The organism is Streptomyces sp. NPDC058534 (assembly GCF_042717365.1).
Taxonomy (GTDB): Bacteria; Actinomycetota; Actinomycetes; order Streptomycetales; family Streptomycetaceae; genus Streptomyces.
This window is the reverse complement of record NZ_JBHXNW010000075.1, coordinates 1-45,148: the sequence shown is the minus strand read 5'-3', so window position 1 is coordinate 45,148 and position 45,148 is coordinate 1. Positions and strand designations below refer to the sequence as shown.

The 45,148-nt window shown below is 72.9% G+C and carries 44 protein-coding genes and 2 pseudogenes; 20 read left to right on the top strand and 26 right to left on the bottom strand.

The window, feature by feature from the left end:
- Positions 1–117 precede the first annotated feature (117 nt).
- Both ACFWR9_RS33900 and ACFWR9_RS33895 read left to right on the top strand, forming a co-directional pair.
- The gene (locus ACFWR9_RS33900) at positions 118–879 is read left to right on the top strand and encodes an SDR family oxidoreductase (RefSeq protein ID WP_383848988.1); all 762 of its coding nucleotides are present in this window, start codon (positions 118–120) and stop codon (positions 877–879) included.
- 17 nt (positions 880–896) lie between these two features.
- Positions 897–1,937, top strand: a complete 1,041-nt coding sequence (locus ACFWR9_RS33895; protein ID WP_383848986.1) for an L-idonate 5-dehydrogenase — start codon at positions 897–899, stop codon at positions 1,935–1,937.
- 76 nt (positions 1,938–2,013) lie between these two features.
- Here ACFWR9_RS33895 and ACFWR9_RS33890 read toward each other — a convergent pair whose 3' ends face one another.
- Complete coding sequence (locus ACFWR9_RS33890) at positions 2,014–3,552, bottom strand: APC family permease (protein ID WP_383848983.1); 1,539 nt, start codon at positions 3,550–3,552, stop codon at positions 2,014–2,016.
- Positions 3,553–3,588: 36 nt separating this feature from the next.
- On the bottom strand, positions 3,589–4,545 hold the full coding sequence (locus ACFWR9_RS33885; RefSeq protein WP_383848981.1) for a hypothetical protein: 957 nt from the start codon (positions 4,543–4,545) through the stop codon (positions 3,589–3,591).
- Positions 4,546–4,799: 254 nt separating this feature from the next.
- Between ACFWR9_RS33885 and ACFWR9_RS33880 the strand changes: the two genes are divergently transcribed.
- The 6 genes from ACFWR9_RS33880 to ACFWR9_RS33855 all read left to right on the top strand — a co-directional run bounded on the left by ACFWR9_RS33880 (position 4,800) and on the right by ACFWR9_RS33855 (position 9,395).
- On the top strand, positions 4,800–5,693 hold the full coding sequence (locus tag ACFWR9_RS33880; protein ID WP_383848979.1) for a DMT family transporter: 894 nt from the start codon (positions 4,800–4,802) through the stop codon (positions 5,691–5,693).
- Between the two features lie 24 nt (positions 5,694–5,717).
- On the top strand, positions 5,718–6,251 hold the full coding sequence (locus ACFWR9_RS33875) for an NUDIX hydrolase (RefSeq protein ID WP_383848977.1): 534 nt from the start codon (positions 5,718–5,720) through the stop codon (positions 6,249–6,251).
- Between the two features lie 40 nt (positions 6,252–6,291).
- The gene (locus ACFWR9_RS33870) at positions 6,292–6,684 is read left to right on the top strand and encodes a YidH family protein (protein WP_383848974.1); all 393 of its coding nucleotides are present in this window, start codon (positions 6,292–6,294) and stop codon (positions 6,682–6,684) included.
- Positions 6,685–6,687: 3 nt separating this feature from the next.
- A complete protein-coding gene (locus ACFWR9_RS33865; RefSeq protein WP_383848972.1) occupies positions 6,688–6,999 on the top strand; it encodes a DUF202 domain-containing protein in 312 nt (103 codons plus the stop codon).
- A 113-nt stretch (positions 7,000–7,112) separates the two neighbouring features.
- A complete protein-coding gene (locus ACFWR9_RS33860; protein WP_383848969.1) occupies positions 7,113–8,138 on the top strand; it encodes a phosphotransferase family protein in 1,026 nt (341 codons plus the stop codon).
- Between the two features lie 6 nt (positions 8,139–8,144).
- A complete protein-coding gene (locus ACFWR9_RS33855) occupies positions 8,145–9,395 on the top strand; it encodes an acyl-CoA dehydrogenase family protein (RefSeq protein ID WP_383848967.1) in 1,251 nt (416 codons plus the stop codon).
- A gap of 52 nt (positions 9,396–9,447) precedes the next feature.
- On the opposite strand, the gene ACFWR9_RS33850 is transcribed toward ACFWR9_RS33855, so the two are convergent.
- The 3 genes from ACFWR9_RS33850 to ACFWR9_RS33840 are packed head-to-tail and all read right to left on the bottom strand — an operon-like array spanning position 9,448 to position 12,514.
- Entirely contained in the window at positions 9,448–10,041 is a 594-nt protein-coding gene (locus tag ACFWR9_RS33850) for a TetR/AcrR family transcriptional regulator (protein WP_383848964.1), read from the bottom strand.
- 35 nt (positions 10,042–10,076) lie between these two features.
- Positions 10,077–11,747, bottom strand: a complete 1,671-nt coding sequence (locus ACFWR9_RS33845; protein WP_383848961.1) for a class I adenylate-forming enzyme family protein — start codon at positions 11,745–11,747, stop codon at positions 10,077–10,079.
- A complete protein-coding gene (locus ACFWR9_RS33840) occupies positions 11,744–12,514 on the bottom strand; it encodes an SDR family oxidoreductase (protein ID WP_383848960.1) in 771 nt (256 codons plus the stop codon). Before ACFWR9_RS33840 ends, ACFWR9_RS33845 begins: the two co-directional genes overlap by 4 nt.
- A gap of 172 nt (positions 12,515–12,686) precedes the next feature.
- Between ACFWR9_RS33840 and ACFWR9_RS33835 the strand changes: the two genes are divergently transcribed.
- Entirely contained in the window at positions 12,687–13,943 is a 1,257-nt protein-coding gene (locus ACFWR9_RS33835) for an exo-beta-N-acetylmuramidase NamZ domain-containing protein (RefSeq protein WP_383848957.1), read from the top strand.
- 16 nt (positions 13,944–13,959) lie between these two features.
- On the opposite strand, the pseudogene ACFWR9_RS33830 reads toward ACFWR9_RS33835, so the two are convergent.
- The 3 genes and pseudogenes from ACFWR9_RS33830 to ACFWR9_RS33820 all read right to left on the bottom strand — a co-directional run.
- A pseudogene (locus ACFWR9_RS33830) lies at positions 13,960–14,460 on the bottom strand (penicillin acylase family protein); the annotation flags it as partial.
- Between the two features lie 72 nt (positions 14,461–14,532).
- Complete coding sequence (locus ACFWR9_RS33825) at positions 14,533–15,960, bottom strand: recombinase family protein (RefSeq protein WP_383848954.1); 1,428 nt, start codon at positions 15,958–15,960, stop codon at positions 14,533–14,535.
- Positions 15,961–16,115: 155 nt separating this feature from the next.
- Positions 16,116–16,517 (bottom strand): annotated as a pseudogene (locus ACFWR9_RS33820) (penicillin acylase family protein); the annotation flags it as partial.
- Between the two features lie 222 nt (positions 16,518–16,739).
- Between ACFWR9_RS33820 and ACFWR9_RS33815 the strand changes: the two are divergent.
- Positions 16,740–17,345 carry a hypothetical protein gene (locus ACFWR9_RS33815; protein ID WP_383848951.1) on the top strand — a complete coding sequence of 202 codons (606 nt, stop codon included), beginning with the start codon at positions 16,740–16,742 and terminating at the stop codon, positions 17,343–17,345.
- A gap of 89 nt (positions 17,346–17,434) precedes the next feature.
- On the top strand, positions 17,435–18,172 hold the full coding sequence (locus ACFWR9_RS33810) for a 3-keto-5-aminohexanoate cleavage protein (protein ID WP_383848949.1): 738 nt from the start codon (positions 17,435–17,437) through the stop codon (positions 18,170–18,172).
- A 743-nt stretch (positions 18,173–18,915) separates the two neighbouring features.
- Here the strand turns inward: ACFWR9_RS33810 and soxR are convergent.
- Entirely contained in the window at positions 18,916–19,419 is a 504-nt protein-coding gene (gene soxR, locus ACFWR9_RS33805) for a redox-sensitive transcriptional activator SoxR (RefSeq protein WP_383848947.1), read from the bottom strand.
- A 112-nt stretch (positions 19,420–19,531) separates the two neighbouring features.
- On the opposite strand from soxR, the gene ACFWR9_RS33800 reads away from it, so the two are divergent.
- A complete protein-coding gene (locus ACFWR9_RS33800) occupies positions 19,532–19,993 on the top strand; it encodes a MaoC family dehydratase (protein ID WP_383848944.1) in 462 nt (153 codons plus the stop codon).
- Here ACFWR9_RS33800 and ACFWR9_RS33795 read toward each other — a convergent pair.
- The 3 genes from ACFWR9_RS33795 to ACFWR9_RS33785 form a co-directional block, all read right to left on the bottom strand.
- The gene (locus ACFWR9_RS33795; RefSeq protein WP_383848942.1) at positions 19,984–20,643 is read right to left on the bottom strand and encodes a TetR family transcriptional regulator; all 660 of its coding nucleotides are present in this window, start codon (positions 20,641–20,643) and stop codon (positions 19,984–19,986) included. The two genes, ACFWR9_RS33800 and ACFWR9_RS33795, sit on opposite strands and share 10 nt — an antisense overlap.
- A gap of 60 nt (positions 20,644–20,703) precedes the next feature.
- Positions 20,704–21,018, bottom strand: coding sequence for a YiaA/YiaB family inner membrane protein (locus ACFWR9_RS33790; protein ID WP_383848939.1), 315 nt, complete (start codon positions 21,016–21,018; stop codon positions 20,704–20,706).
- Between the two features lie 76 nt (positions 21,019–21,094).
- Positions 21,095–22,246 carry an acyl-CoA dehydrogenase family protein gene (locus ACFWR9_RS33785; protein WP_383848936.1) on the bottom strand — a complete coding sequence of 384 codons (1,152 nt, stop codon included), beginning with the start codon at positions 22,244–22,246 and terminating at the stop codon, positions 21,095–21,097.
- Between the two features lie 89 nt (positions 22,247–22,335).
- Between ACFWR9_RS33785 and ACFWR9_RS33780 the strand changes: the two genes are divergently transcribed.
- From ACFWR9_RS33780 to ACFWR9_RS33770, 3 genes are all read left to right on the top strand, one after another.
- Positions 22,336–22,977, top strand: a complete 642-nt coding sequence (locus ACFWR9_RS33780; RefSeq protein WP_383848933.1) for a TetR/AcrR family transcriptional regulator — start codon at positions 22,336–22,338, stop codon at positions 22,975–22,977.
- A 46-nt stretch (positions 22,978–23,023) separates the two neighbouring features.
- Positions 23,024–23,737, top strand: coding sequence for an ArsR/SmtB family transcription factor (locus ACFWR9_RS33775; RefSeq protein ID WP_383848932.1), 714 nt, complete (start codon positions 23,024–23,026; stop codon positions 23,735–23,737).
- A gap of 70 nt (positions 23,738–23,807) precedes the next feature.
- Positions 23,808–24,776 (top strand): DMT family transporter, encoded by a 969-nt coding sequence (locus ACFWR9_RS33770; protein WP_383848929.1) that lies wholly within the window; start codon positions 23,808–23,810, stop codon positions 24,774–24,776.
- Here the strand turns inward: ACFWR9_RS33770 and ACFWR9_RS33765 are convergent.
- The 10 genes from ACFWR9_RS33765 to ACFWR9_RS33720 all read right to left on the bottom strand — a co-directional run bounded on the left by ACFWR9_RS33765 (position 24,768) and on the right by ACFWR9_RS33720 (position 37,329).
- Positions 24,768–26,093, bottom strand: coding sequence for an MFS transporter (locus tag ACFWR9_RS33765; RefSeq protein WP_383848927.1), 1,326 nt, complete (start codon positions 26,091–26,093; stop codon positions 24,768–24,770). The genes ACFWR9_RS33770 and ACFWR9_RS33765 overlap by 9 nt on opposite strands.
- A 268-nt stretch (positions 26,094–26,361) precedes the next feature.
- The gene (locus tag ACFWR9_RS33760) at positions 26,362–27,459 is read right to left on the bottom strand and encodes a Zn-dependent alcohol dehydrogenase (protein WP_383848924.1); all 1,098 of its coding nucleotides are present in this window, start codon (positions 27,457–27,459) and stop codon (positions 26,362–26,364) included.
- A 22-nt stretch (positions 27,460–27,481) separates the two neighbouring features.
- Complete coding sequence (locus ACFWR9_RS33755; protein ID WP_383848922.1) at positions 27,482–28,870, bottom strand: aldehyde dehydrogenase family protein; 1,389 nt, start codon at positions 28,868–28,870, stop codon at positions 27,482–27,484.
- Positions 28,871–28,991: 121 nt separating this feature from the next.
- Positions 28,992–30,338: an ABC transporter ATP-binding protein gene (locus ACFWR9_RS33750; RefSeq protein WP_383848920.1), complete on the bottom strand. Its 1,347-nt coding sequence runs from the start codon at positions 30,336–30,338 to the stop codon at positions 28,992–28,994.
- Between the two features lie 177 nt (positions 30,339–30,515).
- Positions 30,516–30,716, bottom strand: coding sequence for a hypothetical protein (locus ACFWR9_RS33745; protein WP_383848917.1), 201 nt, complete (start codon positions 30,714–30,716; stop codon positions 30,516–30,518).
- Positions 30,717–30,718: 2 nt separating this feature from the next.
- Entirely contained in the window at positions 30,719–31,975 is a 1,257-nt protein-coding gene (locus ACFWR9_RS33740) for an MFS transporter (RefSeq protein ID WP_383848914.1), read from the bottom strand.
- Between the two features lie 57 nt (positions 31,976–32,032).
- The gene (locus ACFWR9_RS33735; protein WP_383848913.1) at positions 32,033–33,475 is read right to left on the bottom strand and encodes a CitMHS family transporter; all 1,443 of its coding nucleotides are present in this window, start codon (positions 33,473–33,475) and stop codon (positions 32,033–32,035) included.
- A 141-nt stretch (positions 33,476–33,616) separates the two neighbouring features.
- Complete coding sequence (locus ACFWR9_RS33730) at positions 33,617–36,028, bottom strand: molybdopterin-dependent oxidoreductase (protein ID WP_383848910.1); 2,412 nt, start codon at positions 36,026–36,028, stop codon at positions 33,617–33,619.
- Between the two features lie 106 nt (positions 36,029–36,134).
- Entirely contained in the window at positions 36,135–36,752 is a 618-nt protein-coding gene (locus ACFWR9_RS33725) for a TetR family transcriptional regulator (protein ID WP_383848907.1), read from the bottom strand.
- A gap of 7 nt (positions 36,753–36,759) precedes the next feature.
- Positions 36,760–37,329 carry a hypothetical protein gene (locus ACFWR9_RS33720; RefSeq protein WP_383848906.1) on the bottom strand — a complete coding sequence of 190 codons (570 nt, stop codon included), beginning with the start codon at positions 37,327–37,329 and terminating at the stop codon, positions 36,760–36,762.
- Between the two features lie 191 nt (positions 37,330–37,520).
- Between ACFWR9_RS33720 and hmgA the strand changes: the two genes are divergently transcribed.
- Genes hmgA through ACFWR9_RS33705 form a run of 3 tightly spaced genes read left to right on the top strand, consistent with a single transcriptional unit; the run spans position 37,521 to position 40,805 of the window.
- Positions 37,521–38,846 carry a homogentisate 1,2-dioxygenase gene (gene hmgA / locus ACFWR9_RS33715; RefSeq protein ID WP_383848904.1) on the top strand — a complete coding sequence of 442 codons (1,326 nt, stop codon included), beginning with the start codon at positions 37,521–37,523 and terminating at the stop codon, positions 38,844–38,846.
- 26 nt (positions 38,847–38,872) lie between these two features.
- Positions 38,873–39,622: a GntR family transcriptional regulator gene (locus ACFWR9_RS33710; protein ID WP_383848901.1), complete on the top strand. Its 750-nt coding sequence runs from the start codon at positions 38,873–38,875 to the stop codon at positions 39,620–39,622.
- Between the two features lie 22 nt (positions 39,623–39,644).
- Entirely contained in the window at positions 39,645–40,805 is a 1,161-nt protein-coding gene (locus ACFWR9_RS33705; protein WP_383848898.1) for a type ISP restriction/modification enzyme, read from the top strand.
- Positions 40,806–40,824: 19 nt separating this feature from the next.
- Here the strand turns inward: ACFWR9_RS33705 and ACFWR9_RS33700 are convergent, their stop codons facing one another.
- Entirely contained in the window at positions 40,825–41,529 is a 705-nt protein-coding gene (locus ACFWR9_RS33700) for a TetR/AcrR family transcriptional regulator C-terminal domain-containing protein (RefSeq protein ID WP_383848895.1), read from the bottom strand.
- A 63-nt stretch (positions 41,530–41,592) separates the two neighbouring features.
- Here ACFWR9_RS33700 and ACFWR9_RS33695 point away from each other — a divergent pair, with 63 nt between their 5' ends.
- Positions 41,593–42,537, top strand: a complete 945-nt coding sequence (locus tag ACFWR9_RS33695) for an ATP-binding cassette domain-containing protein (RefSeq protein ID WP_383848892.1) — start codon at positions 41,593–41,595, stop codon at positions 42,535–42,537.
- Positions 42,534–43,349: an ABC transporter permease gene (locus tag ACFWR9_RS33690; RefSeq protein ID WP_383848890.1), complete on the top strand. Its 816-nt coding sequence runs from the start codon at positions 42,534–42,536 to the stop codon at positions 43,347–43,349. Before ACFWR9_RS33695 ends, ACFWR9_RS33690 begins: the two co-directional genes overlap by 4 nt.
- Before the next feature lie 222 nt (positions 43,350–43,571).
- On the opposite strand, the gene ACFWR9_RS33685 is transcribed toward ACFWR9_RS33690, so the two are convergent.
- The 3 genes from ACFWR9_RS33685 to ACFWR9_RS33675 all read right to left on the bottom strand — a co-directional run.
- Positions 43,572–43,841: a hypothetical protein gene (locus ACFWR9_RS33685; protein ID WP_383848887.1), complete on the bottom strand. Its 270-nt coding sequence runs from the start codon at positions 43,839–43,841 to the stop codon at positions 43,572–43,574.
- A gap of 115 nt (positions 43,842–43,956) precedes the next feature.
- The gene (locus ACFWR9_RS33680; RefSeq protein WP_383848884.1) at positions 43,957–44,769 is read right to left on the bottom strand and encodes an anti-sigma factor domain-containing protein; all 813 of its coding nucleotides are present in this window, start codon (positions 44,767–44,769) and stop codon (positions 43,957–43,959) included.
- Positions 44,766–45,148 (bottom strand): sigma-70 family RNA polymerase sigma factor (locus ACFWR9_RS33675; protein ID WP_383848881.1); only part of this gene is annotated, 383 nt, incomplete at its 5' end. The genes ACFWR9_RS33675 and ACFWR9_RS33680, both read right to left, overlap by 4 nt.

Below are 45,148 nucleotides of genomic sequence, written 5' to 3'. Positions count from 1 at the left end.
CCGCCTCGTCCGACAGGTATCCCAACTTGGCGCTGGCCCCCGGAGCCCTTGTCCTTCTGTTGTCACTGGTCATTTAGGCGCACGGGACACCGGCCAGTCAGAAACAGGAGTACGACGATGACGGCTCACCCCCTCTTCGACATCGACGGGCGCACGGCCCTGGTGACCGGCTCCAGCCGGGGCATCGGGCTGGCCCTGGCCCGGGGCCTCGCGCAGGCCGGCTGCCGCGTGGTCCTCAACGGACGCGACGGCGAACGCCTCACCGAGGCGGCCGCCGGCCTCCCGGGCGACGTGCACACGGCCGCCTTCGACGTGACCGACGGCCCGTCCGTGGCCGCCGGGATCGCGGAGGTCGAGGAGCGGGTGGGCCCGCTCGACATCCTGGTCAACAACGCGGGCATCCAACTGCGGGCGCCGCTCCTTGAGTTCGCGGACGCCGACTGGCAGCGCATCCTGGACACCAACCTCACCAGCGCCTTCCTGGTGGGCCGGGAGGCCGCGCGCCGGATGACGGAACGCGGCCACGGAAAGATCGTCAACATCTGCTCGCTGCAGAGCGAGGTGGTCCGTCCGGGCATCGCGCCCTACGCGGCCACCAAGGGCGCGCTGAAGATGCTCACCAAGGGCATGTGCGCCGACTGGGGCCCGCGCGGCGTCCAGGTCAACGGGCTCGGTCCCGGCTACATCGAGACCGAGCTGACCCGGCCCCTGGTCGAGGACGAGGAGTTCAGCGCCTGGGTGCGCGGGCGCACGCCTGCCGGGCGCTGGGGCACCACGGAGGACCTGGTGGGCGGGCTGCTGTTCCTCGCCTCGCCCGCCGCGGACTTCGTCGGCGGACAGGTGCTGTACGTCGACGGCGGCATGACGAGCGTGCTGTGAACGCCGGGGAGGCTTCCATGCTGGGCTGCGTGATCCACGGCGCAGGAGACCTGCGGATCGAGGAGATGCCGGTCCCCCGTCCCGGCCCGGGCGAGGCGCTGGTCGCCGTGCGCTACGGCGGCGTGTGCGGATCGGACCTGCACTATTGGCGGCACGGCGGGGTCGGCGACTTCCGCCTGCGGGAGCCGATGCTGCTCGGGCACGAGGTGGTCGGGACGGTGGTGGCGTACGGCACCCCCGGCGCGCCGGGCCCCGCCGCCGGTACGCCCGTCGCCGTGCACCCGGCGACCCCGTGCGGGGCATGCCCGGAGTGCGTGGACGGGCGGCGCAACGTCTGCCGGGACACCCGCTACCTGGGCAGCGCGGCCCGCTTCCCGCACGTGCAGGGCGGCTTCGCGGCCCGGATCGTCGTCCCGGCCGGCCAGTTGCGGCCGCTGCCCGCCGGTCTCGACCCGCGCCGCGCGGCCCTCGCCGAACCTCTCTCCGTCGCCCTGCACGCCGTACGCCGGGCCGGGGACCTGACGGGCCGGCACGTCCTGGTCACCGGTGCCGGGCCCATCGGCTGCCTGGTGGTCGCGGCGGCCAAGGCGGCGGGCGCGGCCCGCGTGACGGTGACGGACCTGCTGCCGGCGGCCCTGGAGTACGCGCGGGCCGCCGGCGCCGACGTGCTCGTACCGGCCGACGACCCGGACGACACCGGGTGGCCGGTCGAGGTGGACACGGCGATCGAGGCGTCCGGGGTGGCCGCGGGTCTGGACGCCGGTCTGCGGCTGGTCCGGCGCGGCGGGGTGGTCGTCCAGCTCGGCATGCTGCCGCCGGGCCGGAGCCCCTTCGCGGGCAACCTGGTGGTGAGCCGGGAGATCGAACTGCGCGGGGCCTTCCGCTTCGACGGCGAGTTCGACGCGGCGCTGGACCTGCTCGCCGCCGAGCCCGCGTTCGACGCGCTGGTCGGCGCGGTGGTCCCGGTGCGCGACGCGGAGTCGGCGTTCGAGCTGGCGGCGGACCGGAGCCGGTCCTGCAAGGTGCTGCTGGACTTCGGCCCGGCCCCGGCGCTCTGAGGCCCCGGGACCCGCACGTCTCCTACACCCTCCTTCCCCCGGTCAGGAGGACCCCCCGGTCAGGAGGACCCTCCGGTCAGGAGGACGCCGCCTTGTCCAGCTGGAACGCCTCGTTGCCCTGCCCGATGCGGGCGTGCCGCTCGGGTGCCCGGGAGCGCAGCAGCAGTCCCTGCAGCACGCCGGCGACGGCCGCGAGGCCGATGATGCCGGGCAGCACCCAGCTCAGGGCGGAGTCGGGACCGGCGCCGACGAGGACGTCGAAGTCCTTGACCGTGTAACCGGCGATCACCAGCAGGGCGACGCCCGCGACGGCGGAGGTGGCCAGCCGCACGCCCTGGGCGCCGGCGGCTCCGCGGCGTACGAAGAAGGCCACCACGGAGAACGAGGCGGTGGCCATCAGCAGGATCACGCCGAGGGCACCGATGTTGCCGCCCCAGGTGAACAGGTGCAGCACGGGCTGGGTGGGGTCGCCGTTCGGCTTGTCGTCGGCGATGGCGAACCCGGCCACGACGACCACGGACACGGCGGTCTGGAGCAGCGAGCCGGTGCCCGGGGCGCCGCTGGAGCCGCTGGTCCGCCCGAAGGCGGCGGGCAGCAGCCCTTCGCGGCCCATGGCGAAGGCGTACCGGGCGACGACGTTGTGGAAACTGAGCAGGGCGGCGAACATGCCGGTCACGAAGAGCACGTGCAGCACGTCGGTGAAGGTGGAGCCGAGCCGCGACTCGGTCAGGAAGAAGAGCAGCCCGGCGCTCTGCTCCTGCGCGGTGCCGACGATCTTGTCCGGCCCGGTGGCCACGGTCAGCGCCCAGCTGCTGAGCGCGAAGAAGACGGCGACGCCACCCACCGCCAGGAACATGACACGCGGTACCAGCACGTGCGGCCGGCTGGTCTCCTCGGCGTACACGGGCGCCTGCTCGAAGCCGAGGAAGGCGGCGATGCAGAAGCACAGGGCGGTGCCGACCCCGGCGCCGGTCAGGGTGTCCGGGTTGAAGGCGTGCAGCGAGAGCCCCTCCGCTCCCGGGTCGGCGACGGCGGCGATGTCGAAGACGACCACCAGGACCACTTCGATGAGCAGCAGTACGCCCAGGACGCGCGCGTTGACGTCGATCTTCAGCCAGCCCAGCGTGCCGACCGCGAACACGGCCAGCAGCGCCGGGATCCACCAGGCGACGTCCAGGTCGGCGTAGGTGGCCAGGAGCCCGGAGACCTCGAAGCCGAAGATGCCGTAGATGCCGACCTGGAGCGCGTTGTAGGCGACCAGCGCGACCAGGGCGGCACCCGCGCCGGCGGTGCCGCCGAGGCCGCGGGAGATGTACGCGTAGAAGGCTCCCGCGTTGTGGACGTGCCGGCTCATCTCGGCGTAGCCGACGCTGAAGAGGATCAGCACCACGCCGAGCAGCACGAAGAGCAGCGGCTGTCCCACGATGCCCATCACCGCGAAGGTGGTGGGCATGACGCCCGCGACCACCATCAGCGGGGCCGTGGCGGCGAGCACGGACAGCAGCAGCCCGCCCGTGCCCAGCCGGTCGGCGCGCAGCGCGCGCTCCTCGCCCTTGAAGGTGCTGATGGCGCCACCGTTCGCGGTTCTGCTCGTGCTCGAACTGCCCGTGGTCATCGGGGGACATCCTTCTCTCGTCTGCGGGGGGGATGGTCAGGCCGTACCGAGCGCGCTCGCGCGGGCCGCGCGGAAGGCGGGTAACGGGTCGCGGTCGGGATACGACCAGGGGGCGGGCGTGACGTGCTCGCCGATGCGGTGGAACAGGGCTGCGGCCTCGGCGCCCCGGCCCTCGCAGCACTTGGCGTGGGCGAGGAAGTTGAGGTCGATCAGCCGACGTGGATGGCCGTCCTGCTCCCACTCGAGCCACCAGTCGAAGGCCGCCTTCATCACCAGCCGGGCGCGGCGCCCCACCCAGTGGCCGGCGGCGTTCGGGTCGGTGGGCTCGTGCCCGGCGACGGCGAGCACGCGGTAGCGCTCGGCGTGCGCGACGACCGGGAGGATGGCCAGGGGAGAGTCGGCGGGGGCCTGCTCGGCGGCCCAGTTGGCGAAGTCGTACACCTCGTGCAGCGGGTCGGGACCGTCGTCGCGGCCTCGCTCGGCGAGCCGGGCCACCATCAGGTGGTGGGCGTGGTGGTGGTCGGCGTACCGCACGCGCACCTCGTCGAAGACCCGGACGACGTCCTCCTCGGCGCCCAGCGAGCGCTCCAGCATGAGGAGCCCGAGCCAGGGCGTGGGGTCGCCGGGCACGAGCGCGGCGGCCTCCCGGCAGGCCTCCCGGGCCCGGGCGGGCTTGTCCTTCCCCCGCAGGGCGCGGTGGACCAGGGCGAGGGCGAGCAGCACCGTCGCGTCGGCGGAGTCGGGTTCGGCGAGCAGCCACTCGCGGGCCCAGGGGGCGCAGTAGGGCTCCTTGGCGAGTACGGCCACCCGATGCCCCCGGCGGTCCCAGTCATCACCCGTGTGGACCAGCAGGGACCGGGCGGACTGCCAGCGCCCCTGGGCCAACGCCGCGCGGGCGGCGACGAGTTCGGCGTCGTCGAGGGCCTCGTCGAACGCCTGGGCCGCACGTCTGCGGCCGCGGCCGCGGCCGAGGGGAGGCGGGGGTGGGGACACCGCGGGAAACTTCCTCACGCGACGCGGGGGGTCGTCGTAGCCGGATTGCCATGAACTGATCACGCACAGCAAACCGGCCGCCAAGGCTTGACGTCAAGAGGATTCCGTTCGTTACACGCGTCAACTCATCTGCCGGCGACACAACTTGACCGGCTCCCACCCCGAATGCCGCACTCGCCCGGCGACCGGCTGCCGCCGACACTAGAGTCGGCCTCGACGCACCCGTGACCCGACTGACGATCGAGGTACGCAGCGTGTCGGTTCTGGTTCTGGTTCTCGCCGTGAGCGCCGCGTGCTGCCTGGGCTTCGGTTTCGTCCTCCAGCAGAACGCCGCGCAGCGCGCTCCGCTGGGCGACTTCCTCTCGCCCCGCCTGCTGCTCGACCTGGTACGGGTGCCTCTCTGGCTGGCAGGCATGGGGCTGATGGTGGCCGGCATGGTGCTGGGCGCGATCGCGCTGGGCGGCGGCGAACTCACCCTCGTCGAACCCCTCCTGGCGACCAACCTCCTCTTCGCCCTCGCCCTGTCCCGCATCCAGACCCGGCAGCCGTTGGGCCCGCAGGGGTGGGCCGGCCTGACGCTGCTCGCGGGCGGGGTGACGGCGTTCATCCTGGCGGGCGAGCCGCGCGGCGGCAGCGCGGTGAGCGACCCGCTGCGGCACTGGCTGATCATCGGCGTGATGCTGGGCGTGGCCGTGCTGCTCACGGCGTGCGCCGGGCGCTTCCGGCTGACCTGGGGCCCGACCCTGCTGGCCTTGGCCGCCGGGCTGCTCTACGGGGTGCAGGACGCGCTGACGCGGGTCAGCGGGCGCCGCTTCTCAGCCGGCGGCCTCTCGGAACTTCTGACCGGCTGGCAGCCGTACACGGTCGTGATCCTCGGCGTCACCGGCCTGGTCCTGGTCCAGAGCGCCTTCGAGACGGCGCCGCTGCGCAGGTCGCTGCCCGCACTGACGGCCGCCCAGCCGCTCGCGGGCATCGCCTGCGGGGTCGGTTTCCTCGGCGACCGCCTGCGCACCGACACCGCGGCGCTGGCGTGGGAGGCGGCGGGCCTCGCGTCGGTGGTGGCCGGCATCGTATTGCTGGGCCTGCACCCGGCGATGCCGCAGGGCACGGGCGAGAGCGGGCGCGAACGGGCCCTGCAGCGGCGCTGACCGGCCGCTGGTTGGATGGTGGGCATGAGCGCTGCTGACGAGATCCTCGACATCGTCGACGAGAACGACCACGTCACCGGAGAGGCCCGGCGGGGCGACGCGTACGCACGGGGGCTGCGCCACCGCTGCGTGTTCGTGTGGGCCAGGGACGCCGAGGGCCGGGTCTTCGTCCACCGCCGCACGGCGACGAAGCTGGTGTTCCCCTCCCTGTACGACATGTTCGTCGGCGGGGTGGTGGGCGCGGGTGAGTCCTACGACGACGCGGCGCTGCGGGAGGCGGAGGAGGAACTGGGGGTCACCGGGCTGCCGCGCCCGGAGTTCCTCTTCAAGTTCCTGTATGACGACGGCGCCGGCCGGACCTGGTGGTCGGCGGTCTACGAGGTGCGCTGCGAGGGCCCGGTCACTCCGCAGGTGGAGGAGGTGGCCTGGCACGGGTTCCTGCCGGAGTCTGAGCTGAAAGGACGACTCGGGGAGTGGGAGTGGGTACCGGACGGGTTGTCGGCGTATGCGCGGCTGCGGGCTTGGCGGGGGCACGGGGGCGAGCCGGAGGCACCTTGACCGGCACCCGGCAGGCATCGCGCCGGATAGGGTCACTCAGGTGATCGAATTCGTGCGGAACGCCCGGCTCTGGTTCGCGCCCGAGGAGGTCAAGGGAGAGGGCCGTACGCCCGACTACCGCTTCTCGCTCGCGAACGAGCGCACCTTTCTGGCCTGGCTGCGCACCGCCATGGCGCTGATCGGCGGCGGTTTCGCGGTGGACCAGTTCCTGCCCGACCTCCGCTGGGGCTGGCGCGTCGGCCTCGCGCTCGCACTGCTCGCCGCCGGCGTGCTGTGCTCGCTGCGCGCCGTGAACCACTGGGTGCGCTGCGAACGCGCCATGCGCCGCGGCGAGGACCTCCCCGCCTCCCGCTTCCCGGCCCTGCTCAGCCTGGTCGTCGCGGTCGTCGCCGTGGCGATGGTCCTCGTGGTCCTCGTCGGCTGGGAGGGCTGAGCGGTGAGCACGGACCGCGACCCCGGGCTCCAGCCCGAGCGCACCCGGCTGGCCTGGCGCCGCACCACCCTCTCCGGCACCGTCGTCGCCGTACTCGCCGCGAAGACCGCACTGCACGGCGGCGCGACACCCCCGTCCGTCCTCGCCGCCACCCTGTGCTGCGCCCTCTGGCTGGCCTTCCTCCGCATCGCCCACGGCCGCATCACCACCCTCGCCTCGACGTACCGCCCCCGAGCCCTCACCCCGCCGCACGCCACGGCCGCAGCCCTGTGCACGGTCGCCATCGCCGTCTGCGGCGCCCTGCTCGTCCTCTGAGGCACCCGCAGTCGCACCCGTGGCACCGATCACGTTCCGCCCGCCCACTGGACGGCATACCGACCGGTCGGCATCATGAGTCGGGTACTGTTCACCTGCCGCAGGGAGCGACGATGACCCCCGACCACCCGCCCGGACTCGATCTCGACCGGTTGCGCGAGCTGCTCGACCGCGAGCGGCCCGGCCTGGTGACCGGTCCGCTGTCCGGCCGGCTGATCGAGGGCGGGCGCTCGAACCTCACCTACGCCGTCACGGACGGCACCGCCCGCTGGGTCGTGCGACGCCCGCCACTCGGCCACGTCCTCGCCACCGCGCACGACATGAAGCGCGAGCACCGCGTCATCAGCGCCCTGCACCCCACGAACGTACCGGTACCCCGCCCCCTGCTCCTCTGCGAGGACGAGGACGTCATCGGGGCGCCCTTCTACGTGATGGAGTTCGTCGAGGGCACCCCGTACCGCACCGCCGACCAGCTCACCCCGCTCGGCCCCGAGCGCACCCGCGCCGCCGTGCTGAACCTCGTCGACACCCTCGTCGAGCTGCACGCGGTGGACCCCGCCGAGGTCGGCCTCGGGGACTTCGGCCGACCGGAGGGGTTCCTGGACCGCCAGCTCCGCCGCTGGGCCAAGCAGCTCGACGCCTCCCGCAACCGCGACCTCCCCGGCATCGACGAACTGCACGCCACGCTCGGCCGGGAACTCCCCCGCTCCCCCGCCCCGACCGTCGTCCACGGCGACTACCGCCTGGACAACGTCCTGATCGGCGGCGAGAACGACGAGATCAACGCGATCCTCGACTGGGAGATGTCGACCCTCGGCGACCCGCTCACCGACCTCGGCCTGCTGGTGATGTACAGCAGCCCGCTCGGCATGCCCGACTCCCCCGTCTCCACCACGGCCCAGGCCCCCGGCCACCCCGCCCCCGCCGAGCTGGTCCAGCGGTACGCCGACCGCTCGGGCCGCGACGTGCGGGCCGTCGCCTGGTACACGGCGTTCGCGTGGTTCAAGCTCGCCGTGATCCTGGAGGGCATCCACTACCGCTACACGCTGGGCCGCACCGTCGGCCCCGGCTTCGACCGCATCGGCGACCTCGTCCCCGCATTCATCGAGCACGGCCTGACCACCCTTCAGAAGGGCTGACCCGCCATGGACTTCGCGTACGACGCACGCACCGAGGAACTCCGCGCCAGGCTCCTCGCCTTCATGGACGAGTACGTCCACCCCGCCGAGCGGACCGCCCACGAGCAGCGCGCCCGCCTCGCCTCCCCCTGGGACACCCCGCAGGTCGTGGAGGACCTGAAGGCCGAGGCCCGCCGCCAGGGCCTGTGGAACCTCTTCCTCCCCGACGCCGAGCACGGCGCGGGCCTCACCAACCTCCAGTACGCCCCGCTCGCCGAGATCACCGGCCGCAGCCCGCAGCTGGCGCCCACGGCGACGAACTGCGCGGCCCCGGACACCGGGAACATGGAGGTGCTGGCCCAGTTCGCCGACGAGGCGCAGAAGAAGCAGTGGCTCCAGCCCCTGCTGGCCGGTGAGATCCGTTCCGCGTTCGCGATGACCGAGCCGGACGTGGCCTCCTCGGACGCCACGAACATCACCACGCGCATCGAGCGAGACGAGGGGGGCACCTCCCGCTCGAGCGGAGCCGAGAGTGGGGGAGAGTACGTCATCACGGGCCGCAAGTGGTACATCTCCGGCGCGATGAACCCGGACTGCCAGATCTTCATCGTGATGGGCAAGACCGACCCGGACGGCGCGGACATCCGCCGCCAGCAGTCCATGATCCTGGTCCCGCGCGACACGCCCGGAGTGACGGTCGACCGGGCCATGCAGGTCTTCGGCTACGAGGACCACTACCACGGCGGCCACGCCGAGGTGACCTTCGACCACGCGCGCGTGCCGGTGTCCAACCTGATCGGTGAGGAGGGCGGCGGCTTCGCCATCGCCCAGGCCCGCCTCGGCCCCGGCCGCATCCACCACTGCATGCGGCTCATCGGGATGGCCGAGCGGGCGATCGAGCTGATGTGCCGCCGCGCGGTGTCCCGCGAGGCGTTCGGCAAGGCGCTGGCCCAGCAGGGCGTGGTCCACAACTGGATCGCCGACGCCCGGGTCACCGTCGAGCAGTTGCGGCTGCTGGTGCTGAAGACCGCCTGGCTGATGGACACCGTCGGCAACCGGGGCGCGCACACCGAGATCCAGGCCATCAAGATCGCCACGCCCCGCGCGGTGGTCGACATCATCGACCGGGCCATCCAGTTGCACGGCGCGGGCGGCGTGAGCCAGGACTTCCCGCTGGCCGAGCTGTACGCGGGCGCCAGGACGCTGATGATCGCCGACGGGCCGGACGAGGTGCACCAGCGCTCGCTGGCCCGCCGGGAGATCAAGAAGTACCTCTGAGCGAGGCCGACCGGGCGAGGAGACGCCCCCGGAACCCCCGGGGGCCGTCACCTCACGGCCGCAGTGCCCGCAGCAGCAGGTCGGCGAGGTGATCGGCGACCTCCTGCGGGCCCAGCGGGCCGTCGGGGCGGTACCAGGTGGACAGGTGGTGGACGGAACCGAAGTGGTAGTCCACCACCAGGTCGGCCGGGGTCTCCTTGGTGAAGACCCCGGACCGCTGGCCCTCCTCGATGAGCGCGCGGAAGCGCTCGTGGTAGCGCCGCCGCTCGGCCCGCACCTGCTTGTTCTTCTCGGGGCTCAGCTGGTGCATGGAGCGGAAGAAGATCGACGCGTCGTCGAGGTTGTCGATGGTGGTGACGACGACGTCGGCCGCCGCGTCCCGCACCCGCTTCTCGACCGGCTCGTCGGAGTCCGCGAAGGCGTCGAGCCGCTCCTGCTGGAGGCGCAGCACGCGCGCGTACACCTCGTGCAGGAGGTCGTCCTTGGAGCCGAAGTAGTGGTACAGGGCTCCCTTGGTGACGCCCGCCGCCTCCACGATCTCCTGTACCGAGGTGCGGTCGTAGCCCTGCTCCGCGAAGAGCCGGGTGGCGGCGGCCAGGAGCCGCTGCGGCACCGGAGTGCCGTCCCCGTCCGTGGTCCTGGGCACTGCCGTCACCTGCCTTTCCGTTCAACTGTCCGTCTTCACTGTCCGTCGTCGTGCCTACGGGAACGCAGTTCCCGACGGAGGATCTTCCCACTCGCCGTCTTCGGCAGGTCGGGCAGGATCTCCACCTGACGCGGGTATTTGTAGGCGGCCAGTCTCTCCTCGCAGTAGGCGGCGAGTGCGTCCGGGGCCGTGTCGGCGCCCGGACGGAGGCTGATGTACGCCTTGACCGTCTCTCCCCGGTACCCGTCGGGCACGCCGACGACGGCGGCCTCGCGCACCGCCGGATGGGTGTAGAGCACGTCCTCGACCTCGCGCGGCCAGACCTTGAACCCGGAGGCGTTGATCATGTCCTTCTTGCGGTCGACGACGTAGAGCCACCCCTGGGCGTCCATGAAGCCGATGTCGCCGGTGCGCAGCTCGCCGCCGGGGAAGGTCTCGGCGGTGGCGTCGGGGCGCCGCCAGTAGCCGGGGATGACCTGCGGCCCGCTGACGACGATCTCGCCCTGCTCCCCGAGGGGCACCTCGGCGCCCAGCTCGTCGACGACGCGGACGACGGTCTCGGGGCCCGGCACGCCGACCGCGAGGGTCCCGGAGCCGGGGTCCACCGGGGCCTCCAGGTGCGGCGGGACCGAGGCACACGGCGCGGTGCACTCGGTCAGCCCGTAGCCGTTGCGGATGTACGGCCCGAATCCCGCGCGGAACTTCTCCACCAGGGCCGGCGGCAGCGGGGCACCGCCCGAGGAGATGTTCGCGAAGGACGCGAAGTGCTCGCGGGTGACGGACGGGTGGGCGGCCAGCGCCATGAAGGCCGTGGACGGGCCGACCGTGTAGTGCGGCCGGTGCTCGGCGAACGCGTCCAGCACGACACCCGCCTCGAAGCGGTACGCCAGGACGAGCGTGCCCGCGCTGTTCAGGCAGGCGCCGAACTCGCAGACCATGCCGGTGATGTGGAACAGCGGCGCCAGCGCGAAGTAGACCGGCGCCTCGGGCAGGCCGAGCCCGGTGCGCTGGCGTTCCGCGTTGTACATGATGTTGCGGTGGGTGTTGGTGGCGCCCTTCGGTGTGCCGCTGGTGCCCGAGGTGTAGCTGATGAGCGCGGTGTCCTCCGGGGCCGGGTCGCGTCCCTCGGGTGCCGGGTGGCCGGCACGGGCCGCCGCCGTGAGGTCGTCGGCGTCGGAGGCGTCCGGCAGCCGCTCGAAGGTCAGCACGCGCGCGTCCCCGCGGGTCTGGAAGTCCAACTCACACCCCGTGAGCACGATCCGCACCGGCGAGCCGGCCGCCGTCTCGCGCAGGTACGACTCCCAGGCCCGGTCGGAGCAGACCAGCGCGGCCGGCTCGGCGTCCCGCAGGACATGGCCGACCTCCCCCGACTTGTACATCGGGTTGACCGGCACCACGACCGCGCCGGCCTTCCAGGCGCCCAGGACGGCGAGCACGAAGTGCGGGGAGTTCTGCAGCACGACCGCCACCCGGTCGCCGCGCTCCAGGCCGCGCGCGGCGAGGTGCCCGGCGACGGAGTCGCTCAGCCGGTCCACCTCGCGGTAGGTGAGGCGGCCGTCGAAGTAGGCGAGGAAGGCGCGGTCGGGTGTCTGGGCGGCGACCCGGCGCAGGGCGTGCACCAGGGAGGCGTCGGGGTCGAGCGGTGCCTTCTGGGCGTCGGTCAGCAGGTCGAGCCAGGGCTTGGCGGCGTAGGGGGAGCCGGTCACCGGGCGTTCCCCTCCTCCCACTGTCGCTGGAGCCGGTTCATGCCGTGCAGCCAGCGGTCGGGTTCGGCGGCGCGGGCCTGGTAGTACTCGGCGACCTCCGGGTGCGGCAGGATCAGGAAGCGGTCCTCCTCGATGCCCTTGAACAGGGCGTCGGCCACGTCCTGCGGCTCGATCGCGGTGGGCTGGAGCACCAGTTCGCCGGCGCTGCCGCTCGCGGTGAGCATGTCGGTGCGCACGCCCTGCGGGCAGATGGCGTGGACCTTGATCCCGCGGTGGCGGTACGTCAGGGACAGCCACTCGGCGAAGGCGTAGGCGCCGTGCTTGGTGACGCTGTAGGGGGCGGCGCCGATCATGGTGAGCAGTCCGGCGGCCGAGACGGTGGAGACGAAGCGGCCGCTGCCGCGCTCCAGCCAGTCCGGGACCAGTTCGTGGGCCGCGCGGACGTGGGCCATCACGTTGACGTCCCAGGCGAGCGCCCAGACGGCCTCCTCGGCCGCCTCCGTGCCTCCGGAGCCGACGCCCGCGTTGGCGCAGTACACGTCGACCGTGCCGCCCAGCGCCTCGCGCGCCTCGGTGACGATCGCCGAGGCGTCGCCGGGGACCGCGATCCCGCCGATCTCGTCGGCCACGGCCCTGGCCCGGTCGGCGTCGAGGTCGTTGACGACGACCCGGGCGCCCTCGGCGGCGAAGCGGCGGGCCAGCGCGGCCCCGATGCCGCCTCCTGCTCCGGTGACGACGACTCCGGCATCCTGCACGGCTTCCACCATCGGTCTCCTCCGACACGGCTCGGGCACTGCTGACTCCCTGTTGCAGCGCCAGACTAACCAGTCGGTATGTACGACGGAAGAGGCGAACCGCGGTCTACTCCATTCCGTGCGACCCAGGACGCGGGTTAGCGTGCGTGCGCATGACACCCGCCGCGATCACGGAGGTCACCGCATGACGCTGTCCAGACGGAACCTGCTCGCCACGACCGCCGCGGTGGCGGCCGGCACCACGGCCGCCGCCGCGGGCACGGCCCAGGCGGCGCCCGGGGGCCACGGCGGCCGCCGGCTGCGCACCGGCTTCGAGCGCCTCGCCGACGACGGCTACCAACTGCTCGACGGCCAGAAGGCCGGCGTGGTCACCAATCCGACCGGCATCACCCGGGACGTACGCCACATCGTCGACGTCATGCACGCCGACGACCGGGTGAACCTCACCGCCGTGTTCGGTCCCGAGCACGGATTCCGCGGCACCGCGCAGGCCGGCGGCTCCGAGGGCCGCTACGACGACCCCGCGACCGGGCTGCCGGTCTACGACACGTACCTCAAGAGCGGGCAGCCGCTCGCGGACATCTTCACGGCGTCCGGCGTGGACACCGTCGTCTTCGACATCCAGGACGCCGGCGCGCGCTTCTACACGTACATCTGGACGCTGTTCGACTGCATGGAGGCCGCCGGGCTCGCGGGGAAACGGTTCGTCGTCCTGGACCGGCCCAACCCGGTGACCGGGCGGGCGGCCCTCGGCCCGGTCCTGCACAAGGAGTTCGCGACCTTCGTCGGCCGGCAGCCGATCTCGCAGGCGCACGGCATGACGGTCGCCGAGCTGGCGCACCTCTTCAACCACGAGTTCCTGCCGTCGCCGGTGCCGCTGGAGACGGTGACGATGACGGGCTGGAGGCGCTCGGAGTTCTACGACGCCTCCGGGCTGCCGTGGGTGCCGCCGAGCCCGAACATGCCGACGCCGGAGACCGCCCTGGTCTACTCGGGCACCTGCCTGTTCGAGGGCACGAACCTGTCGGAGGGGCGCGGCACCACCCGCCCGTTCGAACTGCTCGGCGCCGAGGGCATCGACGGGAGCTGGGCCGCCGCCGTCAACGAGCTGGACCTGCCCGGCGTGCGCTTCCGGGAGGCGTACTTCGCGCCGACCTTCTCCAAGTTCCAGGGGAAGACCGTCGGGGGCGTCCAGCTCCATGTGCACGACCGGGACGCCTTCGACCCGGTGCGCACCGGAATCGCCCTCCTGGTGACCGCCAAACGGAGCTGGGACGGCTTCGCCTGGCGGTCGGACAACTGGATCGACAAGCTCACCGGCTCCACGCAGGTGCGCACGATGATCGACGCGGGCGCGGACACCGACGAGGTGGTGGACGGCTGGCAGCGGGAACTGGCGGCGTTCCGCAGGACCCGCCGCCAGTACCTGATCTACCGCTGAGCCGGCGACCGGCCGGTCACCGATGGGACATGAACTCCACGACCTGCTGGTAGGTCGGCCGGTTCTGCCAGCTGATGCCGCCGTGTCTGATGCCGCCCAGGGTGCGGTGGATGACCGAGTCGGCGCACCACTGGTCGCCCGCCGAGCAGTTGTCGTCACCGGGGTAGACCTGGGCGGCCGTGCGGCCCGACGCCTCCTTCAGGGTGGCGACCAGGGTGTCCCGGCAGGCGGCGAGGTCGCCGTCGCCGCAGTACTCCCGCGCGAGCGGTCCCTGGACGGACTCGCCGAGCACCGCCCGGATGTCCTTGTCGACATAGCTCCACCAGCCGTACTGGAAGGCGCTGCCGGCGTGGGCGCCGGTGGGGCCGTGGGCGGCGGACGGTGACTCGTCGACGGGCAGGCTGGCGGCGAAGGCGGTGTAGAGGTCGCTGCCGAGGCCGGGTTCGAACTCGGCCTTCACCAGGAGCGGCCACCAGGCGTCCAGGGTGCGGATCGCGTCGGCGTGGGCGTACGTCTTCCAGTCCGGTTCGGACACGGCTCCCGCATGATGAAGGCTCCCGCCCAGCAGGGGCGTTGAGAGTCGGCGGCCTCACGTCCAGACGGGTTCGATCAGGTCGGGGTTGAACTTCGGTCCCGCTCCCTTGCCGGCCGGATGGATGATCACGGCTTGCAGGGACTGCAGGACGCGCAGCTTCTGTCGTTCGATGGGCAGCGCATCGAAGGCGTCCCGGCTTGCGATGGAGATGACTTGGGCGGTGCGCTGGGCCGCCAGCGCCCGGCGCTGTTCAGTCAGGAGCTTGTCCCGCTTGGCCTCCAGCACGGGCATGAACTGGATGACCGTGGAAATGCTGATCTGGTCAGCATCCTTGGCCTGCTTCAGCTCCGCAATCTCAGCCAGGACCTTGGCCAGCTGGGCTTCACCGTCCCAGGCCGGCGTGCTGACCGCCGCCTTGCCTTTCATCCTCTCCTCGTCGGCGAGGATGAGATCGATGATCAGCTCGTCCACTGGTTCTGCCTTGCGAGCCACGCCGCCGCATCCGCCCTTCTCCTGATGGCAGCAGTAGGCCGGGATGCGGTTGCCCTTCCGGTCCTTGCGGTACTGACCACGCATGGGGGAACCGCACTTGCCGCACCGGGCGATGCCGGACAGCAGGTACGAAGCGTTGCTGGGCACGTGCCGCATCGAGCGGCCCACCAGAGTGGCGGTGACCTCCTCCAGCCTTTCAGGGCTGCACAGGGCCTCCCAGGCCCCTTTGACGGGCGCCCCGTTCACGTCGCGGAGGACTTCGCCGCGGTACACCTTGATGCCAGCCACGGCGGGGTTGGAGAGCATGCGGGTCACGGTGGAGTGCTGCAGGCCCTCCTTCTTCCCGAAGCGCTTGCCGCTGCGGGACTTGGGAATGACGTCCCGCGCCAGCCAGTCGTCCCGGATGTCGGAGATCTTGTCTCCGGCGAGGATGCGCTCATGGGCCTTGTTGATCTCTTTCTTTGCCGTGGGGTCTGCCGTCTCCCCGTCCGGCAGCCAGCCGAAGGGGACTCGTCCGCCGTGGACCAGCTTGACGTCCTTGGTCGCCAGCTCCTTCTGCTTGCGCTTGACGCGCCGGGCCGTGTCGGCGCTGGCCTTGTTGGCGAAGGCGACAAGTACCCGGGCCATGGTGCGACCGTCGGATGTCATCAGGTTGATGTCGCCCTGCAGGCTGGCGAAGATCAGGCCCGGGTGGCGGTCATAGATCTCGATCGTCCGCTCCAGCTCCCGCGGTTGGCGGGTGAAGCGGTCAAGGTCGTAGACGACGATGCCCTTGATGATCCCGGCGTCGAGATCCTTCAGCATCTGCTCGAAGTCGGGGCGGACGACGTCCGGCTTGTAGGCCGACAGGTCGTTGTCCTCGTACTGCACCGGCTCCCAGCGACGGAGCCGGGCCAGGTTCAGGCAGTCCTCGCGCTGCCTGGCCACGCCCTTGGCGTCCCCCGCCATGTCCTCGGAGATCCGGTAGTAAGTCCCGACGGGAACAGGCACGTCAACCCCCTTGTCCGCGTAGGACGAGAGAGTATCACTGATCTGCTTTGAGGGTTCCAGGATATGTAGTAGTCATGGCCCATGGAGCAGGGGCGGACGGACGCCGGTGTGCACCAGGCCGTGTTGGCGGCCGGGCCGCAGCTCCGCCACCCTCGTACGCCGGCCCGGCCCACACCGCAGAAGGTGTTGATCCTGTCGTTGGTGAGGCCGGAGTAGCCGGTGGCGAGGTTCGCGTAGCGGCCGAGCTGGTCCTCGGCGTGCGCGGGCTGGGTGCCGAAGGCCTGGTTGAGAAGGATCTGGGCGAGGGTGGCGTTGCCGTTCTGACCGGGCGGCAGGATGTCGGAACACTGGCCGCCGCGGTGATCGTTCGCCGCGGCTTGGCCGGCCGGTTGGGCGGTCTTGTCCGAGGCGGGAGCCGTTCCGGCGGCCATCGCCGGGGAAAGCGGCGACAAGAGGCCGGCTGTGAGGACGCATACGGAAGCGCCCTTCAGGAACCCGTGGAGGCCGCGGGGAGTTCTCAGTCTGTCGAGGGCGTCGCGTGGGGTGCGTCGTGGCATGGCAGCTCCTCCCGGCGGGGGTGTGGCGGGACGTTACCGCCGGTATCCCCGAGTTGGAAGATGAACATGCGTCACTTTTTTCCAGTGGGTGGATCGGCTGATGGGGGGCATCGGAAATCGGATGGAGCCGAATCGGTTGTCGATACGTCTATTCGGCGACGTCCGTACGACGACGCCGAAGTGACCCGAGTACAGGTGCAGGTGTGACGGAGGTGCAGGGCGATGGCCGGTTTCCGAAGTCTGGCGAGACAGGTCCGCGATCCACGGTGCGACCTGGCGCTGCGGCGTTATTCGCTGCGCAAGTGCCTTGAACGATTTGCCCCTTATGGGCACAGGGCTACCTGGGACCATCTCTGCTCCAGGGCAGGGTTCGGTCCCGAGGACCGCTCCCCGGACCCGGCGCGGCTCGTGGCCGCACTGGAGGAACTGGAGGAGGCGCGTTCCGTGTGGCTGGCCTATGAGGTCGAGTTCGCCGAGCGGCGCAGGAAGGAGAAGCACGACGGGCTGCGCAGGCCGGGCAGCGTGGACGACTGGCACCGGCTGACCTGGGGCGGTTTCGGTGTCGCCTGGTGCGACGATCCCCGGGTGCATCCCGACTGGCCGCTGGCGGACGTACTGCGCCGGCTGATCTCGGCGCTGGAGCGGGAACCGGGCTCCGTCTGCCCGGTGTGCGACGGGGAACGCCTCGTCTGGACCTACGACCTGGACCACGAACCCTCGACGGGGCCCGTCTGCGCGGAGTGCGGGATCCTCGTACCGCGGCCGGTCCTCACCCCCGACGCGCTCGCGGAGGCCCGGCGGGGGCGACGGCTGCTGATGTCGGCGTAGCCGGACTCGCGGGGGTGTGCAGGGGATGCCGCGCCCCCGACGACCGGCGGCCGACGGGTGTTGTCAGTGGGGCCCGGCACCATGGGGGGATGGTGCAACTGTGTGCGAACGGGGGCCGCGATGCCGCCGACGGGGCGGTGGTGCCGCTGTCGCCGGAGGCGCTCGCGGACTCCGTGGCGGGAGCGGTCGCCGCCGGGGCGACGGATGTCCACGTCCACCCGAAGACACCCTGTGGCCGGGACACGTTGTCGCCGCGCGTGCTCGCGGCGACGCTTGGGGCGGTGCGCGCGCGGGTGCCGGCCTCGGTCCCGGTCGGCGTCACGACGGGCGCCTGGGCGGAGCCCGACCCTGCCGCCCGGGTGGCGCGGATACGGAGTTGGACGGTGCTGCCCGACCACGCGTCGGTCAACTGGCACGAGCCGGGCGCCGAGGAGACCGCGGCCGCGCTGATGGAGCGCGGGGTGGGCGTGGAGGCCGGCGTCTGGTCCGGCACGGACGGGGCGGCGCGCTTCCTGTGCTCACCGCTGGGACCGAGGGTGCTGCGGGTACTGGCGGAGGTCACGGACACCGGCCCGGCGCCCGCGCGTGACGCGGCGCGGGCCCTGCTGTCCACCCTCGGCACGGCCCACGGCCGCCCCGTCCTGCTGCACGGCGAGGACGCCGGCACCTGGCCGGTACTGCGCCTGGCCGGCCGCCTGGGCCTGCCGACCCGGATCGGCCTGGAGGACACCCTGCTCCTGCCGGACGGCGGCCGGGCCGCCTCCAACGCCGAACTGGTGACGGCGGGACTGGAGGAGTGGGCCTCGGCGCGGCGGGGCGGGGTGTGACACCACGCCGGGCCATCGGCGATGCGGCCGATCGCTCACGCGGATCAGCACCTCCGGGCGAGGGACGCCCCAGCCGCCGAAGCCGGGCCGCTGGACCGACCCCGCGGCCGGCCACGAGTGGCGCGCGCGTCGAGACGCGGCGTGCCACCGCGCCGGGCCACCGACGCCAGGCCGGCCCCACCCCCGCCGGAACGGCGAGATGACCCTCCGGCCCCGGACCCGACGGAACGCCCGGCGCACGCGGGTCGTCCGGGACCGGGCGTGCCACCGCGCCGGGCCACCGACGCCGGCGCCCACCCCCGCCGGAACGGCGAGATGACCCTCCGGCCCCGGACCCGACGGAACGCCCGGCGCACGCGGGTCGTCCGGGACCGGGCGTGCCACCGCGCCGGGCCACCGACGCCGGCGCCCACCCCCGCCGGAACGGCGAGATGACCCTCCGGCCCCGGACCCGACGGAACGCCCGGCCCACGCGGGCCGTCCGGGCCCAGGTGCGCCACCACGCCCGGCCACCAACGCCCGCGCCCGCCCCGCCGGAACGGCGAGATGACCTCCGGCCCCGGACCCGACGGAACGCCCGGCGCACGCGGGTCGTCCGGGACCGGGCGTGCCACCGCGCCGGGCCACCGACGCCGGCGCCCGCCCCCGTCGGGACGGCGAGGTGATCGTCCGGTCCCGGGGCCGGCAGAACGCCCCGCAGAAGCGGGCGTCAGGGCACGGGCGCGACGGCTGTCGGGGGCCGGTCAGTCACACTTCGCCGGGGCGCAGGTCCGGCGGGCCGGGTGCGGGGCCGTGCGTTCCACCAGGAGGCGGGAACCCGCTCGGGTTTCTCCGAACGCGTCGTCCGGGTTGGACAGGACGCAGGTGTCCAGGGACAGGCAGCCGCAGCCGATGCAGTCGGTGAGGTGGTCGCGCAACCGGTTGAGCTGCTTGATGCGCTCGTCCAGTTCGGAGCGCCAGGACGCGGAGAGCCGGGCCCAGTCGTCCCGGGTGGGGGTGCGGCCCTCGGGCAGCTCCGAGAGCGCCTCGTGGATCGTGGCGAGGGGGATGCCGACCCGCTGGGCCGCCCGGACGAAGGCGACCCGGCGCAGCGCGTCACGGCTGAAGCGGCGCTGGTTGCCCGAGGTGCGGCGACTGCTGATCAGGCCCTTGGACTCGTAGAAGTGCAGGGCGGAGACGGCGGCGCCACTGCGGGCGGCAAGCTGGCCGACGGTGAGCTCGTGAATCTTCTCGGGAATCTGAGGCACCTCTCGAACCCTACCCACCCGCCCACTCACCCGTCCGGTCCGTTGACAGGGGCTTCCCGGGCGACCATGCTAAGCAGTCGCTTAGAGTCGCGTCACACGGGAGGCCGGGAGCATGGCAGAGCCGAGGATCTTCACATCCGTCGACGAGGTGAAGGCGGCGGTGGGCGAGCAGCTGGGGCACACCGACTGGCTGGAGGTCGACCAGAAGCGGATCGACCTGTTCGCCGAGGCCACCGGCGACCACCAGTGGATCCACGTGGACCCGGAGAAGGCCGCCGCGGGCCCGTTCGGCACCACCATCGCGCACGGCTATCTGACCCTGTCGCTGCTCCCGCTGTTCGGGCCGCAGCTGATCAGGGTCGAGGGCGTGCAGATGGGCGTCAACTACGGCACCAACAAGGTCCGTTTCCCCGCCCCCGTCCCGGTCGGCTCGCGCCTGCGCGCCACGGCGACGATCACCGGCGTCGAGGACGTCACGGGCGGGATCCAGGTGTCCGTCGCCTTCACGGTGGAACGCGAGGGCGGCGACAAGCCGGTCTGCGTCGCCGAGTCCGTCTCGCGCTACTACGTCTGAGCCGAGCCGGACCGAGCGGAGCCGGACGCCCCGGCCCCGACCATCCGCAGCACGAGGCCGGCGTAGAGCGCGCCGACCTCGTCGGGCGTCCGGGCGCCGTTCACGTTGAACCAGCGGGCCACGTCGATGCAGAGCGACAGCACGGCGAGCGTGGTGCCCTGCACGTCCGGCACGTCGAACTCGCCCGACGCCACCCCGTCCTCGATGATTCCGCGCACCTCGGCGTCGCACTGCCGGCGCAGCGCGACGATCTCGGCGCGGGCGTCCGGCCCGAGCGCGTCCAGCTCGTACTGCACGACGCGCGCGGTGGTGCGCCGGCCCGCGTGCCAGCGTACGAATGAGCTGACCGCGTCGGCGAGCCGCTCCGCCGCGCTCCCCTCCCCCTCGGCCGCCGTGCGCAGAATGGCCAGCGCCCGGTCGTGACCGATGCGGCTGATGCGGTGCAGCAGCTCTTCCTTGGTCTTGTAGTGGATGTAGAGCGCGGCCGGGCTCATGCCGGCCCGTCCGGCGATGTCGCGGGTCGTGGTCGCGTGGTACCCGCGTTCGGCGAACGCCTCCACGGCGGCGACCAGGAGCCGCCGGGCCGCGTCAGGCGTGACCTCTTCCCACGGCTCGATGTCGCCGCCCGTCGTCTCGGCCGCCGTACTCATCGCTTGTTCGCCCCTCTCGGTGACAGGAGCACCACCATACCGCCGAAAATGAGCGGGCGCTTAGGCGCGCTGCCCCGCGGAGGTGCCGCCGGGCTTGTGGAACGGGTCGTGCTCGACAAGGATCTTGTCCAGTCGCGCCTGGTCCACGCGGCTCACGATCTGCCCCACCTCCTGACGGTCCCGGATGATCTTGGCCAGCGTGAAGGCCGAGGTGACGAGGTACAGGACGGCGATGGCCAGGAAGGCACGCACCCAGGCGTCGGCCTGGAGCTGGTAGATGCCGATGGCGGTGGCGGCCATGGCGACCGCGAACGACGCGACGGCCTGCCCGTAGAAGGCCGCCGTGTTCTGCTGCTTGACCGCTGTGTCACTCATGGACACAAGGATCGGCGGATGCGGTCCGGGCCACATCCGCCGCCGTACTCAGTCGAGGTACTCAGAAACCCGGCACTCAGAAGGCCGAAACCCCCGTCAGCGCCCGCCCGATGACCAGTTTCTGGATCTGGCTGGTGCCCTCGTACAGGGTCATCACGCGGGCGTCGCGCAGCAGTTTGCCGGCCGGGTACTCGTCGATGTAGCCGTAGCCGCCGAAGACCTGGAGGGCGTTGTTGGCGGCGCGGACGGCCGCCTCCGAGGCGAACAGCTTGGCCTTGGAGGACTCGACGGTGAAGGGCTGCCCGCGGTCGATCAGGTCGGCCACCCGCCAGGTCAGCAGCCGGGCCGCGTCCACGTCGAGGGCGATGTCGCTGATCAGCTCCTGCACCAGCTGGTGGTGGGCGATGGTCTTCCCGAACTGCTCGCGCTCACCGGCGTACCGCACGGCCGCGTCCAGCGCGGCCTGGGCTATGCCGACGCAGCCGGCCGCGACCGACATCCGCCCCTTGGCGAGCGCGGACATGGCGACCGAGAAGCCCTTGCCCTCGGGAGCGAGCATCGCGGAGGCCGGGACCCGGACGTCCTCCAGGACCAGTTCGGCGGTGGCCTGACCGCGCAGCCCGAGCTTGCCGTGGATGGTGCGCCGGGTCAGGCCGGGGGTGTCGGTGGGGACCAGGAAGGCGGAGACGCCCTTGTGTCCGGGAGCGTCGGTGGAGCGGGCGAAGAGCAGGACGACGTCGGCCCAGGTGCCGTTGGTGATGAACATCTTGGTGCCGTTGACGACGTAGTCGTCGCCGTCGCGGACCGCGCGGGTGGCGAGGTTCCCCGCGTCCGATCCGGTGCCGGGTTCGGTGAGGCCGAAGCAGCCGACGTAGGCGCCGGAGGTGAGCCCCGGCAGCCAGCGCCGCTTCTGTTCCTCGTCGCCCCAGGCGGCGATCGTCTTGGCGACCAGGCCGAGGGAGACGGACACGATGCCGCGCACGGAGCTGTCGCCGCGCCCCAGCTCCTCCGTCACCAGGCAGTACGCGAGATGGTCGCCGCCGGAGCCGCCGTACTCCTCGTCGATCGTGAGCCCGAGGAAGCCGACCTCGCCGAGCTTCTTCACGAGGGAGCGGTCCACCTCCTCGGCGCGGTCCCAGGCGACGACGTGCGGGGCGATCTCGCGCTCCACGAAGTCCCGCGCGAGCCGCCGCACGGCGCTCTGCTCCTCGCTGAGCTCCAGATTCATGCCGAGTCACCCCACAGAAGACGGTCCTTGAACGGCGTACTTTTAAATTAGCAGTGCTAGTTAAAAGCCGCAGCCCTACTATGTGCGCCATGGCCCGACCGCGCAAGCCCCTGCTCAGCACCGACCGGATCATCGAGAAAGCCCGCGCGCTGGTGGACGCGGAGGGCCTCGCGGCCGTCTCCACCCGCCGGCTCGCCGCGGAGCTGGGCGTCAGCGGGCCCTCGCTCTACAACCATTTCCGCACCAAGGACGAGATCCTGGAGGCCGTCGCCGACTCGGTGAGCGCGCAGGTAGACCTGTCGATGTTCGAGGACGGCCGGGAGTGGCGGACCGCGCTGCACGACTGGGCCGTCTCCTACCGGGCGGCGCTGCGCGACCACCCCAACGTCGTCCCGGTGCTGGCGCACGGTCCCGGCCGCCGTCCGGCCGGGCTGCACCTCGCGGACGCCGTCTACGGCGCGATGGTCGCGGCCGGCTGGCCCCCGGCCCAGGCCACGTCCATCGGCGCGCTGATGCGGTACTTCATCATGGGCTCCGCGCTCGGTTCCTTCGCCGGTGGCTTCGTCGACGACGCCGGCGCCTACGACCCCGCCGCCTACCCGCACCTCCAGCAGGCCCACCTCCTGGCCGAGCAGCAGGAGAAGATCGACGAGCGGGCCTTCGAGACCGGGCTGACGGCCCTGCTGGACGGACTGACGCAGCAGTACGCGCAGGTGGCGCGGGGCGTCTGAGGACACTTCGGCGCCCGCCGAACCGTGCGTGGCGCATCCTGGACGCATGACCGAGAGGGATGCCGAGGCGCCCGGCCTCGCGAGGCTGGCCGGGCTGATCGCGGACGAGACGCGCGCCGCCTGTCTGCTGGCGCTGCTGGACGGACGGGCGTGGACCGCCGGTGAGCTGGCCCGGCACGCGGGCGTCGCCGCGTCCACGGCGAGCGAGCACCTGGGCAAGCTGGTCGCGGGCGGGCTGCTCACCGAGGAGCGCCAGGGGCGGCACCGGTACGTCCGGCTGGCCGACGAGCGGGTCGCGCAACTGGTCGAGGACCTGACGGCGCAGGTCGCGCCGCAGGCCGCCGCGCGGCGTCCGCGCACCCTGCGGGCGTCGAGCGCCGGGTCGGCGATGGCCCGGGGGCGCACCTGCTACGACCATCTCGCCGGGCGGCTCGGCATCGCGGTGACCGACGCCCTCACCGGGCGCGGGCTGCTGCGCCAGGACACCGGCTTCGCGCTCACGGACGCGGGGCTCGGCTGGTTCGACGCGGCCGGGATTCCGCTGACGCCCACGGGCCGCCGTCCGTTGGCGCGGGCATGTCTCGACTGGACCGAACGCCGACCACATCTCGCGGGCGTGGCGGGCGCGGCCCTGTGCCGGCACGCCCTGGACACCGGCTGGTGCCTGCGCATCGGCTCGGAGCGGGCGGTGAAGGTCACGCCGACGGGCGAGGCCGCGCTGTCCGAGCTGCTGGGCATCGATCCGGTGGCGCTGCGCTGAGCCGCGCGGCACCGCCTCCCCGTCCGAAATCCGCGAGCCCACGAGGCCGTCGCGCCCTAACGTCTGGAGCATGATGAGCACCGCCCGCACGTCCCCCTCCGCCCCCTCCCGCCGTCCGCAGCTGCTCGCGGCCGGCGCGGCCACCGTGACCGTCGTCCTGTGGGCCTCCGCCTTCGTCTCCATCCGCAGCGCCGGCGAGGCGTACTCGCCGGGTGCGCTGGCCCTCGGGCGGCTGCTGGCCGGCGTCGTGACGCTCGGGGTGATCTGCCTGGTGCGCCGGGAAGGGCTGCCGCCGCGGCCGGCCTGGCGGGGGATCGCGATATCGGGGCTGCTGTGGTTCGGCTTCTACATGGTGGTCCTGAACTGGGGCGAGCAGCAGGTGGACGCCGGTACGGCCGCGCTCGTGGTGAACGTCGGGCCGATCCTCATCGCGCTGCTCGGCGCCCGCCTCCTCGGGGACACGCTGCCGCCGCGGCTGGTGGCGGGGATGGCGGTGTCGTTCGCCGGTGCGGTGACCGTGGGCCTGTCGATGTCCGGCGAGGGCGGTTCCTCGCTGTTCGGAGTGGTGCTGTGTCTGCTGGCCGCGGTGGCGTACGCGGGCGGGGTGGTCGCGCAGAAGCCCGCGCTGGGGCATGCGAGCGCGCTCCAGGTGACGACGTTCGGCTGCCTGGTCGGTGCGGTGCTCTGCCTGCCGTTCACGGGGCAGCTGGTGCACGAGGCGGTCGACGCTCCCGTCTCCGCGACGCTGAACATGGTGTACCTGGGCGTGTTCCCGACCGCGCTGGCGTTCACGACCTGGGCGTACGCGCTGGCCCGGACGACCGCCGGTCGCATGGGCGCCACCACGTACGCCGTGCCCGCCCTGGTGGTCCTGATGTCGTGGCTGGCGCTCGGTGAGGTGCCGGGGCTGCTCACTCTGGCGGGCGGCGCGCTGTGCCTGGCGGGTGTGGCGGTGTCGCGGTCCCGGAAGCGGGCGCGGGCCGCGGCCCCGGACGAGATGGTGGGGTCGCGGCCCGAGAACGCCTCGCGGTCAGCGTGAACGCGACCTGTCGGCCAGCACCTTGATGGACACCAGGGCGATCACCGAGAGGGCGATGATGTAGGCGGAGACGGCCATCGAGGTACCCGTCGCCTCCAGGAGCAGCACCATGACGAAGGGCGCGAGCCCTCCCCCGCCGACGGCGGCGATCTGGTAGCCGAGGGAGGCGCCGGTGTAGCGCATCTCCGGCGTGAACAGCTCGGCGAAGAGGGCGGCCTGGGGGCCGTACATGATGCTGAGGAAGCAGCTGGCGACGAAGGTGCCGACCGCCAGCCACAGCAGTGAGCCGGTGTCGATGAGCAGGAACAGCGGGACGGCCCACACGGCGATCCCGACCGCGCCGACGGTGTAGACCCTGATGCGGCCGAACTTGTCGGACAGGGCGGCGGCGCCCGGGATGAGCACCAGCTGGGTGAGGCTGACGCAGAGCGAGACGGCGAGCACCGCGCCGTGTTCCATGTCCAGTTCGCGCGTCGTGTAGTCGAGGACGCCGGTGATGATGATGTAGAACGTCGCGGTGTTCACGGCGAAGGAGCCGCCGGCCAGCAGGACCGTGCCGAGGTGATCGCGCATGATCGTGCGCAGCGGGGAGGACTGCTCGCCCTCCTCCTTCTCGGCCAGCGCCCGCTCGGCCTCCCGGAACTCCGGGGTCTCCTCGACGCGGGTGTGGATGTACCAGGCCAGCCCGAGCACGAGCAGGCCCACCACGAACGGCACCCGCCAGCCCCAGGACTCGAAGGCCGACTCGGAGGTGAACGCGCCGGCCAGCAGGAAGACCGTGTTGGCGGTGACCACGCCGATGGGGACGCCGAGCTGGACGACGCTGCCGTAGATGCCGCGCTTGCCCTCGGGGGCGTACTCGGTGGCCAGCAGCATCGCGCCGCCCCACTGGGCGCCGACGGCCACGCCCTGGGCGATGCGCAGCAGGACGAGCAGGATCGGGGCGGCGACGCCGATCGTCTCGTACGTGGGCAGCAGGCCGATGCCCGTGGTGGCCACGCCCATCAGGGTGAGCGCGAGGACCAGCATCGGCTTGCGGCCCTTCTTGTCGCCGAGCTGGCCGGCGACGATGCCGCCGATCGGGCGGGCGAGGAAGCCGACGGCGAAGGTGGCGAAGGCGGCCAGGACGCCGGCGGTGGAGCTGCCGGCCGGGAAGTACAGGTCGCCCAGGACGAGGGCGGCGGCGATGCCGAAGACGAAGTAGTCGTACCACTCGACGGCCGACGCGAGGGCCGCGGCGGTGGCGACGCGGCGGCGGTTGGGGGCGGGGGCCTCGGCGGTGGCGGCCAGGGGCTGAGCGGAGGGGGTGGTGTCCATACGGGCACGCTCCGGTGAGTGCGGAGGGGAGTGGGGCGTGGGGGAACGCAGGGGAGGAAGGGGCGGGGAGGGGACGTTGGGGAAACGTTTCGGGGAACGTACTGACCGGACGGTATGCGGTCAACAGTCGCGCGGATGTTTGTCGCACCGCGATCGTGTCGCTACGCACGGACGCGCGGCGCGCGCGGGCACACGGACCGGGGCGCCGGGCGAACCCGGCACCCTCGTGCCCGCGCGGCCTGCCGCGGCGGCCCCGAAGCGCGGCGGCCTAGAACACCACCAGCGCCCGCCCGCCCTTGCCCGCCAGCATGTTCTCGAAGGCCGCCGGGATGCCGTCCAGCGCGATGCGTTCGGTGACCAGGGCGCCGAGGTCGAGGCGTCCGGCCCGGACGTGTCCGGCCAGGACGGGGAGGTCACGGGCCGGGTCGGCGTTGCCGTAGACGCAGCCGGACAGGGTGCGGCCCCAGTGGAAGATCTCCAGGGCGTTGAAGGTGACCTGCTGGTCCTTGCCGCCGATGCCGACGACCGTGGTGCGGCCGCCGCGCCGGGTGGATTCCCAGGCGGTGCGGATGGTGGTCGCCCGGCCGACGCACTCGACGGCGACGTCGACGCCCTGCTTGCCGGTGAGGGCGCGGATCTCGCGGGCGGTGGTGTCGGAGGCGATCAGGTAGTCGGTGGCGCCGGCCGCGCGGGCCAGCTCCTCCTTCTCGGGGGACACGTCGACGGCGACGATCTTCGACGCGCCCGCGATCCGGGCCGACTGGAGGGTGGCGAGGCCCACTCCCCCGGCGCCGAAGACCGCGACCGTCTCGCCCTCGCGGACCTTCGCCGAGTGGTGGACGGCGCCGTAGCCGGTGAGGACGGCGCAGCCGAGCAGCGCCGCGTCGGTGAGCGGGATGCCGTCCGGGGCGGGCAGCACGCAGCCGGCGTCCACCACCGTCTCCTCGGCGAACGCGGCGACGTTCAGGCCGGGGTGCAGGTCGGTGCCGTCGTCGGCGCGGCGGGCGTGCACGTGCGCGGCGCCGGCCAGGGCGTTCGCGCACAGCCAGACCTCGCCGAGCGCGCAGGCGTGGCAGGCGCCGCAGGACGGGGCCCAGTTGAGGACCACGGCGTCGCCCGGCGCGACGTGGGTGACGGCCTCGCCGACGGACAGGACGGTGCCGGCGCCCTCGTGGCCGAGGACCGCGGGGAGCGGCACGCGCATGGTGCCGTTGGACAGGGACAGGTCGGAGTGGCAGACCCCGGCGGCGGCGAGCCGCACCCGCACCTGGCCGGGGCCCGGTGCGGGGAGTTCGATCCCGGTGACCTCCAGCGGGGCGCCTACGGCGGGTACGACGGCGGCTCGGACAGCGGAACGGACGGCCATGGCGTGGGCAACTCCCCTGGGGCTAGAACTGGAGGGATTTGGTCTGGAGGTACTCGGTGAGGCCGTGCGCGCCCAGTTCGCGGCCCACGCCCGACTGCTTGTAGCCGCCGAAGGGCGCCAGCGGGTTGAACCGTCCGCCGTTGATGTCGACCTGCCCGGTGTCCATCCGGCGCGCGAAGGCGACGGCCTCGGCCTCGTCCCCGGCCCAGACGGCGCCGGCGAGGCCGTACACCGTGCCGTTGGCGATGCGCAGGGCGTCCTCCTCGTCCTCGTACCGCAGGACGGACAGGACGGGGCCGAAGATCTCCTCCTGGGCGACCGTCATGTCCTCGGTGACGTCGGCGAGGACCGTCGGGCTGACGAAGTAGCCCTGCTCGTGCGGGGCCTCGGGGCCGCCCGCGACGATCCGGGCGCCCTCGGTGACGCCCTTCTCGATGTAACCGCGCACGCGTTCCCGCTGCTTGGCGTTGACGACCGGGCCGATCCGGTCGCCGTACTTCGCGGCGGCCTCGGCGGCCAGCCGCACCGCCTCGTCGTACTGGTCGCGGTGGACGAGCATGCGGGTCCAGGCGCTGCATGTCTGGCCGGAGTTGGACATGACGTTGGCGACGCCGACGTTGACGGCCTTGGCCAGGTCGGCGCTGGGCAGGATGACGTTGGCGGACTTGCCGCCGAGTTCGAGGGCGACGTTCTTGACGGCGGCGCCGGCGAGGGCGCCGATCCGCCGGCCCACCGCCGTCGAGCCGGTGAAGGAGACCAGGTCGACGCCGGGGTGCTCGGCGAGGGCCTGGCCGGCGACCGGGCCGACGCCGGTGACCAGGTTGAAGACGCCCGCGGGGATGCCCGCCTCGTGCGCCGCCTCGGCGAAGAGCTGCGCGGTGAGCGGGGTGTCCTCGGCGGGCTTCAGCACGATCGTGCAGCCGGCCGCGAGCGCCGGGGCGACCTTGGCGACGATCTGGTGCAGCGGGTAGTTCCAGGGGGTGATGGCGCCGACCACGCCGACCGGCTCGTGGTGGACGACGGAGTTGCCGACCTTCTCCTCGAAGGCGTACGTCGCCGCAAGCTCGGCGTAGGAGCCCGCGACCGCGATCGGGGCGGCGGCGTGCACGGCCTGCGAGAACTTCAGCGGCGAGCCGAGCTCGGCGGTGACCGTCTCGGCGACCTCGTCCTTGCGGGCGACCAGCACGTCCCGCAGCGCGGCCAGGCGCGCGGCCCGCTCGGCGGGCGGGGTGGCGGCCCAGCCCGGCAGTGCGGCGCGGGCCGCCCGTACGGCGGTGTCGACGTCCAGGGCGGTGCCGGCGGGGACCGTGCCGATCACCCGCTCGTCGACCGGGTTCACGACGTCGATCGTGTCCCGGCCGTCGGCGGACCGCCAGGCCCCGTCGATGTACATGCCGTCGTGTGCCTTCATCGGGTTCCCTCCGGGCGGGCTTTGTCGTCCGGCCCCAAACTAGCGCCGATAGTTTTACGGCACCAGGGGCTCCCCCGATGGTGGCGCGGCTCACCCTCTCCGGGGACCCGGTCCGGCGGGTTCACTCCTCCAGGTCCGGCAGCCGCGCGGGGGCGGGGCAGATGCGGTCGCCGTGCTGGTCGAAGACGAACAGGTGGTCGAGGTCGACGAGCAGCGGGACCTGCATGCCGTGGCGCAGGTCGATGTCGGGGGTGGTCCGGACGATCAGGTCGCCGGGGAGGCGGCCGTCGGGGGCGGTGACGGCGGGTCCCCGCTCCCGCGCTTCCTCCGCTTCGTCCATGACCGCCAGCTGCCCGGCGCGCAGGGCTCCCGCCCGTTCCCTCAGCCGGTCCAGGACGGTGCCGTCGCGGCGGCGGCGCCGGACGGGCCGGGTGGCGAGCCGCGGGGCTTCCAGGTCGGGCACGACGGCGGGCCGCGAACCGGTGTTGAGGTGGACGAGGATCTCGTGGCCCTGGAACTCGACGTGCTCCACCAGGCCGGTGAGCAGCACCTCGCCGGGGCGGGCGGACGAGGGCTTCGCGATCCGGACGGCCTCCGAACGCAGGCCCACGATCACCTCCCGGCCCTGCTGGACGCGGAGCAACTGGTGGTCCAGGCAGAGCGGTTCGGGCAGGCGCAGGAACTGCTTGCCCAGACTGATCGTCATCGCGCCGTCCAGCGGGGCGCGTACGAGGCCGCGCAGCAGGTTGATGCGCGGGATGCCGATGAAGGCGGCGACGAAGACGTTGCGGGGCAGGGCGTACACGGCGCGCGGGGTGTCCACCTGCTGGAGCACGCCGCCGCGCAGGACCGCGACCCGGTCACCGAGGGACATGGCCTCGGACTGGTCGTGGGTGACGTAGATCGTGGTGACGCCCAGTTCCCGGGTCAGCCTGGTGATCTCGGCGCGCAGGTGGTTGCGGAGCTTGGCGTCCAGGTTGGACAGCGGCTCGTCCATCAGGAAGGCGGTGGGGTGGCGGGCGATGGCCCGGCCCATGGCGACGCGCTGGCGTTCGCCGCCGGAGAGCTGGGCGGGGAGGCGGTCGAGGAGGTCCTCGATGCCCAGCATGCGGGCGGTGGCGTCCACGCGGGGTCCGGGGTCGGTCTGGGGGTCCTCGACGCGCAGCGGGAAGCCGATGTTCCCGCGGGTCGTCATGTTGGGGTACAGGGCGAAGTTCTGGAAGACCATCGCCATCCGCCGCTCGGCGGGGAGCAGGTCGTTGGCGTAGGCGCCGTCCAGCAGCACCTCGCCCTCGGTGACCTCCTCCAGGCCGGCGATCATGCGCAGCACGGTCGACTTGCCGCAGCCGGAGGGGCCGAGCAGGACGAGGAACTCGCCCGGCGCGATGTCCAGCGACAGCCGGTCCACCACGCGGACGCCTCGCGCGAAGGTCTTGCTCACGTCGTGCAGGGAGATGGCGCGTGTCATGGAGGTGCCCCCGGGGGCTCACTGGGCGCTGGTGCTCCGCGGTCGGACGCCCTCGTGCGGGTCGTACGGGGCGTGTGAGTCACGGAAGTTAACGGACAGTGCGCGGCCGGGGGAAGACGCCGGACCGGATCCCCCTCCATCGTCCAACTGGTGAGAAAGCGGACGATCGGATTCCCGTCAGCCGTCCCCGCCGCTGCTGCCGCTGCTGCTCCCGCCCCCGCGCGAACGACGGTTCGACGCGCGCAGCAGTTCGCCCGCCAGCAGGGTCGCCCTGGAGACCCCCCGCGTCCAGCGCGGGCCGCCCCGGGCCGCCCACACGACGCAGACACAGCCGCCTATGACCAGCAGCAGGATCGCGGACAGAAAGACGAGGATCATGCTCATCCCTTCGGTTCCCGACACGGCCGGCCACTGCCGGCCCGGTCCGTGCCATCCTGCCCGATCGCCGCGCGCCGCCGGCCGGCCGCACCCGCCGGCGGGGAGCGCAGCGCGACCCCCGAGGAGAGCAGGAGCAGTCCGCCGAGCATCACGAAGGGCGCGGCGACGCCCGCGACGCCCGCGATCAGTCCGGCCGCGGCGGGTGCGGCGACCTGGCCGAGGCGGTTGCCGGTCAGCCGCAGGGCGAGGGCGGTGGAACGCGCCTCGTCGGGGGCGGCCTGGACGACCGTCGTCATGGACAGCGGCTGGCCGACGCCGAGGCAGAAGCCGAGCACGACCAGCATCAGCGCGAGCGCCCACACCGGCACCGGCAGCGCGACCCCGGCGCACAGCAGGGCGGCCAGCAGACAGGTGACCGTGAGCAGCACCGTGCGGCCGAGCAGCCGCAGCAGGGGTGTCAGCACGAGCCGGCAGGCGATGGTGGCCGCCGCGCGCAGGCTGAGCAGGACGCCGATGACGGCCGGGGAGATGCCCCGGTGCTCGCCGACCACCGGCAGATAGGCGGTGAGGACGTCGGTCGCGGACAGCACCGACAGGCTGATCAGAATGCCCGCCGGCACGCCCCTGGCCCGCAGGATGCTCCCCACAGGTACGCGCGCGCCGCCCCGCTCCTTACCTGCTCCGGCGGCCCTCGGGTGCTCTATGCGCCACAGGGACGTGAAGGCGACCGCCGCGCCCGCGCCCGCCACCACCAGGGCCAGCGCGCTGCTGCCGGCCATGTCGGGGCCCCCGATCAGCGCGCCCGCCGCGATGGGGCCGATCAGCTGGCCGAGCGAGGCGCCGATGGTGAAGTGCCCGAAGTTGCGGTCCTGTTCGTGCGGCGCGGACTGGCGGGCGACCAGCGACTGGGCGCCGATGACGAAGCAGAGGTGACCGAGGCCCATGACACCGCTCCACAGGGCCATCGCCCACAGGGACCCGGCGACGCCGCTGAGCGCGCAGCCGCCGGCGATGAGCACCACGCCGACGGGCAGCAGGGGCGCGCAGCGGCCGTGGTCGGTACGGCGGCCCAGCGGGACGGCGGCGAACAGCGGCAGCAGCGCGTACACACCGGCGATGACGCCGACCGCGCGTTCGTCCGCGCCCAGCGCGAGGGCCCGGTAGGAGACGGCGGGCCGCGCCATCGACACGGCCCCCTGCGCGAAGCCGAAGGCGATGACGAGGCGGAGCAGCCAGCCGCGGTTCCCACCGGGCGTCATGATCGTGTCCTTCCTGTACGACTCACCGCGCAGCCGCCGCGGAAGCCGTTCCGATGATCAGATGATGCCGAACAGGATGCCCGCCGCGAGAATCACCAGGCTCGTCAGGACCGCCCACTTCACGACGAACCGCGTGTGGTCGCCGAACTCGACCTTCGCCATGCCGACCAGGACGTAGACGGCCGGGACGAGCGGGCTGGACATGTGCAGCGGCTGGCCGACGATCGAGGCGCGGGCGATCTCCAGCGTCGACACGCCGTGTGCGTGTCCGGCCTCGGCGAGCACGGGCAGGACGCCGAAGTAGAAGCCGTCGTTGGACATGAAGTAGGTGAGCGGCAGGCTCAGCAGGCCGGTGACCAGGCCCATGTGCGGGCCCATGCCGTCGGGGATGGTGTCCACGAGCCAGTTGGCCATGTGGTCGACCATGCCGGTGCCGGTGAGGACGCCGGTGAAGACGGCGGCGGCGAAGACCATGCCGGAGACGTTGAGCACGTTGTCGGCGTGGGCGGCGATCCGGGCCTTCTGGTCCGGTATGTGCGGGAAGTTCACGGTGAGCGCGAGCGCGGCGCCGAGCAGGAAGAGCACCGGGATCGGCAGCACCTCCATGATCATGGCGGTGAGCAGCGCGACCGTGAGCAGCACGTTGAACCAGTACAGCTTGGGGCGCAGGGTGGGCCGGTTCGGGTCGAGGCCCTTGAAGTCGTCGTCCGACGCCTCGTCCTGTCCGGCGGAGCCGCCGGGGCCGCCGGCACCCTCGGAGCGGTCCGCTCCGCCCGAGCCACCACGACCCGCACCGGCCTTGGCACCCGCACCCGCACCCGCACCGACCAGCACCGTCTCGCTCTCCGGCTCCGGCTCCCGCACCAGCGCCTCGTCCAGCGTCAGCGTGCCCACCCGCCGGCGCTCGCGCAGACCGAGCACGTACGACAGGGCGATGACCGCGAGCAGACCGACGGCCAGGGCGGGGATCATCGGGACGAAGATGTCGGTGGCGTCGACCTTGAGCGCGGTGGCGGCGCGGGCGGTGGGACCGCCCCAGGGCAGCGTGTTCATCACGCCGTTGGCCATCGCGGCGACGCCGGTCATCACGACCAGGCTCATCTTCAGCCGCTTGTACAGCGGATACATGGCCGAGACCGTGATCATGAAGGTGGTGGAGCCGTCGCCGTCGAGCGAGACGATCGCGGCGAGCAGCGCCGTACCGACGACGACGCGCATCGGGTCGGCCTTGCAGAACTTCAGGATGGCCCGGACGATCGGGTCGAAGAGCCCGACGTCGATCATCACCCCGAAGTAGACGATCGCGAACATGAGCATCGCCGCGGTGGGGGCGAGGCTGGACACGCCGTCGATGACGTAGTCGCCGAGGTGGGCACCCTTGCCGACGAACACGCAGAACAGCGCGGGAATCAGCACGAGCGCCGCGATCGGCGACATCTTCTTCGCCATGATCAGGACCAGGAAGGTCGCGATCATGGCGAAGCCGAGGATGGTCAGCATGTGTGAGTACCTAACGTTCGCCCTTGAACATTCCACCGGGGGCAGGCGGTGCGAGCGACGTTAGGTGCCGTGAAGTCGCGTTAACAAGACGTTGACGTGCGAGCAATAAGCGCAAAACTCCAGGTCACAGCTTTGCTCAGATCAGGGCGTGGCCACCGGGGTGAGTTTTACGGGTACGCCGTTGAGGACCGCGTTGCCCGAGAGCGGGTCGAGCAGGCTGCCGTCGAGGAGCTGGTTGACGTTGACGCCGGGTTCGGTGGCGGCGTGGGTCTGGCGGGTGCCGGGGCGGTCGTGGCCCCAGCCGTGCGGGAGGCTGACCACGCCGGGCCGGACGGTGTCGGTGACCTCGGCGGGGACGGTCACCTCTCCCCCGGGCCCCTGGACACGCACGGGCTGCGCGCCGCGTACGCCGAGCCGTCCGGCGTCGTCGGGATGGACGTGCAGGGTGCAGCGGTTGGAGCCGCCGGTGAGGGCCGGGATGTTGTGCATCCAGCTGTTGTTGGACCTGAGGTGCCGGCGGCCGACGAGGACGAGCCCGGAAGGGCGCTCGGCCAGGGCGTGCCGCAGGCGCGGCAGGTCGCCGGCGATCGGCTCCGGCAGCAGCTCCACCTTGCCGCTGCGGGTCTTCAGCGGCTGCGGCAGGCGTGGGCGCAGCGGGCCGAGGTCGATGCCGTGCGGGTGGGCGAGCAGGCGATCCAGGGTCAGCCCGTCGGGGCGTACGCCGAAGCCGTCACCGTAGGGGCCGAGGCGCAGCATCATGTCGAGCCGTCGCTCGGGGCCGTTCTCGCCGGTGAGCCGTGCGGTCAGGTCGCCGGGGTCGCGGCCGTGCACGGGTGAGTGCGGGTCGCGGACGGACTTGCCGAGGGTCTGCTCGATCACCATGGCGTCGACGGCGGACGGGTCGGCGCCGTGCCTGCCGGTGACGGCCAGGGTCAGCCGGGCCAGGATCTCGGTCTCGGCCATGCGGCCGGGCTCCAGCGGGACGGCGGGGCGGGTGTAGCGGACCTGGTTGCGGACGGCGAGGGTGTTGAACGCGAAGTCGTGGTGCGGGCTCTGCGCGGGCGGGGGCGGCGGCAGGACGACGTCGGCGTGGCGCGAGGTCTCGTTGAGGTAGGGGTCGACGCTGACCATGAAGTCGAGCGAGCCGAGCGCCTTGTCGAGTCGGTCGCCGTCGGGGGCGGAGAGCACGGGGTTGGCAGCGATGGTGATCAGCGCGCGGACCGGCTCGTCGGTGGCGGTGGCGGCGTCCGCGTCCGCGTCGGTGGCGGTGGCGGTGGCGGTAGCGGTGTCGGCGCCGGTGGCGGTAGCGGTGTCGGCGCCGGTGGCGGCGCCGGTGGCGGTGCCGGTGCGGGTGGCGGTGCCGGTGCGGGTGGCGGCGCCGGTGGCGGTGCCGGTGCGGGTGGCGGTGGCGGTGGCGGTATCGATCTCCTCCGCCAGGGCGGACAGGGGCAGTTCGCCCTTGGCCTCGGGGTGTCCGCTCACCCGGGAGCGCCAGCGGCCGAGCGCGAATCCGTGGCCGGGTCCGGCGGGGCGCGGGGTTCGGTCGGTGGCGGCCTGCGGGAAGAGGGCGCCGCCGGGCCGGTCGAGGTTGCCGGTGAGGATGTTGAGGACGTCCACGAGCCAGCTGGCGAGGGTGCCGTGCGGGACGGTGCAGCTGCCGATGCGGCCGTAGACGGCGCCGGTGCGGGCGGCGGCGAGTTCGCGGGCGAGGGCGCGCGTCACGCCGGCGTCCACGTCGCAGGCGGCGGCGACGGACTCGGGGGTGAAGTCGCGTACGGCGTCCCGGACTTCGTCGACCCCGATCACGTGCGGGGCGAGGGCGTCGAGGCCGACCAGGTCCTCTTCGTACAGCACGTGGACCATCGCGGCGAGCAGCAGGGCGTCGGTGCCGGGGCGGATCGCCACGTGCCGGTCGGCGAGCTTCGCGGTGCGGGTGCGGCGGGGGTCGATGACGGTGAGGGTGCCGCCGCGACCGCGCAGGGCCTTGAGCCGGCCGGGGAAGTCGGGCGCGGTGCACAGACTGCCGTTGGACTCCAGCGGGTTGGCGCCGATCAGCAGGAGGTGGTCGGTGTGGTCGAGGTCGGGTACCGGGATGGCGTTGGCGTCGCCGAAGAGCAGCCCGCTGGAGACGTGCTTGGGCATCTGGTCGACCGTGGACGCGGTGAAGAGGCTGCGGGTGCCGAGGGCGGCGAGCAGGACGGGCGGGTAGAGGGCGCCGGCCACGGTGTGCACGTTGGGGTTGCCGAGGACGAGGCCGACGGAGTGCGGTCCGTGCCGCTCGGCGACGGTGCGGACGCCGGCGGCGACCGCGTCGAAGGCCTCCTCCCAGGTGGCCTCGCGCAGTTCGCCGTCCCTGCGCACCAGCGGCGTGCGCAGCCGGTCGGGGTCGGAGTCGACGGCCCCGAAGGAGGCGCCCTTGGGGCAGATGAAGCCGTGGCTGAAGACGTCGTCGCGGTCGCCGCGGGCGGCGGTGACCTCGGTGCCGTCGATGGTGAGGGCCAGGCCGCAGGTGGCCTCGCACAGGGGGCAGATACGCAGGGCGGTGCGGGACACGGGTCCTCCCGGAGGGCGGCGTCGCTCTTGCCGCGAGCATACCGACCGGTAGGCATGTTGGGGAGCCCCTGCGATCCCTGCGCGAACGGCCGCACGGCGCGGTACGTCAGTCGAGCACGCGCCCCAGATACGCCCGGAGCAGCTCCCGCGCCTCCTCGATGATCTTCTCGTCCCCGTCCGGCGCGACCCGGAAGGCGAGCTGGACGAGGGTGTCGGCGGTCTCCACGGCGACGAGGAAGACGCGGCGCAGATCGTCGTCGGGGCGGCGGCCGAGGTAGCCGGAGAGCAGCTCCGTGAGCCGCTCGGCGACGCGGTGGTTGGGGACGGTGGCCCGGTCGCCGACCGGGATCTGGTTGCCGAAGTCGATCAGGGAGAAGCCGGGGGCGGTCCGCTTCATCGCGAGGTACTCGTCGAGCACCGCGTCCAGGGCGCCGCGCCAGCCGCCGTCGCCCGTCTCCGTGAGCCGTTCGGTCACGCGTTCCGCGTAGCGCTCCAGGTTGCGCTGGGCCAGCGCGTCGGCCATCTGCCGCTTGTTGCCGAAGAAGCGGTACACCGACCCGATGGGGACGTCCGCGCGCAGCGCCACGGCCCGGGTGCTCAGGGCGTCGTAGCCCACCTCGTCGAGGAGGTCGGCGCAGGCGTCGAGGATCCTGGTCAGCCGTTCGGCGCTGCGCCGCTGCACGGGGGCGCGGCGGAGCGGGGTCGCGTGGGACACGGTCCTCATGATGCCCTCACCGTGCCGTCGCGGGTGTGGGAACCGTCCGGCCCTCGATCTCCTCGGGCTCCGTCGCCTCCGTCGGCTCGGTGTCCGACGCCGTGATGTCCGCCGTACTCTCGACGGGCTCACCGTCGACGGCCCAGACGGTGTCGTCGTCGGCGTACAGCCGGACCGTGACCTGGTGGGTGCCGCGCGGGACCAGGTCGGCGGTGAGCCGGTACTCCGGGCCGCGCAGGCGGGTGAGGAGGTCGCCGTCGAGGAAGAGGTGGGCGACGCCCCGGCCGGGCACCGCCTCGGCGTCCGTGCCGTCCGGCGAGAACCTGAAGCCGCGGACGGTCAGGCGTACGTCCCAGCTGTCGTCGTTCTCGGGCTGCACCTCGATGCCGACCTCGGGCGCCTGCTCGGCGTCCACCTCCCGGTAGCGCCGGCCCTGCTCGTCGGTGGTGTCGAGCAGCCTGCCCACCGGGGTGGCCGACTCCCCGGCCTCCGGTTCTCCGTCATCGCCCGAGCCGCAGCCCGCGGATCCGGTCAACAGCAGGACGCAGACCGCGAGCACGGCGAGCACTCCCCGCGTCCACGACATGACGCGAGACTAGAACACGGGTCCGACAGTCCGGATCCCCCGGGGGCCTGGTTCCGGTCATCCTTCAGGAGGAGGCGCGCGCCGGACGGGGAAGAACCGGGACGCACCGGGAAGACCCGTACGCCCTCTTGCGCGCGAGAAACCGCAATCCTACGGTGTGCCATAGGAATCGGGTTGCGAGGGAGCGATCAATGAGCGGGGACGCGCGGAAGACCGCGGAGGGGCTGGCCTATCTGTCCGGTTTCGGCAACGAGCACAGCTCGGAGGCCGTCGCGGGCGCACTGCCCGAGGGCCGGAACTCGCCGCAGCGGGCGCCGCTCGGGCTGTACGCGGAGCAGTTGAGCGGCACGGCGTTCACCGAGCCCCGGGCGCACAACCGGCGTTCGTGGCTGTACCGGATCCGCCCCTCGGCCGCCCACCCGGCGTTCACCCGCGCGGGCAACGGCGCGATCCGCACCGCGCCCTTCGCCCAGGCCGTGCCGGACCCGAACCGGCTGCGCTGGAACCCGCTGCCGGAGCCGGCGGCCGGGACGGACTTCGTCGCGGGCCTGTGGACGCTCGGCGGCAACGGCGACGCGACCCAGCGCACCGGCATGGCCGTGCACCTGTACCACGCGACGGCCTCCATGGAGCGCGTGTTCAGTGACTCCGACGGCGAGCTGCTCATCGTCCCGGAGCGCGGCGGCCTGCTGCTGCGCACCGAGTTCGGGCTGCTGCACGCCGAGCCCGGCCATGTGGCGCTGATCCCGCGCGGGGTGCGCTTCCGGGTGGAGCTGCTGGACGCCGACGCCCGCGGCTACGTCTGCGAGAACTACGGCGCCCCCCTCCAGCTGCCGGACCTCGGCCCGATCGGCGCCAACGGCCTGGCGAACGCGCGGGACTTCATGGCACCGGTCGCCGCCTACGAGGACGACGGGGACACGCCGGGTCCGGTGGAGGTGGTCAACAAGTTCTGCGGCAACCTCTGGACGGCCGAGTACGACCACTCCCCGCTGGACGTCGTCGCCTGGCACGGCAACCACGTGCCGTACGTCTACGACCTGCGCCGCTTCAACGTCATCGGCACCATCTCGTACGACCACCCGGACCCGTCCATCTTCACGGTGCTCACCTCACCGTCGGACACCCCCGGCCTCGCGGGCGTCGACTTCGTGGTCTTCGCGCCGCGCTGGCTGGTGGGCGAGGACACCTTCCGGCCGCCGTACTTCCACCGGAACGTGATGAGCGAGTACATGGGCCTGATCGAGGGCGCCTACGACGCCAAGGCGGAAGGCTTCGTGCCGGGCGGCGGCTCGCTGCACAACATGATGTCGGCGCACGGCCCGGACCGGGAGACCTTCGACCGGGCGAGCGCCGCCGCACTGAAGCCGCAGCGGATCGACGACGGCCTGGCGTTCATGTTCGAGACCCGGTGGCCGGTGACCCTCACCCCCCAGGCGGCCCGCGCCGAGCACCTGCAACCCGGCTACGACGACGTCTGGCAGGGCCTGGAGCGTCACTTCCGCCCCTTGCACTGAGGTTTCCCTACCGGTACGGATGGCCCGTGACCTCCTTCGCCCCGGACTCCATCGTCCTGAACCGCAAGCTGCCGCTGTGGTACCAGGTGTCGCAGTCGCTGCGCGCCTCGATACTCGGCCGCTCGCCCCGGGACCCGCTGCGGCTGCCCACCGAGGAGCAGTTGGCCGGTCACTACGGGGTGAGCGTGCTGACCATGCGGCAGGCGCTCAAGGAGCTGGAGGACGAGGGGCTGATCACCCGGCACCGCCGGCGCGGCACGTTCATCGAGCCCGACGCCCGGCGGGGCGCCCCCGTGCGGCTGCTGGGTTCGGTGGACGCGATCGTGGCGCAGCAGTCCGGCATGAAGGCCGAACTGCTGGACCACGGCACGGTGCCGGTGCCGCCCGAGGTCGCCGAGTACTTCCCCGAGTCGCCGAACGTGGGGACGTACCACCGGCTGCGCTGCGACGAGACGACGGGCGAGCCCACCAACCACGCCCGCAACTACGTCCGTCCCGAACTGGCCGCCCGCATCGACGTGGACGACCTCGCCAGATGGCCGATGACCAAGGTGCTGCGGGACGTGGTCGGGATCGACATCAGCCGGATCACGGACACCGTGGAGGCCCGGCTCGCCGACCCGGAGACGGCCCGGCTGCTCGAAGTCCCGCTGCTCAGCCCGATCCTGCACTACACGGGCGTCACCTACGACACCGCGGGCCGGGTACTGGACGTGGCGGTCATCCACTACCGGGGCGACCGGTTCTCCTTCACGGTCACCCTGGACGCCACATGAGGCCGTGCCGTCCCGTCGTACGATGCCCGGCGTGACGCACGACGACGCTCCGCCGCTGGCGGACCTCATGCCGTGGTCCGTCGCACCGCCACGGCTCGGCCGGGGGTGGCCGACGGCGCCCGACGCGGCGTCCCTGAAGGCCCGCTGGGACGCGCTGGTGAAGGCCGAGGGCGCCGACCGCGCGGCCCTGTTCGAGCCGACCCGCTCCCGCACCCCGTACACGGCGGTCGGACGGCTGCCGGGCGGCGCCGGGGGCACCGAGCGGCTGGCGCGCGCCTCGGGGCCGTGCCCGGAGCCGCTGCGGGTGCTGCGCGCGCCCTTCGACGAGCAGTGGCTGATTCCCGACCACCGGCTGATCGACGCGGCCCGCCCGGAGCTGTGGCGGGTGGCGGACGAGCGGCAGGTGTTCGTCGTGGAGGCGCCCGAGGCCACCGGCCCGCCGCTGCTCCTCGCCGGCTCCCGGCTGCCGTTGTTCGGCCCCGCCCGGATCCGCCCGCTGTACCGCAGGCCCGGCGGCGCGGAGCCCAACCTGGCCCCGGGCCTCCTGGAGCACCTCGCCGCCCGGCTCGGGCGGCCGGTCGCGCCGCTGGACGTGCTGGCCTGGTCGGTCGCGGCCGTGCGGCCCGGCGGGACGGTCCCGTTCACCGCGGACCCCGCGTTGTGGGAGCGGGGCGTCGAGCTGGGGCGGCGCGCGCTGTGGCTGATGCTGCGCGACGGCGAACGCCCCAAGCTGCCGGGCGGGCGCCGCCCGTACGTCCGTGCCCCGCTGCCCGCGCGCCCGCTGACCTTGCGCTACGACCCGGACGACGAGGTCCTGCACCTGGACGAGGGCCGCGTCTCCCCCGTGCCGCCCGGCGCCTGGGAGTTCGAGGTGGGCGGGGTCCGGGTGCTGGAGCAGTGGTTCGCGGCCCGCACCGCCGAGGGCGAGCCGGGCACGCTGGCGGCGATCCGCCCGGCGGCCTGGCCGCAGACCTGGACGTCCGAGCTGCTGGAGCTGATCACCGTCCTCACCCTGCTCGGCGAAGTGCGCTCCGGGTATGCGGAGTTGACGGTGACGGCAAAGATCACGGCGGCGGAGCTGCGCGAGGCGGGCGTGCTGCCGGTGCCCGCGTCGGCCCGCCGGCCGGCCTCCGTGCTGGACGGCCGGGAGGAGGGGCCGGAGGGACAGCTGGCGCTGCTGTAGCAGTCCCCGGCCCCGGCGCTCAGGAAAAGCCGTCCAGCACCCTGGTCAGCGCCCGCTCGAAGACCGCCTCCAGGTCGATCGGACCCGCGTCCTCGGCGAAGGTCGCGGCCAGCCGCGGATAGGCGCCGCTCGCGAGCCGCCCGCCCAGGTAGGCGATGCGCGTCGCGTCCTCCTGTTCCTGCGACCAGGGCAGCGACCGGGTGCGCTCCACGGTGGAGATCTCGTTGGTGACGTAGGTCGTCACGACGCCGTTCACCATCGCGACCAGCTCCATCTTGGTGCCCGGGGGCGCGTCGAAGGGGTCGAGGCAGGTCAGGCAGTGTTCCAGGTAGCGCAGGGCGTTGGGGCTGAAGCCGTAGACCGGGGACATCAGGCGGGGCAGCCAGGTGTGGCGGTGCATCAGCGCGCGGGTCTGGTGGGCCACCCGGATCATGTCGGCGCGCCAGTCGCCGCTCGGTTCCCACAGCTCGTGCTCGCCGCTGACCGCGTCCATCATCAGCTCGTACAGGTCCTCCTTGCGGGGGACGTAGTTGTAGAGCGACATCGTGCCGCAGCCCAGCGCGGCGGCGACGTGCCGCATCGAGACCGCGTCCAGCCCCTCGGCGTCGGCGATCCGCACCGCGGCGGCGGCGATGTCGGCACGGGTGTACGCCGGTCTCGGCCCCCGGCCGGTGCGCTCGGGGCGCGACCAGATCACTTCGGGTACGGCCGCTCGGCCCGCCATCGTTCATCACCTCGGCCACCATCCTAGTTACGTACAGCGTACGTAGTGCGCTATGGTCGTCCCATGACTACTACGTACGCTGTACTTAGTGAGGGTCTGGAGAAGCGCTTCGGCGAGGTGCGCGCGCTCCGCGGCCTGGATCTGGCCGTGGCCGAGGGCACGGTGTGCGGACTGCTCGGGCCGAACGGAGCGGGCAAGACCACGGCGGTGCGGCTGCTGACGACGCTGCTGCGGCCGGACGCGGGGTCGGCCCGGATCGCCGGGCACGATCTCGTCCGCGAGGCGGCCGCGGTGCGGCGCCGGATCGGGGTCACCGGGCAGTACGCGTCGGTGGACGGGGACCTCACCGGACGCCAGAACCTGCGGCTGTTCGCCCGCCTGCACCGGGTGCCGGACGCGGCGGCGCGGACCGGTGAACTGCTCGACCGCTTCGGTCTGACCGAGGCCGCCGACCGGCCCGCGTCCACCCTGTCCGGCGGCATGCGGCGCCGTCTCGACCTGGCGGCGAGCCTCGTCCGCCGCCCCGACGTGCTCTTCCTGGACGAGCCGACGACCGGCCTGGACCCGGCAAGCCGCAACCGGATCTGGGACGCCGTGCGCGCCCTGAAGGAGGACGGCACGACCGTGCTGCTCACCACGCAGTACCTGGAGGAGGCCGACCGCCTCGCCGACGACATCGCCCTGGTGGACCGGGGCCGGGTCGCGCACACGGGGTCGCCGGCCGAACTCAAGGCGCTGGTGGGGGCGTACGCGGAGGCCGTCGTCGCCCACCCGGACGCCATGGCGCGGGCGGCGGGCGTCCTGGACCGCCTCACGGGGACGGAGCCGGCGCTGGACCACGACCGGCGCACGGTCGGCGCGGTCAGCACGGACGCGACGCTGACCCTGCCGCGCCTGGTGCGCGAACTCGACGCGGCCGGGGTGCCGCTGGTGGACGCGAGCCTGCGGCCGCCGACCCTCGACGACGTCTTTCTCCGCCTGACCGACAGCAAGGAGCTGGTGGCATGAGCACGGCGACAAGGCCGGGGCAGCCGGGGCCGTACGGCCTGGCGTACGACGGATCGGCCATGCTGGGCCGCCAGTTGCGGCGGCTCCGGAACAATCCGGGCCTGCTGATCCTCACCCAGACGATGCCGGTCACGATGCTGCTGTTCTTCGGCTACGTCTTCGGCAGCGCGCTGGCGATGCCGGGCGAGGAGTACCGCTCCTTCCTGGTGCCGGGCCTGCTGGTCGCGACGGCCGCGAACGGCATCATGACCGGCATGTTCCAGGCCGCCCAGGACACCCACCGGGGCGTGACGGACCGCCTGCGCACCCTGCCGGTGAGCCGGGCCGCCGTGCCGCTCGGGCAGTCGGTGGCGGACGTGCTCGTCACGGCGGCGGGGACGGTGCCGCTGCTGCTGGTGGGTCTCGCGGTGGGGTGGCGGATCGAGGGCGGCGCGGCCGGCGCGGTGGGTGCGGTGGGGCTGTTGCTGCTGTTCCGGTTCGCGACGACGTGGATCGGGATCTTCCTGGGGCTGCTCACCCGGAGTGAGGAGGCCGCCGGTCAACTGGGCGGCGCGACCTTCATCCTGCCGTTGCTCTCCAACGCGTACATCCCGACCGACGGTCTGCCCGGCTGGCTGCGCACGGTGGCCGAGTGGAATCCGATCAGCGCGGTGACGACGGCGCTGCGTGACCTGTTCGGCAACGCGCCGGTGCCGGACGGGGCGGCGTGGCCGGTGGCGCATCCCGTGGCCGGATCATTGGCCTGGTGCGCGCTGCTGCTGGCGGTGTTCGTCCCGCTCGCCGTACGCCGGTACGCGCGCGGCGAGCGCTGAGCACGCCGGTGGGCGCCACCGCCGGGCGGGAGGCTGCGGGTCGCGGGCCTGGGACCTGACGGGTCTACGGGTCTACGGGTCTACGGGTCTACGGGCCTACGGGACAGGCGTACGGGAAACACCCGCGCTCGGGAACACACCGGGGCGCCGCTGCGTGCCGTGGGGATGACGGACGAGTGCGCGGCGCCGCGCCGGGACGGTGTGGCCTCCGGAGCGCGGGCCTCAGTTGCCGCCGAACAGCGAGCGGCGCAGTCGGCGCAGTGGCGCGAACAGCGAGACCCGGCGCACCCTGGCGCCCCTGCTGCTGCGCTTGTGCGCGGGCTCACGCGCAGTCAGCTCACGCATCAGCGACGTCGCCTCCAGGGTCTCCCGCTGTGGGAGGGCGGGCCCTCCGAGCACCGCGAGATGCCGGTCGAGACGCGAGCTGCTCGCGCTGCTCTTGCAGGTGATCGCAGGCACCCTTGCCCTGCTGCGCACTGTTATCTGTTCCATGTCACTCCCCACCCGTACGAGTCCACCCGGCCCGGGCAGGGTAACCCTATCGCCCCGGTACGGGATGCGTGTATCGCGGTCACAGGATTCACCTTCCCCGTAAGGGGGTTGACGATTACTCTCCGAATCCGGCAGATTCCAGGGCGAGTTGGACAACCGGGCTGCTGGTCGGCCGGACCGACCCCCCTGCGGGCTCGACGGTCACCGCGAGTGACGTCGCGGACCGGTTCAGACCGGACGCGATCAGGGGCGTGTCGCCGTCCAGGAGCCCGAGGGAACGCGGCCCGGCGCCGGGGCGCACGAGCCACAGTTGGTGCACGCGGTCGCCCGGCGGCTCGCCGTATCCGCTCAGGGTGACCACCGCGCGCCCCTCGGCGGCGGAGGCGACCACTCCGATGCCGCGGCCGCGGTCGTCCGTGCCGCTCGTCGCGCGGGCGTCCGGAGCCGCGAGAACGTGGGCGATCTCACGTGCCCGGTCCCGCGCCGTGTCCAACTCGTCCCGGGTCCGGTCCGCCTGCACGGCGAAGAGCGAGGCGACCACGAGCGCCGCGGCGGCCGTCACCGTGGCGAACGGCACCAGCAGGGGACGCGGCCGGACCGCGCGGGACCGCTCCGGCGTCCGCCGGCCCTCCCACACGTGGGCGGGCAGCCGGAGCGCGGGCCCGCTGCCGGCCGCGGGCTCCTGCGGGGTGGTGCGTACGGCGGCCAGGACCCGTTCGCGCAGGGCGGCCGGTGCCGGGGCGGCCGTGGACCAGGCCAGCCGGACGGCGTCCTCGGACAGGGCCCGCACCTCGGCGGCGCACCGGTCGCATCCGTCCAGGTGCCGTTCGAAGCGGACCCGTTCGGCGCCTTCCAGGGCGTCCAGGGCGTAGGGGGCGGCGAGGGAGTGCAGGTCGCCGCGGCGGGACAGCCGGCCGAGGAGGCTCATGCGGTACCTCCGAGGCAGTCGCGCAGGCGGCCTAGTCCGTCCCGCATCCGCGTCTTCACCGTGCCCAGCGGCAGGGAGAGGCGCTCGGCCACCTCCCGGTAGGTGTAGCCGTCGTAGTAGGCGAGGGTGACCGACTGGCGTTGCAGGGCGGTCAGCCGGTCCAGGCAGCGGCGCACCCACTCGCGTTCGAGACCCGCCTCGACCTCCTCGGAGACCTGGTCGAAGGCGGGGTGGTGGGCGCGCCTCGCCTCGCGCCGCTCGCGTTCGCCGGCCGCGCGGGCGCTGCGCACCCGGTCGACGGCGCGGCGGTGGGCGACGGTGAGGATCCACGACAGGGCACTGCCGCGGCGCGGGGGGAACACCCCCCCCGCCCCCCCCC

Bases quoted from the DNA above. Each gene is read 5' to 3' on its own strand.
- ACFWR9_RS33900 (WP_383848988.1), top strand. From the start codon at position 118: ATGACGGCTCACCCCCTCTTCGACATCGACGGGCGCACGGCCCTGGTG.
- ACFWR9_RS33875 (WP_383848977.1), top strand. From the start codon at position 5,718: ATGAGCGCTGCTGACGAGATCCTCGACATCGTCGACGAGAACGACCAC.
- ACFWR9_RS33740 (WP_383848914.1), bottom strand. From the start codon at position 31,975: ATGACGCCCGGTGGGAACCGCGGCTGGCTGCTCCGCCTCGTCATCGCC.
- ACFWR9_RS33695 (WP_383848892.1), top strand. From the start codon at position 41,593: ATGACTACTACGTACGCTGTACTTAGTGAGGGTCTGGAGAAGCGCTTC.
- ACFWR9_RS33855 (WP_383848967.1), top strand. From the start codon at position 8,145: ATGGACTTCGCGTACGACGCACGCACCGAGGAACTCCGCGCCAGGCTC.
- ACFWR9_RS33770 (WP_383848929.1), top strand. From the start codon at position 23,808: ATGATGAGCACCGCCCGCACGTCCCCCTCCGCCCCCTCCCGCCGTCCG.
- ACFWR9_RS33775 (WP_383848932.1), top strand. From the start codon at position 23,024: ATGACCGAGAGGGATGCCGAGGCGCCCGGCCTCGCGAGGCTGGCCGGG.
- ACFWR9_RS33700 (WP_383848895.1), bottom strand. From the start codon at position 41,529: ATGGCGGGCCGAGCGGCCGTACCCGAAGTGATCTGGTCGCGCCCCGAG.
- ACFWR9_RS33760 (WP_383848924.1), bottom strand. From the start codon at position 27,459: ATGGCCGTCCGTTCCGCTGTCCGAGCCGCCGTCGTACCCGCCGTAGGC.
- ACFWR9_RS33725 (WP_383848907.1), bottom strand. From the start codon at position 36,752: ATGAGGACCGTGTCCCACGCGACCCCGCTCCGCCGCGCCCCCGTGCAG.
- ACFWR9_RS33680 (WP_383848884.1), bottom strand. From the start codon at position 44,769: ATGAGCCTCCTCGGCCGGCTGTCCCGCCGCGGCGACCTGCACTCCCTC.
- ACFWR9_RS33745 (WP_383848917.1), bottom strand. From the start codon at position 30,716: ATGATCCTCGTCTTTCTGTCCGCGATCCTGCTGCTGGTCATAGGCGGC.
- ACFWR9_RS33895 (WP_383848986.1), top strand. From the start codon at position 897: ATGCTGGGCTGCGTGATCCACGGCGCAGGAGACCTGCGGATCGAGGAG.
- ACFWR9_RS33705 (WP_383848898.1), top strand. From the start codon at position 39,645: ATGCCCGGCGTGACGCACGACGACGCTCCGCCGCTGGCGGACCTCATG.
- ACFWR9_RS33690 (WP_383848890.1), top strand. From the start codon at position 42,534: ATGAGCACGGCGACAAGGCCGGGGCAGCCGGGGCCGTACGGCCTGGCG.
- ACFWR9_RS33835 (WP_383848957.1), top strand. From the start codon at position 12,687: ATGACGCTGTCCAGACGGAACCTGCTCGCCACGACCGCCGCGGTGGCG.
- hmgA (WP_383848904.1), top strand. From the start codon at position 37,521: ATGAGCGGGGACGCGCGGAAGACCGCGGAGGGGCTGGCCTATCTGTCC.
- ACFWR9_RS33685 (WP_383848887.1), bottom strand. From the start codon at position 43,841: ATGGAACAGATAACAGTGCGCAGCAGGGCAAGGGTGCCTGCGATCACC.
- ACFWR9_RS33800 (WP_383848944.1), top strand. From the start codon at position 19,532: ATGGCAGAGCCGAGGATCTTCACATCCGTCGACGAGGTGAAGGCGGCG.
- ACFWR9_RS33735 (WP_383848913.1), bottom strand. From the start codon at position 33,475: ATGCTGACCATCCTCGGCTTCGCCATGATCGCGACCTTCCTGGTCCTG.
- ACFWR9_RS33720 (WP_383848906.1), bottom strand. From the start codon at position 37,329: ATGTCGTGGACGCGGGGAGTGCTCGCCGTGCTCGCGGTCTGCGTCCTG.
- ACFWR9_RS33840 (WP_383848960.1), bottom strand. From the start codon at position 12,514: ATGGTGGAAGCCGTGCAGGATGCCGGAGTCGTCGTCACCGGAGCAGGA.
- ACFWR9_RS33860 (WP_383848969.1), top strand. From the start codon at position 7,113: ATGACCCCCGACCACCCGCCCGGACTCGATCTCGACCGGTTGCGCGAG.
- ACFWR9_RS33790 (WP_383848939.1), bottom strand. From the start codon at position 21,018: ATGAGTGACACAGCGGTCAAGCAGCAGAACACGGCGGCCTTCTACGGG.
- ACFWR9_RS33890 (WP_383848983.1), bottom strand. From the start codon at position 3,552: ATGACCACGGGCAGTTCGAGCACGAGCAGAACCGCGAACGGTGGCGCC.
- ACFWR9_RS33780 (WP_383848933.1), top strand. From the start codon at position 22,336: ATGGCCCGACCGCGCAAGCCCCTGCTCAGCACCGACCGGATCATCGAG.
- ACFWR9_RS33815 (WP_383848951.1), top strand. From the start codon at position 16,740: ATGGCCGGTTTCCGAAGTCTGGCGAGACAGGTCCGCGATCCACGGTGC.
- ACFWR9_RS33765 (WP_383848927.1), bottom strand. From the start codon at position 26,093: ATGGACACCACCCCCTCCGCTCAGCCCCTGGCCGCCACCGCCGAGGCC.
- ACFWR9_RS33795 (WP_383848942.1), bottom strand. From the start codon at position 20,643: ATGAGTACGGCGGCCGAGACGACGGGCGGCGACATCGAGCCGTGGGAA.
- ACFWR9_RS33755 (WP_383848922.1), bottom strand. From the start codon at position 28,870: ATGAAGGCACACGACGGCATGTACATCGACGGGGCCTGGCGGTCCGCC.
- ACFWR9_RS33750 (WP_383848920.1), bottom strand. From the start codon at position 30,338: ATGACACGCGCCATCTCCCTGCACGACGTGAGCAAGACCTTCGCGCGA.
- ACFWR9_RS33810 (WP_383848949.1), top strand. From the start codon at position 17,435: ATGGTGCAACTGTGTGCGAACGGGGGCCGCGATGCCGCCGACGGGGCG.
- ACFWR9_RS33785 (WP_383848936.1), bottom strand. From the start codon at position 22,246: ATGAATCTGGAGCTCAGCGAGGAGCAGAGCGCCGTGCGGCGGCTCGCG.